Origin of the sequence: Streptomyces sp. NPDC006385 (assembly GCF_040612485.1) — a bacterium.
In the GTDB taxonomy this organism is placed as follows: Bacteria; Actinomycetota; Actinomycetes; order Streptomycetales; family Streptomycetaceae; genus Streptomyces.
Genome location: NZ_JBEXQG010000007.1, coordinates 114,675 through 170,748, shown reverse-complemented (window position 1 = coordinate 170,748; position 56,074 = coordinate 114,675). Strand labels below are relative to the sequence as shown.

The window sequence follows — 56,074 nt, the reverse complement described above, 5'->3', positions numbered from 1 at the left end:
TCCGGTTGATGGGTGGCGTTCGGTCCTGCCCGGTGTCCCGGACCGATTGCTTTCAGGTCAGATACGCGCCCGAAAAAGGAAGTTGAGAGCGCCGTCACCGCGTTGGCGGAGGTGGCGTGCTTCGATGGAAAAAGCCTGTGCCACGCCTCGTCCCATCCGCCATTCCAAGCTGACCTTTGGAACGCCGGGACGTCGGCACCGGCTCTGAACAGGGGGAACGTCCCTTTCTTGGGATGTCGAACGAGATGGAGGACTGGTGGGGGCGGCTGAGGAGACAGCTGATTTCGCGGCGCTTCTACGCGCGTTGAAGGAGCGTTCGGGGCTCAGCTACGAAGCTCTGGCCAAGCGGGCGCACATGAGCACGTCGACACTGCACCGCTACTGCAAGGGGGAGGGTGTACCGGCCGAATACGCGTCCGTCTCGCGTTTCGCGCGGGTGTGCAAGGCGACGCCGGAGGAAGTGGTCGAGCTGCACCGTCGGTGGGTCGTGGCGGACGCGGCACGGGAACGCTCACGGCGAGCCGCGGCGGCTAGGGCGGCGGGGGCGCCGGGGGCCGCGGGACAGGACCGCGTGCCCGACGCCGGCTCCGAGCCGCAGGGAGCTCCCGGATCCGTGGCGGGGCTCGCGGCCGATTCCGGGTCGGTTGCGGTGGGGGGATCTGGGGCTGCCGGGTCGGACCTGGCTGCCGGGTCCGCGTCCGCGTCCGTATCCGTATCCGGGTCCGGGTCCGCGCCCGCGCCCGTATCCGGGCCCGGGAACCTGCCCGGGACCGGACCCGCGTCGCCGCAGGAGGCGGAGCTGCCCGCTCAGCGTCCCGCGCCGCGCCGCTCCGCCTTCCGCAGGCGGCCGTTCCTGATCGCCGCGAGCACCGTCGCCGTTGTCGCCTTGACGACGGCGGTCATCAAGAACATCGACTACGGAGTGAAAACAGGCGGCCCACCGCGCGCCGAGAGCCTGTACACCGACTCCCCGGACCCGCACGGGTCGGCGTCCCGGTCCGAGTCCCGGTCCGACTCCCCGTCCGCGCGGCCGAGCCGCCAGTCGGTAGCGAAGACGCCGGGTGCGCAGCCGTCGGCGTCGGTGAGCGGCGGTATGGCCGCGACCCAGGACAGCGCACCGGATGCCGCCACGGACGACGGGCCCATGCCGCTGACGGTGAGCGCCCGCGCCCACGACTGGGAGGACTACTGCGGGACGTTCTACCTGGTCGACCGGCCCCCCGCCCAGGTCCCCCTGCCACCGGCGACGATGCAGGACGCGCCGAAATGGGCGGGCGACATCGGTGCCGTCTCCGCCGGCAGGCATCGTGTGTCGGTGACCGTCCAGGGCACCGGGGACAGGGCCGTCGTCATCGAGTCGCTGCAGGTCCGCGTGGTCGGCTCGGGTGCGCCCTTGCCCTGGACCGCGTACGAGATGGGCGTGGGCTGCGGCGGCGGGGTGGAACCACGGGAGTTCGGTCTGGACCTCGACGCGGCACGGCCCACCGTGGTGCCGAAGGGGGGCCAGCGCGGCTTCCCCTACAAGGTCAGCCAGTCCGACCCCGAGGTCTTCTACATCACCGCCCACACCGGTACCCGCGACGTGAAGTGGTACCTGGAGTTGCAGTGGAGCAGCGGCGGCCGCCAGGGAACGCTAGAGATCAAGGACGGCGAAAAGCCCTTCCGCACCACCTCCATGACGGGCCGTCCGCTTTACGGCTACTACCCCGGCCACACCGAGTGGGTCAAGCGGGAGGAGGAGCGGTAGCCGACCCCGCGCACGTCAGGGGAAACGTCGATGGGCCGGCCGGACTGGAGAAGTCCGGCCGGCCCATCGGCGTACCCGGGCACCTACCGCGCGGCAGGGAGCTCAGCGGTCGTCAGGACGAGAAGGGAACGGCGTCCGCCAGTCCCCCCGACCGGCCCCTCGCAGACGAAGCGCGCGGCCGGCAGCCCGTCTTCATCATGTCGGCATCTGCTCAGGACTTCAGGTGACGCAGTACGGCGAGGGCGGCGCCCGTCTGCACGGCCACGAGGTCGCGGAGGGGATGAGCTTCGGCCGCGAGTTCGCCCTCGGCGTCGGCACACCAGTCCTCGAAGAGGCGACGGGTCCGTGCGAGGGCGCTGCGCACGGCCGGCGGCTGGTTCCCGGCGGCGCACTCCAGGGCGAGCCGGCGGCTCAGCAGCCCGGCGCCGCGCAACCGCAGCATGTGCACGATGCACCGGGCGGCGAACGTGTCGGCCACGGTGGCGTCCCGTTCCTGGCCGGCACCGGCCATCGCGTCGTAGGCGAGGGCCAGGTCGGCGCTCTGCTGGAGGTGGCCGGCCAGAGCCGCGCGCATCGGCGTGGGCACCTTCAGGTGCGGCTCGGCCCGTTCGAGCAGCCCTTGCAGCTCCTGCCGGTCGGCCTCGAGCTGCCGGGCTGCCTCGCGCAGCACGGCGCCGTGGGGGCGGCCGGCCGGAGTGAGGTCGTCGGCGCGTGCGTCCCGCCACAGCGGCACTTCGGTGACGAGAGTGGTCGTGCTGTGCCGCTGGGCGTAGTGCGAGCTGGACAGCCCGGAGGCCGGCGGCTTGCCGCGGCGCGCGGCGGCGGCGGTGAGATCTTCGGCGGTGGGCATCAGGTAGACGCCGGGACCGGCCTCCGTCCAGCCCAGGGTGTCGACCGGGCCTCGGGAGAGCAGCACGTCGTGCGCGGCCGCGAATGCCGCGAGATCCTCCGCGGCCCCGGGAACGGGTCGGCTCAGGATGAAGAAGACGCCGCCGAAGTCGGCGTTGTGCAGGGAGTACTGGAAGTGCGGCCTCAGTTCGTCGATGACGCGGGCCAGCGCCTGCGTCTCGGGCAGCATGCGGTCGAACCAGGCCGCGTCGTCCGTGACGGGGAAGGTCCACTCGGGCTGGTCGGCGAGGGCGGGCCGGTAGAACTCCGTGTGGTAGTGGCGCAGCGTGTACGGCCCGTCGAACCAGCCTTCGTTCAGGCGCGTGCCGTCCGGGTCGAGGCAGGGGATGAAGTGCCAGGTGAGGTCCGCTCCGTCGCGCAGGGCGGGGGTGTCCGCGACGAGCCGGGCGAGGTGCCGGACGGTCAGCAGCCCGACCGGTTCGTTGGGGTGCGGTCCCCCGACGATCAGCGCGTTCCTGCGTCCGTGTCCGACGGACAGCATGCGCAGGGGCTCGCCGAGGCGGGAGGTTCCGATACGCCTCAGGCCGCACACGTCAGGCCGGTCCGCGGCGAGCCGCTCGATGAACGCGTGGAGCTCGTCGACGGTGCAGAACCTGTCGATCGGCGGCACCGTGCGCAGCAGTTCCTGGATGCTCCCGTTCGTCAGTTCCTGGTCCGGCCCGGTCGTCACGCCCCCTCACCTCCGCGCAGCGGGTTCCCCGCCGCCATGGGGCGTGCGCCGGCGGGCCGGTGAGGCGTGTCGGTCTTCATGATGTCCCCCCGAAGGAGTCGGTCGATCGCGTGGTTGCCGTGGACGGAGGCGGGCGCGGCCGGTTCACACGGCGCGCTGCCCGGGTGGTCTTCTCCGGCGGTGGCCTTCTCCGGCGCCGTACGGACCGCGAGCCTCCCCACGACCCTCTACGACGGGGCGGCACGAGCGGTTCACCCCCGACCCCATGAAGGACAGCTGCGGGCTCGGTGGTCGCACGGCCCTGCCGTGCGGGGCGATGACCGCGCTCGACCTCATGGAGCGGGCGGGAGACCGGGCGGCGGCCAGGCCGGCTTGGACGCGGGCGCTGGAGCTCGCCGAGGGGCGCCCGGAGGTGCATCCGCTCCCGGAGATACGGCAGCGGCCGGCGGACGCCGACGAGCGGCACGGCGCCTGACCCGAGAGCGTTCGCGAAATCCCCGCCACCGGTGAACCGCCGGGGCCGGGCCGTCGTTGCATGAGGCACACCGGGGGTCGGCAGCGACGCAGGAGTGGTCCATGGAGTGCGAACAGCTGAAGTTTGACCTTGTGGCCGAAACACTGGCCGGACGGAACGGACCGGACAGCCCGGTACTGGCCTCGCACGTCAGCACATGCGAGCGGTGCCGGCGGGAACGCGCGGAACTGCACGAGGCCGTCCGGCTGCTGTCCGCTGTGCCACCGCACGAGTGGGACGGCGTCCCCGAACCGGATCCCGAACGGGCCATCGCACGGCTTCGCGCGGACACAGGGCTCAGCTGCTGACGTTCTGGCCAACAGCCAGTCGAAGGCGTCCGGCACCGGGCGGGACGTCCAGCAACTCGACCGACGCGTTCTCCGGCGGGCGCGTCCACCTCGGCCGGCGCCCCCCAGAAGCCGCCGCCTAAGCCGACTCGTTCAGCAGCCGCGACAGGTGGTCCCGCCCCGCCCTCAGCAGCTCCGGAAGCGGAGCGGCGCTCTCGTACCAGCGCTTCTCGTACTCCCAGCACAGCCACCCGTCCCAGCCGTGCCGGGAGAGGACCTCCACGCACTCGGCGAGGGGGAGGACACCGGTGCCGAGGGGGAGCGGGGTGGTGTCGTCGGCGGAGGCGATGTCCTTGACCTGGACGTAGCCGAGGTACGGGGCCAGGGCCGCATAGCTCTCCGAGGGCTGCTCGCCGCCCAGCCAGGTGTGCATGACGTCCCACAGGGCGCCGACGTGGCGGTGGCCGACCAGGCCGAGGACGCGGATCGCGTCGGCGGCGGTGCGGTGCGAGTCGTGGGTCTCCAGCAGGATCCTTACGCCCAGGTCGGCGGCGTACTGCGCGGCCGTGCCCAGGCGCCGCGCGGCGATCGCGTCCGCCGCCTCCCGGCTCTGCTCGGGGTCGGCGCCGGGGAACACCCGCACGAAGCCGGCGCCGAGGTCGTGGGCGAGGTCGAGGAGGGCGCGGATCTCCTCGATCACGGGCTCGTCGTCGCCGGGCGCGGCGACCCGGGCGTACCCGGCCAGGCCCAGCAGCTCGATGCCGGCCGCCTTGAACTCGCCGACCACGTCGGCTCGCCCGGCGGCGTCGAGGCCGAGGTGCACCGGCTCCTCCGGGTGCGTGCGCAACTCCACGCCGTGATAGCCGTGCGTGGTCGCGAGCCGCAGCACGTCGGGGAGGGGGAGGCCGGGGACGCCGAGGGTGGAGAACGCCAGTTTCATGACTCCCACCTTGCCAGGGAAACGGGGGGACACACATGGGGACGGCGACCCGGCGTCGGCGGTGTCACCCCGAGGTGCCGCGCAGACCCAGGCGCCAGTCCTGGCCGACCAGGTCCTTGCCGAAGGAGCGGTGGGGCTTCTCGGCGACCAGGACGAAGCCGTGGCGCCGGTAGAGACGGCGGGCTGCGGCCAGGACGTCGTTGGTCCACAGCACCAGGTCGCGGTAGCCGACGCCGCGCGCGAAGTCGACGACCGAGCTGACCAGGCGGTCGCCGATGCCGAGGCCACGGGCGTCGGGCTCGACGAGCAGCAGGCGCAGCCGGGCGGTGGCGGGGCCCTCGTCCCGTACGCACATCACGCAGCCGACCGGCCGGCCGTCCAGCTCGGCGATCCACACCCGCTCCAGATGCGGATCGTGATCCTCGGCGAAGTCGGCGACGATCCTCGCCACCAGCCCCTCGTAGTCGGCGTTCCAGCCGTACTCGGCGGCGTACAGCGCGGCGTTGCGCTGCACGACCCAGCCGAGGTCGCCGGGGCCGGGTTCGCGCAGCAGGACGTCCTCGCGGCGGGGAGGGCGGCCCTCGGAGAGGATCGTGCGGACGGTCGCCATCGCCTGGGTGAGGCGGGGGCGCTCGGCGGCCGACACGGTCGCCAGCAGTGCCCCGACCGCTTCGTTCGACCGCTCCTCCAGCAGCTTGCCGGTCTCCCTGCCGCGCGCGGTGAGCGTGACGCGCCGCCGACGGGGGTCACGGTCGGAGGCCGTGCGCTCGATGAGCCCGGCCTGCTCGAACTTGTTCAGGATGCGGCTCAGATACCCCGCGTCCAGGGAGAGCTCGGCGCGCAGGTCGGCCGCGTCGGTGCGCGGGGAGTGCGCGAGCTCGTACAGGACGCGGGACTCGGTGAGGGTGTACGGGGCGTAGAGGTGGCGGCTGTAGTCGAGGGCGCCGATGACGTTCGTGTAGAAGCGGTTGAAGGCGCGGACGTCCTGGACGGTCATGATCGTCGACCTCAGATGGTTGACTCAGTCAGAGATACCGTGAGGTCGAGCCTAGGACGCCCGCGCCCCCGCCGCTAGCCCTCGGCGGCCGGCCGGTACACGCATACCTGCGCTCCGGTCTTGGCGGTGGTCGTGGACACCAACTCGAGCGCACGCTTCCCGCCGTCGGCCGGGAAGATCGACTTGCCGCCGCCGAGCAGCACCGGCATGACGATGAGCTGCAACTCGTCGACCAGTCCCTCCTGGATGAGGGTCCGCACGAGGGTGGGGCTGCCCATCATCGCCAGGTCGCCGCCCTCGGCCGCGCGCAGCTCCCGTACGCGCGCGACGGCCTCCGCGCCCGGGATGAGTGTGGTGTTGTTCCAGGTCAGGTCGGCTTCGGTGAGCGTGCCGGAGACGACGTACTTCTTGATCGAGTTCATCCGGTCGGCAAAGGGATCCCCGGCCCGCTCCGGCCACGCCCCGGCCATCGCCTGCCAGGTACGCCGCCCGAACAGCAGCGCCTCGGCCCGCGCCATCCCCGCGTCGAACGCCCCGCCGAGCACCTCCGGGTCGAAGTACGCGTGCGACCAGCCGCCGTGCGCGAAGCCGCCGTCGGTGTCCTCCTGGGGGCCGCCGGGAGCCTGGACGACGCCGTCGAGGCTGATGAACTCGGTGATGACGATGCGCATGGGAGGCGCTCCTGCTGTCTCGCTCGGGTGAGGACGCATGAGAGACCGGGCCGCGGCCGGAAACTCATCGGTGGGGGAGCCCTGCGCGCGGAATGAGGGATGCGGCAGCGCCGCCGCTGTCGGCCACGGCCGGACGGGGCGACGGGTGAGGCGCCTGCCGCCGCCGCAGAGCCGGATGTCCGAGCGCACGAGCTTTCCGCAGCCGATAACTCCATGCGTAGTACTCTCCCTGTAGTGGTACCTAGGGCTACGTCTGGAGCGATGTGCATGGTGAGACGGAACGACCAGCGGCGTGCCGCGCTCGTCGACGCCGCGATCGAGGTGCTGGCCAGGGAGGGCGCACGCGGGCTGACCTTCCGGGCGGTGGACGGCGAGGCCGCCGTACCGGCCGGGACCGCGTCCAACTACTTCGCCAACCGCGACGACCTGCTCACCCAGGCGGGCGCCCGCGTCTATGAGCGGCTCCAGCCCGACGAGGCCACGCTCGCCCGCCGGCGGACGGCCGGCCGCGACCGGGAGGCCTACGCGGAGCTGATGCGGGAAGTGGTCGGCCGCGTCGCCGCCTTCCGTACCGGCTACCTCGCGCTGCTCGAACTCCGTCTGGAGGCCACTCGTCGCCCCGAGCTGCGCAAGGTGCTCACCGAGCGGGTCCGGGCCGACGTCGACGCCAACGTCGCCTACCACGAGGGCTCCGGCCTCCCCGGCGACGCCGTGGCCGTCAAGCTGCTCATGCTGACCCTGAACTGGCTGATCGTCGAGCAGCTCACCCTGCCGGACGTGTTCACGGAGGCGGAGCGTGAGCAGTTGGTCAGGGCCGCCGTCGAGCGGATCGTGGTGCCGGACCTGCCGTAGTAGAAACGCCTCAAGAAGGCGTACGGCCGCCGGGGATCCCCCACCCCGGCGGCTCCCGCCGTCACCGGATCACGTGCTCCACGAACCGCTCCGCGGTCTCCGCCAGCACCTCGCGGCCGTCCCGGGCCCACAGCCCGTCGTTGAACAGCTCGACCTCGATGGCGCCGGCGTACCCGGCGGCCTCCACGTACCCCTTCCACTCCCGCATGTCGATCGCCCCGTCCCCGATCTGACCGCGCCCGGTGAGCACGCCCTCGGGCAGCGGCGTCGTCCAGTCGGCGAGCTGGAAGGTGTGGATACGGCCGGAGGCGCCCGCCCGTGCGATCTGCTCGGGCGCGGTGTCGTCCCACCAGATGTGGTACGTGTCCACCGTGACGCCGACCTGCCGGGCCGGGAAGCGTTCCGCGAGGTCCAGGGCCTGGGCCAGCGTCGACACCACGCAGCGGTCGGAGGCGTACATCGGGTGCAGCGGCTCGATGGCCAGCTTCACCCCGCGCTCCTCGGCGTACGGGCCCAGCTCGCCCAGCGCGTCGGCGATCCGCTCCCGGGCGCCGTGCAGGTCCCTGGAGCCGGCGGGCAGACCGCCGGACACCAGCACCAGGACGTCCGTGCCCAGCGTCGCCGCCTCGTCGACCGCCCGGCGGTTGTCGGCCAGCGCCTCGGCCCGCTCCTTCGGGTCGATCGCCGTGAAGAAGCCGCCGCGGCACAGGGTGGTGACGGTCAGGCCGGCGTCGCGGACCAGCTTGGCGGTCGCCTCCAGGCCGTGGGACTGGACGGGCTCGCGCCACAGGCCGACGTTCGTGATGCCCAACTGCCCGCAGGCGTCGGCCAGTTCCGGCATCGACAGCTGCTTGACCGTCATCTGGTTGATGGAGAAGCGTTCGAGTCCGGTGCTCACTGGGCCACTCCGTACAGGGCGAGCAGGGTGCGCATCCGCTCCTCCGCGAGCTTGGGGTCCGGGAACAGGCCGAGCCCGTCGGCGAGTTCGTAGGCGCGGGCGAAGTGCGGCAGGGAGCGGGCCGACTGGAGGCCGCCGACCATGGTGAAGTGCGCCTGGTGGCCGGCCAGCCAGGCCAGGAAGACCACGCCCGTCTTGTAGAAGCGGGTCGGGGTCTGGAAGAGGTGGCGGGACAACTCGACTGTCGGATCGAGGAGTTCGCGGAAGCCGGGCACGTTCCCCGTGTCCAGCACCCGCACCGCCTCGGCCGCCAGCGGCCCCAGCGGGTCGAAGATGCCGAGCAGGGCGTGGCTGAAGCCCTTCTCGTCGCCCGCGATCAGCTCGGGGTAGTTGAAGTCGTCACCCGTGTAGCAGCGCACGCCCTGCGGCAGCCTCCGCCTCAGGTCGATCTCGCGCTGGGCGTCCAGCAGCGACACCTTGATGCCGTCCACCTTGTCGGGGTGGGCGGCGATGACCTCCAGGAAGGTGTCCGTGGCCGCGTCCAGGTCGGACGAGCCCCAGTAGCCCTCCAGCGCCGGGTCGAACATCGGTCCAAGCCAGTGCAGGATCACGGGCTCGGCGGCCTGGCGGAGCAGGTGGCCGTAGACCTCCAGGTAGTCCTCGGGGCCGGAGGCGGCCGCGGCCAGCGCCCGCGAGGCCATCAGGATCGCCTGCGCCCCGCTCTCCTCGACGACGGCGAGCTGCTCCTCGTAGGCCGCCCGGACCTCGGCGAGCGAACCGGCGGCGATCTGGTCGGTGCCGACCCCGCAGGCGATGCGGCCACCGACCGCCTTCGCCTCGGCGGCGGACCGGCGGATCAGCTCGGCCGCGCCCGCCCAGTCCAGGCCCATCCCGCGCTGGGCGGTGTCCATGGCCTCCGCGACGCCGAGCCCGTGCGACCACAGGTGACGGCGGAAGGCGAGGGTGGCGTCCCAGTCGACGGCGGCGGGCGAGTCGGGCGACACGTCGGCGTACGGATCGGCGACCACATGGGCCGCCGAGAAGACCGTACGGGAGGTGAAGGGGGCGCCCGGGGTGAGGGCGAGCGGCTCGGTGCGCGGCTCGTACGCCCGCAGGCCGCCCTGGGCGTCGGGCAGTCGGATGGTCACGGCTGGATCTCCGGTACGTCGATGCGGCGGCCCTCGGCCGAGGACTTCAGGCCCAGCTCGGCGAGCTGGACGCCGCGGGCGCCGGCGAGGAGGTCCCAGTGGTAGGGGGCGTCGGCGTAGACATGCCGGAGGAACAGCTCCCACTGGGCCTTGAAGCCGTTGTCGAACTCGTCGTTGTCCGGGACCTCCTGCCACTGGTCGCGGAAGGAGTAGGTGGCCGGGATGTCCGGGTTCCAGACCGGCTTGGGGGTGAGGGAGCGGTGCTGGACGCGGCAGTCGCGCAGACCCGCGACCGCCGAGCCCTCGGTGCCGTCGACCTGGAACTCGACCAGCTCGTCCCGGTTGACGCGCACCGCCCAGGAGGAGTTGATCTGCGCGATCGCGCCGCCGTCCAGCTCGAAGATGCCGTACGCGGCGTCGTCGGCGGTGGCGTCGTAGGGCTTGCCGTTCTCGTCCCAGCGCTGCGGGATGTGGGTGGTGGCGATGGCCTGGACGGACTTCACGCGGCCGAACAGCTCGTGCAGCACGTACTCCCAGTGCGGGAACATGTCGACAACGATGCCACCGCCGTCCTCGGCACGGTAGTTCCAGGACGGGCGCTGGGCGGCCTGCCAGTCGCCCTCGAAGACCCAGTAGCCGAACTCGCCGCGCACGGACAGGATGCGGCCGAAGAAGCCGCCGTCGATGAGCCGCTTCAGCTTGAGCAGGCCGGGGAGGAACAGCTTGTCCTGGACGACACCGTGCTTGATGCCGGCCGCGTTCGCCAGGCGGGCGAGCTCCAGGGCGCCCTCCAGGCCCGTGGCCGTCGGCTTCTCGGTGTAGATGTGCTTGCCCGCGCCGATCGCCTTCTTGATCGCCTCCTCGCGGGCGGAGGTGACCTGGGCGTCGAAGTAGATGTCGACGCTCGGGTCGGCGAGGACCGCGTCCACGTCGGTCGAGATGTTCTCCGGGTCCAGGCCGTGCTGCTCGGCGAGCGCCTTGAGCGCGTGCTCGCGGCGGCCGACCAGGATCGGCTCCGGCCACAGCACGGTGCCGTCGCCGAGGTCGAGGCCGCCCTGCTCGCGGAGGGCCAGGATGGAGCGGACCAGGTGCTGGCGATAGCCCATGCGCCCGGTGACACCGTTCATGGCGATACGCACCGTCTTGCGTGTCACGTCATTCCCTTCGTACGCGGGGTCTGCGCCGCGTACCGCCCCGTCCTCCGACTGGTGAGCGTCACAGCAAGCGCTTTCTATAAGAGAAGAAGCTAGCCTCTGAGCAGCGGTCCGGACAAGACCGTGACAAGCCTGAGTTGTTCGAGGGGACGAACAACGGGGGGTTCTGGCCGTAAGGTCAGCTCGGCATACCTGGAACCGCGGGCCGCGGCGGCCTGTCTACGAGCACGTACGAGGTGGTACGACGAGATGCGCGACCGGAGGACGACGAGATGACGGTGACCCTGGCGGACGTGGCGGCCCGCGCCCAGGTCTCCCCCGCGACGGTGTCGCGCGTGCTGAACGGGAACTACCCCGTAGCCGCCTCCACCCGCGAGCGGGTGCTGCGCGCGGTGGACGAGCTGGACTACGTACTGAACGGTCCCGCGAGCGCGCTGGCCGCGGCCACGTCCGACCTGGTCGGCATCCTGGTCAACGACATCGCCGACCCCTTCTTCGGGATCATGGCGAGCGCGATCCAGTCGGAGATCGGCGGCCCGGGCGGCCGCGCGGGCGGCGAACGGCTGGCCGTGGTCTGCAACACCGGGGGCTCTCCCGAGCGTGAGCTGACGTACCTGACCCTGCTCCAGCGCCAGCGGGCGGCGGCGGTCGTGCTGACCGGCGGCGCCATGGAGGACGCCCCGCACGCGGCGGCGGTCGCGTCGAAGCTGCGGAAGCTGGCGGACGCCGGGACGCGGGTGGTGCTGTGCGGCCGGCCGCCGGCGCCCGACACCGGCGCGATCGCGCTGACCTTCGACAACCGCGGCGGCGGGCGCGAGCTGACCGAGCACCTGATCGGCCTGGGCCACCGGCGGCTGGGCTACATCGCCGGCCCGGAGGAGCGGACGACGACCCGGCACCGGCTGGAGGGCCACCGGGCCGCGCTTCAGGCGCACGGCATCGAGGAGGACGAGCGCTGGACGGTCTACGGCCGCTACGACCGGCAGTCCGGTTACGAGGCGACACTGGAACTGCTGCGCCGCGATCCGTCGCTGACGGCCGTGGTCGCCGCGAACGACTCCGTCGCGCTGGGGGCGTGCGCGGCGCTGCGGGACTCCGGGCTGCGGATTCCGCACGACGTGTCGGTGGCGGGCTTCGACGACCTTCCGTTCAGCATCGACGCGGTGCCTTCGCTCACGACGGTGAGGCTGCCGCTGTCGGAGGCGGGTGCTCGGGCCGGTCGGATAGCGATGGGGCGGGAGGAGCCGCCGCCCGGGGGGATCGCGACGATCCGGGGGGAGCTGATGGTTCGGGGGTCGTCCGGGGGGCCTCGGGGCTGAGCGGGGGATTCCGGGTTGCCGGACATGACCCGGCGGGTGGCATCCGCGAGTCGGCGATCGCCCTGGAGTCATGAAACCAAGGGTGACGTGGGGGAGTTCGGACGACCAGAGGCGGTTTCCGGTCGTCTCACCGGACGCCGGTCCGGCCTGGGGGTGGCTTCGAGGCGGCCCGACGGCCCCGCTGTCAGGGCGGAAGCAGGGGACCCAACGGGCCCAGATCGAGGTTGAGGTCGTCCAGGGTGAGGCCGTAGCGGTCGCACAGCTCGGTCATCCGGTCGTGGAGGAGCATCAGGGTCAGGCCCAGCCGTTCCTCCTGCTGCTCGGTCAGATCGCCCTGGTCGACGCGGTGCAGGGCCTGCCGCTCCATCAGCTGGCGCAGCAACTCGACGATGGTGAGGACCAGTTTGACCAGGTCCCGCTCCACGGTGTCGGGGTCGGTGCGCAGCCGGCGGGCGGCGGTCCGCCCGGTGGCCGGCGGGGCCATGTCGTCGGGGCGGGCGGGCAGCAGCGAGAACGCGCGGTGGGCGGCCCGCGCGACCTCACGCAGCCGGTCGGGGGGTGGGTGGTCAGCCGGGCCGGTCACCGCGATCCCCGTGTCCCGTGGGCGTCGGGTCCGGCAGGACGGGTGCCCACTGCTCCTCCATCTGCTCGCGGACGGCGACCACCACCGCGCGCAGCGAGATCCGCACCAGGTCGATGTCCGCGACCGACAGGACGACATCGCCGGTGAGGACGACGCCGCCGCTGAGCAACCGGTCGAGCAGGTCGATCAGCGCGACCTGGGGTCCGCCGAGGGGGCGGTCGTCGTCGTGCGAGCCGTGCGAGCCGTACGCGTCGTACGCGGTCACCGTGGTCGCGCCCTTTCCGGGGGTGCGGTGAAGGAGTACGGCGCCCAGGGGCCGGTGACCTCCACCCGTACGCCGGGCAGGTCGTCGGCCGCGTGCAGCATCCGGTCGCGGAACTCCTCGGACAGGCGGCGCGGTACGAGGTAGGCGTCGTTGGCGAGGTTCTCGCCGGGGACGCGGGCCAGGGTCCCTTGCTGGGGGCGGTGCCGGGCGCGCTCCACCGCCAGTCCGCGGGCCCGTTCCTCCGTGCGCCGCACGGCCTCCGCCGCGGCCCGCCGGGTGTCCTCGCGGGCTTGGTGGTGCTGTCGGCGGCGGCGCAGATACGCGCGTCCGGCGTCGGGTTCGGTGCCGGAGGCGCCGTGGCCCGCGGGGGAGGGCATGGGCGCGGGTGCGGAAGCGGACGGGAGCTCGGCGTAGACCTTCACGCCCCACTCCACATGGTCGTCGAACCGGTCCAGCAGCGCGCTGAAGACCTCCTGCCGTTCGCCCAGCATCCGCTCGACCCGGCTCTCGTCGAGGTACACGGTGGCCAGCCGCAGGGGAAGGACTGTGGTGCGGGCGGCGAGCGTCTCGATGACGTGGTGGTGGGCGCGGGCCGTCGACTCCAGCCAGGCGAGGTCCTCCAGGCGGGTCTTCAGAGCCGGCTCCGAGAACTCCTCCCCGGGGACGGCGCTGACCGCGGCGGCCACCGGGCCCGAGCGGACCAGGGTGACCGGTGCGCCCGCCACACCGCGGACGTCGGCCAGCGCCGCCTGTGCCGACCGCGCCGCCGTACCGGACGCACGGACGACGGCGTACGCGTAGCTCAACCGCTGTCCGTTCACGGCTCTCGGCCCCGGCCCTCGGTGTCGTCCCTCTTGCGCCGGGCGCGTCGCGGCTCCGCGCCGGGCTCGGGCTCGCTCTCCCGCGACCGGCGCCGGCCACCCGAGCCGCGTGCGGGCAACTCGCCCGCGGACTGCGCCTGCTCGGCCCGCTCCACCTTCTCGACCTTCTGGCGCAACTCCCTCACCTCGGCCCGCAGTCTCTCGTTCTGCTCCTCCAGGGTGCGTCCGCGGTCGGCGCGGGAGGAGAGCGCGGGATCGTGCTCCCACCAGTCGATGCCGATCTCCTTGGCCTTGTCGACCGAGGCCACCAGGAGACGGAGCTTGATGGTCAGCAGCTCGATGTCGAGCAGGTTGATCTTGATGTCGCCGACGATGACGATGCCCTTGTCGAGCACGCGTTCAAGGATGTCTGCGAGGTTCGCACCGGATCCCCCGCCGCCGTACGGGTACAGCCCCTGTGACGGCGTGGAACCGGTGGGGACGGGCTCGGTCACGGCACTCTCGACCTCGTTTCCCGGAGCACCGACGGTCACCCGCGGCGCCGACGCGTCGGGCGGGGTTCCTCGTCGGTGTTGTCGTAGCGGTCGTCAGGCTCTCGGTCTTCGTCCACCTCGTCGGTCCCGTCCTCGCCCTCTTGGTCTTCCTCGTCCTGGTCCTCTTCCTCCTCCTCGTCCTCCTCCCAGTCGTCCTCTTCGTCCTCTTCGTCCTCGTCGTCGTAGCGGTCTTCGAGATCCTCGTCCTCCTCGGTGTCCCGCTCCTCCGGCCCCTCGTCCTCCTGTTCGGCCCGGCTCTCCTCGGACTCCTCCGCCTCGACCTCCTCGGGCTCGCGGACCACCTCGCCCTCGTGGATCTCCCCGCGCCAGCCCCCGGTGGCCTCCCCGCGCATCATCACGAAGGTGCGGTAGAGCTTCAGATCGAGCCGGGCGCGCCGCCCCTGGGCCCGGAACAGTCCGCCGATCCGCTCGACCGGTCCCTTCGGGTAGTACCGCAGGACCAGCAGCACCTTGGTGAGATTGTCCGAGAGCGGGTGGAAGGTGACGACGCCCCTGGTGGTGGCGTGGTCCCCCTCGGACGTCCAGGCGATCCGCTCGTCGGGCACCTGCTCGGTGATGAAGCCACGCCAGCGCCTCTTCGACTTGGCGATCTTCACGTGCCACTTGGTCGTGGTGTCGTCCTCCTGCTCGACGCCGACGACGCCCTTGGCGAACCGGTCGAAGTCCTGGAACTGCGTCCACTGGTCGTACGCCTCGCGCACGGGGACGCCCACGTCGATGTCCTCGATGACGGTCACGCCCTTGCCCAGGCTGTCCGGGTTCATGTCGAAGCTCTTGGCGCCGCTCTCGTCAGGGCTTTCGTCCTCGCCCTCGTCATGGCGTCCCGGCCGTTTCGCGGTGGCGTCCCTGGCCTTGTCCAGCATCGTGTCCTTGGCGCCCAGCACCCGGTCCCTGGCGTGCGAGGCGGTGGAGGTCAGCGCAGCCGCCCCCGAGGGCAGGTGCCCGCCGAGCTTCCTGCCGCCCTTGGCCACCGCGGTGGCCAGCCCGCGCGGGCCGAGGTGGGCCTCGCCCAGCCGACGCGCCCCCTCGCCCATCCGGTGGCCCACGTCCTCCAGCATCAGCTGGACCCGGGCCTCGACATACCTCTCCAGCTCCTCCTTCAGCCGACCCGCGCCCGGCAGCCGCTCGCCGGCCTTCGTCGCCGTACCGGCGCCGCCCGCGCCGCGTCCGGCCGCCTCGCGCTCAGCCATCGTCCTGCCTCCTCGACCGTGCGGCGCCGCTGCCGCGCGAGCGGCTGCGCGAGGTGGGGGCCTTGCGCTTGCGGGGCCGCTCCTCGTCGGTTTCTCCGCGCGGCTCCTCGTCCGCCTCCTCGTCCGGTTCCGCCTCCTCGTCCGGTTCCGCCTCTTCCTCGGACTCTGCCGAATCCTCGGACTCTGCCTCTTCCTCGTCCTCGGGCTCCGCCTCGTCACGACCCGTGCCCCCCTCGTCCTGCCCCCGCGCCCGCTCCCGCAGCCCGGCGGTGCGTTCGTGCAGGGCGTCGGCCAGGCTGTCGGCCTTCGCCGTCAGGACCGAGGTCGCCGCCGCCTTACCGGCGTCCGTCAGCTCCGAACGCACCTGGTCGGTGAGGGTGTGCACGAAGGGGGACTCCTGCAGTGCCTTGCCGACCTGCCCGGGCTTGATGCGCGAGCCGGCGAGCAACGCGCCGAGGCCGATGGCGAGCTTCGCCTTCTTGGTCCGCCCCAGCACATAACCGCCCAGGAGAGCGGTGCCGATCTTGGCGTTGTTCATGACCTGTCTTCCCTCACGTTCTTCCGCGCCCACGCGTCAACAGCCGGCCCGCCGCCCCGCCCGCCCCGCCGGTTCCGCCCGACCTGCCGTCACAGCCCGCCCTGTCCGCCCCGCCGTAGCTGGTAGGCCCTGATCTCCTCCAACCGGTGCAGCAGTGCCTCCTCCTGCCGTGCGAACTCCTCGTCGTCGATCCGGCCCTCGGTCCACGCCCGTTCCAACTGCACGAGCGCCTCCTGCACGGGAGCGGGGTCGTAGTACTCGTCCTCGGCGGTCCGGACGACCTTGTCGAGCACCCAGCCGATACCCCGCACGGGAGCGAAGGGCAGCCCCAGAATCCCGGTGACCAGTCCCACGGCACCTCCTCGTGTTCACGTCTTCGGGGCACGGCCGCCCGCCGCGCCGTTCAGACGAAGCTGTACGGCGGCAACGGACCCCGCAGCCGCACCTCCACGCCCTCGCCGTAGCGGTCGGCCAGCTCCTGGCCGGTCCGGCCGAACTCCTCGGCACGGTCGTTCTCCACGAGGAAGGACGCGTTCACGAAGTACTGCTTCGACGGCTCCGCGACCTTCTCCGCCACCGCGAGCGGCCGCAGCGCGGCGACCACCTCCGCGGCGAGCGAGTCCTGGCGTGCCCGTACCTCCTGGGCCACCAACTGGCCGAGCGCCAGCCGGTCCTCGTACGTCCCGCCGCCCTCACGGGTCCGCTCGTTCAGCTCGCGGGCCCGCTCGTTCTCCGCAAGGACGGAACGCAGCACCGCGTCCTCGTCGAGGACGCCCTTGACGTTGAACTCCGCCCGCCCGGCCAGCTCGTCCAAGCGCTGCGCGAACAGCTGCGCCCGCTCCTCCAGCACGCCGCGCACGGCGGCCTCGTCCGCGGCGACGAACCCGAAGCTCAGCGGCAGGGTGGGGCCCTCGGCCCACAGCCGCTCCTGGACCTCGTGATGCGCCGACAGGTCCCGCCGGGCCACCGACAGGTCGTCGGGGGCCTCGCTGACCACGGCGCACAGGGAGTCGCCGCGCACGACGCGCACCTCACCGGGGGGATCGCCCACGCCCTTGGCGTCGCCCAGGTCCAGCGGATGCGTGGCCCTGGTGATCGCGTACACATACACGGACATCGGCTCGCTCACTCCTCCCGGTCCCGTGCGGAGCGGCGTGGAGAGCCGCGCTCGGAGCGCTCGCGCCGCTTCTCGCGCGTGCGCTCACGTTCGTCGTCCTCGTCACCGCCGCGCCCCTTGAGCGAGTCGGTGACCGCCTCGACCGCGCCGGTCAGCGCCCCTTTGCTCTTGCCGCGGGCGCCCCCTTCGACGGAGCCCTCGACGATGTCGGTGAGCTGCGAGGGCGCCTTGCGGCCCGACTCCAGATCCAGCCGGTTGCACGCCTCGGCGAAGCGCAGATACGTGTCGACGCTGGCGACGACCACCCGTGCGTCGATCTTCAGGATCTCGATGCCGACGAGGGAGACCCGTACGAACGCGTCGATGACGAGCCCCCGGTCGAGGACGAGTTCCAGCACGTCGTACAGGTTCCCCGACCCGCCGCCCGCGGGCGCGGGCACGCCTGCACCACCGTTGCCCTGTGGCACCACAGTCACGGTGTCTTCCCTTCCGGCCCGACTTCCCGGCGAAAGGGTGAGACGACCTAGCGGCCGTCCCTCCTGTCCACCTGCGCGCGCGGGTAGCGACGCCCGCGCTCGTACGCCAGCAGCTTCCCCTCCGGGTCCAGAACCACGTGGTAGCTGGCCATCACACTGGCCGTCTCGGGAATGCGTTCCAGCTCTACGACCTCGACGTCGGCTTTCCAGCCCTGATCCGTCGGCTTCAGCGAGGAAACCGACTCGGGAGCCCTCCCCAGCAGCTCACTGAGCTGATCGATCGCGAACCGCATCGCCTCGGCGGCGGACACCCGCGGCTGGGCGGGCGTCTGCCGTGATGAGGAGCGTTCCTCGCGCTGCTCGCGATCGCTCGTGATCATTCACCTTCTCGCTCTGTTCCTCAATCATGGGCCTCTCGTACAGCGGACGCCACTTCTCCCGGACGGGTCACGCCACTTCTCTCGTGCGGCGAAGCACCGTCTGCCCCGTCCGCTGCCGCCCGGCCGCCCGCTTCGTGAGCACCGCGAGCACCACCGGGACCACCATCTCCACCACCCGGGCCACCGCACCCGCCGGCAGCCCCGTCCTGCGCGCCACCTCGTCGGCGACCGGCTCGGCCTCCTCGGCCAGCAGCCCGGCCATGAGACCGCCCGTGGCGAAGCCGCCCAGCGTGGCGACACCGGTGAGCGGGGCGTCGTGCGGAGTGGCGACGGCCTCCGCCTCGTCGGACAGCGCCGACACCGTCGTACCGACCATCTGCCGGGCCCCGGCCTCGTCCGTGCCGAGCAGCTCCGCGATGTGCCCGATCCGCTCGTCGCCGAGTTCGTCGAGTACGTCGTCCTGGAGTGACGTGAGCGGGTTCTCTGCTACCTCTGACATGTCTGAAACGCTACGTCTGCCCCGATTGGCTGGCACGTCGAAGCGCGTCGAACGGCGCCGAAAGTGTGCCGAAGGGGAGCCGAAGCCGTGCCGAAGGAGAGTCGAAGGAGAGTCGAAGGGGAGTGGAAAAAACTCTCGGAGACCGTGCAACCCTTCCCGGACCTCGCGGGTCGTACTTGGCGTCAGGACTCTTGGAGGGGGATCTGGGGGGATCGCGGGGGTTCTGACGGGAGGGGAAGCGCGAGGGGCCCGGTCGACGGACCGGGCCCCTCGAAACGTCTGCGCGGCCCGCGCGTCAGAAGAACACCCCGCAGCGCAGCAGCACATTCGCGTACGGTCGCGCCTCCCCGGTCCGCACGACGAGCCGCGCCCCGGCCGACAGCTCCTTGAGCCGCTCGTGCGGGACCAGCTCCAGCTCGGGAAACTCCTTCTCCAGCAGCGCGGCCGCCGCCGGATTCGCCGCGCGCACCTCCGCGGCCGCCGTCGCCCCCTCGACCGCCAGCTCGGCCAGCAGACCGTCCAGCACCACGGCGAACGACGGCACCCCGGCCCGGAAGGCCAGGTCCACGACCCGGGGGCCGTCCGGTATCGGCATGCCCGCGTCACACACCAGCACCCCGTCGCCGTGGCCCAGTTCGGCCAGGGCGCCGGAGAGATGACGGTTCAGGATTCCGGCCTTCTTCACGGGGCCTCGACCTCCGCCGCCGTGGGGAAGGACTCCTGGGCGCCCTTCTTCGTGACGGCCGCCGCCCCGACCCGGGCCGCGTACGCCGCAGCGTCGGCCAGGGACGAACCCGCCCCGAGCCGGAAGGCCAGCGCGGCCGTGAACGCGTCGCCCGCGCCCGTCGTGTCCACCGCGTCCACCTTCACGGACGGCACCCGCGTCACCCCCTGGGCGGAGGCCACCAGCGCGCCCTGCGCCCCCAGGGTCACGACCACCGACCGAGGGCCCTTGGCCAGCAGGACCCGCGCCCAGTCCTCCGGCGTCTCGCCCACCGCGGAGTCGCCGAGGATCACCTTCGCCTCGTGCTCGTTCACGATGAGCGGGTCGCAGGCCGCCAGCACCTCGCCCGGCAGCGGGCGGGGCGGGGACGGGTTGAGCACGAAGCGGCTGCCGGCCGCCAGGCTGCGCACCACCTCGACGACCGTCTCCAGCGGGATCTCCAGCTGTGCCGACACCACCCGCGACGCCTGGAAGAGGCTCGCGGCGGCCCGTACGTCGTCCGGGGTGAGCCGTCCGTTGGCCCCCGGCGAGACCACGATGCTGTTGTCCCCGGACGGGTCCACCGTGATCAGCGCGACGCCGGTCGGCGCGTCACCGACCAGGACGCCCACCGTGTCCACGCCGGCCGCCCGCTGCGAGTCGAGCAGCAGCCGGCCGTGCGCGTCGTCGCCGACCCTGGCCAGCAGGGCCGTACGGGCACCGAGCCGGGCGGCCGCGACCGCCTGGTTCGCGCCCTTGCCGCCCGGGTGGACGGCCAGGTCGGAGCCGAGCACGGTCTCGCCGGCACCCGGCCGACGCTCGACGCCGATCACCAGGTCGGCGTTGGCCGACCCTACGACCAGCAGGTCGTAGTCGTACATGAGAGTGCTCCCCTGTCAGATCCCCGTAGTGAATCCCCGTGCAGTGAATCCCCGCGCTGACGTGCGGCGGACGGCCGCCGCTCGGCATCGGGCCGGGACACGGCCCATGCTCCTGCAACGACCGGCCGCCTGCGCGCCGTTCGCCGATGTCAGCCGCCGAAGCCGGCCACGTTCTGCTTCGTGACCACCTTCACCGGCACCTTCACCGTCTCCTGGACCTTCTTGCCCTCGGCCGCCCGCACCGCGTTGTCGACCGCGATCTTCCCGAGCTCCTTGGGCTGCTGCGCGACGGAGGCGTACAGCGTCCCCGCCTCGACCGCCTTCAGGCCGTCCGGAGTGCCGTCGAAGCCGACCACCTGGACCGACTTCCCGGCCCTCGACCCCAGCGCCTTGATCGCGCCCAGCGCCATCTCGTCGTTCTCGGCGAAGACGCCGTCGATGTCCGGGTGGGCCTGGAGGAGGTTGGTCATGACGTCGAGGCCCTTGGTGCGGTCGAAGTCGGCCGGCTGCTTGGCGACGACCTTGATACCCGGGTATGCCTTCAGGCCCTCGGCGAAGCCCGCGCCGCGCTCACGGCTGGCGGACGTGCCGGCCTGGCCCTGCAGGATCACGATGGTGCCCTTGCCGCCCAGCTTCTCGGCGAGCGCCTTGGCGCCCAGCTCGCCGCCCTCGACGTTGTCGGAGGCCACCAGAGCCGCCGTGTCCGCCTTGTTGACGCCGCGGTCGACGCCCACCACCGGGATGTCGGCCTTGTTGGCCGCCCGGACCGACGGGCCCGCCGCGTCCGAGTCCACCGGGTTGACGATGATCGAGCCGACGCCCTCGGACGTGAAGTTCTGCACCTGGTTGGCCTGCTGCGAGGCGTCGTTCTGCGCGTCGGTGACCGTCAGGTCGACGCCCAGCCTCTTCGCCTCCGCCTCCGCGCCGGCCCGGATCTGCACGAAGAACGGGTTGTTGAGGGTCGACAGCGACAGGCCGACCTTCTGCGTCGTCGCCGACGAGGAGCCGCCGTGCAGGAAGGACGTGGCCCCCACGATCGCGGCCGCGACCACGGCCGCGAGGACGTACGTCGCCGCCTGCTTGCCCCGGCTGCCGGGCGCTCCGGCACCGGCCGCCGCGGGCGTCGCCCCGGCCTTGCGCCGCACCGTGTCCAGCAGCACCGCCAGCGCGATGACGACGCCGATGACGACCTGCTGCCAGAAGGCGGACACCGAAAGGAGGTTGAGGCCGTTGCGCAGCACCGCCAGGATCAGCGCGCCGATCAGCGTGCCGGACGCCTTGCCGGTGCCGCCCGCCAGCGAGGCGCCGCCGATGACGACCGCCGCGATGGCGTCGAGCTCGTAGCCCTGCGCGGCCTGCGGCTGCGCGGAGGACAGCCGGGCGGCGAGGACGATGCCCGCGGCGGCGGCGAACAGACCGGAGAGGGCGTAGATCGCGAGCTTCTGCTTCTTCACGCGCAGACCGGAGAGGCGGGCCGCCTCCTCGTTGCCGCCGATCGCGTACATCGAGCGGCCGATGTACGTCCGCCCCAGCACGAACGCCGTGATCAGCCCCATGCCGACCATCACGAGCACCGGCACCGGCAGCCAGCCGCCGAGGGCGTCGCCGAGGCGCGAGACCGAGTCGGGCAAGGCGATCGGGGAGCCCTGGGAGATCACCAGGGACAGGCCGCGGGCCACCGACAGCATGGCCAGCGTCGCGATGAACGGCGGGAGCTTGCCGTACGAGATCAGGAAGCCGTTGACCAGGCCGCACGCTATGCCGGTCGCGACGGCCAGCAGGACGGCGAGGAAGACCGGCACGCCCTCGGACGTGGCGCTCCAGGCGAGGACGGTGGCCGACAGGGCGGCGACCGAGCCGACCGACAGGTCGATGCCCGCCGAGACGATGACGAAGGTCACGCCGAAGGCGAGGATGGCGGTCACGGCCGCCTGGATACCGACGTTGAGGAGGTTGTCGGCCGTCAGGAAGTCGCCGGACAGCGCCGACATCGCGACGACGAGGACGATGAGCGCGGTGAGCGCGCCGTTGTCGAGCAGGAGGCGGCGCAGGCCGCCCGAGGCGTCACGCGCGCCCGCCGAGCTCTTGAGCGTGTCAGTGGCCACGGGTGGCCTCCGTTCCGGTCTTGTCGTGGGTGGGAGAACTGACGGCGAGCGCCATCACGGCGTCCTGGGTCGCCTCGTCGGCCGTGAGCTCGCCCGCGATCCGGCCCTGGGCCATGACCAGGACCCGGTCGCTCATGCCGAGGACCTCCGGCAGATCGCTGGAGATCATGAGCACGGCGGCGCCCTGTGCGGTGAGTTCGTTGATGAGCTGGTAGATCTCGACCTTGGCGCCGACGTCGATCCCGCGCGTCGGCTCGTCCAGGATCAGCACCCTGGTGTCGGCCAGCAGCCACTTGCCGATGACGACCTTCTGCTGGTTGCCGCCGGACAGTGTCCGCACATGCTGCCCGAGTCCCGCCATCCGCACCCCGAGCTGCCCCGCGATCCTCGCGGCGGCCGCGCGCTGCCCCTTGAGGTCGACGAGCCCCGCGCGCGTGGCCGAACGCAGCGTCACCAGCCCGAGGTTCTCCTCGACGGACGCGTCCAGCACCAGGCCCTGGCCCTTGCGGTCCTCGGGGACGAGCCCGATCCCCGCGGTCATCGCCGCGTTGACGTCGTGTCTGGCGATCGAACTGCCGGCGACCTTCACGGTGCCCTTGTCGTACGGGTCGGCCCCGAACACCGCCCGCACGACCTCCGTACGACCGGCGCCGACCAGCCCCGCGATGCCGACCACCTCACCGGCGTGCACCTCGAAGCTGACGTCGTGGAAGACGCCGTCCCTGGTCAGCCCCTCGACGGTGAGCAACGCGGCGCCCTTGTCGGGCCGTTCGCGCGGGTACTGCTGCTCGATCGAGCGGCCCACCATGAGCCGTACGAGCTCGTCCTCGGGTGTCGACGCCGGCACCTGCCCGACGCTCCTGCCGTCCCGGATGACCGTGACCCGGTCGCCCAGGGCGGCGATCTCCTCCAGATGGTGGGTGATGAAGACGATCCCGACGCCGTCCTCGCGCAGTCTGCGCACGATCGCGAACAGCTTCTCGACCTCCTCGGAGGTCAGCACGGCGGTCGGCTCGTCCATGATCAGCACGCGCGCGTCCAGGCTGAGTGCCTTGGCGATCTCGACCATCTGGAGGCGCGCGATGCCGAGTTCGCGGACACGCGCGCGTGGTGAGACGTTCACGCCCACGCGCGCGAGGAGGACCTCGGCGTCGGCCTCCATCCTCTTCCGGTCGATCATCCCGAAGCGGCGCGGCTGGCGCCCCAGGAAGATGTTCTCGGCGACCGTCAGATCGGGTACGAGGTTGAACTCCTGGTAGATGGTGGCGATCCCGAGGCGCTCGGAGTCCTGCGCACCGTGGATGCGCGTCTCCTCGCCGCCGACCAGGATCCGCCCGGCGTCGGGCGTGTGGGCACCGGAGAGCATCTTGATCAGGGTGCTCTTGCCCGCGCCGTTCTCACCGAGCAGCACATGCACCTCGCCCCGGCGCAGGTCGAAGTCGACACCGTCCAGCGCGACCACGCCCGGGAAGGTCTTCCGTATGCCCTCGATGCGCAGCAACTCGTCCGGGTTGCTCACGACGTGCTCCTTTGCACTGGGGTGGGGTTCTCGCCGCACGAGCGGCGTACGACGAGACGGGCGGGGAGGGTGACGGACTCGCCGGGCCGCCCCTCGATGCGGTCGACCAGGGCCCGTACGGCGGCCCGGCCCAGCTCGCCCGTCGGCTGGGCGATCGCGGTGACCGGCGGATCGGTGTGCACGAACCACGGGATGTCGTCGAACGCGGCGAGCGCCAGGTCGTCCGGCACCCGCAGCCCACGCGCGCGTACGGCGTCCAGCGCGCCGAGCGCCATCAGGTTGTCGGCCGCGAAGACGACCTCGGGCGGCTCCGGCAGGTCCAGGAACCCCTCGGTGACCCGGCGCCCGCTCTCGGCCTGGAAGTCGCCCTGGCCTATGTAGGCGGCGGGGAGTTCGAGCCCGTGCGCGCCGAGCGCCTCCCGGAAGGCTTCGACGCGCTCGCGCCCGGTCGTGGTCGCCGCCGGTCCCGCGATGATCGCGAGCCGCCGGTGCCCGAGCCCGTGCAGATGCGCCACCAGGTCCCGTACCGCACCGCGCCCGTCCGCCCGCACCACCGGCGCCTCCACGCCCGGGATCCACCGGTCCACGAAGACCATCGGCGTCCCCGCCCGCGCGGCGTCCAGCATCAGCGGGGAACCGCCGTCGGTGGGGGAGACCAGCAGGCCGTCGATCCGGCGGTCCAGCAGGTTCCGTACGTGATGGTCCTGGAGGTCGGGACGCTCGTCGGCGTTGCCGATGATCACGCTGTAGCCGAGCGCCCGGGCCTCCTCCTCGACGGAGCGGGCCAGCTCGGTGAAGTAGGGGTTCATCACGTCACTGATGACCAGGCCGAGGGTGTGGGTCTGGTCGGTGCGCAGAGAGCGGGCGACGGCGTTCGGGCGGTAGCCCAGGGCCTCGACGGCGGCCAGCACGCGCGTGCGTGCCTCGGCGCTGACCGACGGATGGTCGTTCAGGACGCGCGAGACCGTGGCGACGGAGACGCCCGCCTCGGCAGCGACGTCCTTGATGCTCGCCATCGCCGCTCCACCTCCTTGTGGATCGTGCAGGGGGTCGATGCTCGTGGAATCGATTACATCGACGTGTACGGAGGATTGGAATCGATTACACGGCCGTTGATCAAGCCCTCAACCACATCCCGAGACCGGATCGTGATGTCGCGGGGCGGCCCGGGGCGGTCCAGTCTGGAAGTGCGGGGGTCGTTTCCTCGGGGCCCATGCGGGCCGGAGCGGAGGAGCCATGACTGCGGCGGCTCGGAATGACGTCCCTGTCGCGATGGAAGGCGACGGCGTGGAGTTGCGCATCAAGCCCATCGGCGGCGGGATGTCGGTCGGCTACATACGCCTGCCGCAGGGCACGGACATGGGCCCGGCCCTGAAGGGCATGCCCGACGACGCGTGCCAGTGCCCGCACTGGGGCTACCTGCTCAAAGGGCGGCTGGTGATGCACACGGCCGAGGGCGAGCACACGTACGAGGCGGGACAGGCCTACTACTGGGCGCCCGGCCATGTGCCCGTCGCCCTGGAGGACTGCGAGTTCGTGGAATTCTCGCCGACGGAGGACTTCCAGAAGGTGATCGACCACGTGGCGTCCCAGGCCGGGTGACGGCCGGGCGGCGGCGGGGCAGGCGGCCGGCCCGGCGGCCGCTGTGTCCACAGGCCGTCCACGTTGTCGGACCCGGGCGGTAGCGTCGGATCATGTCCAATCAGGCGGGGAGCGGCGAGCGGCGACTGGCGGTACTCGAAGGCGTCCTGGAGCGCATCACGTACGCCAACGAGGAGAACGGCTACACGGTCGCCCGCGTCGACACCGGCCGAGGCGGCGGCGACCTCCTCACGGTCGTCGGCGCGCTGCTCGGCGCCCAGGTCGGCGAGTCGCTGCGGATGGAGGGCCGCTGGGGCTCCCACCCGCAGTACGGCAAGCAGTTCACCGTCGAGAACTACACGACCCTCCTGCCGGCCACGGTCCAGGGCATCCGCCGCTACCTCGGCTCCGGCCTGGTCAAGGGCATCGGCCCGGTCTTCGCCGACCGCATCACCCAGCACTTCGGCCTGGACACCCTCAAGATCATCGAGGAGGAGCCCAAACGGCTCATCGAGGTGCCCGGCCTCGGCCCCAAGCGCACCAAGAAGATCGCCGACGCCTGGGAGGAGCAGAAGGCGATCAAGGAGGTCATGCTCTTCCTGCAGACCGTCGAGGTGTCGACGTCGATCGCGGTGCGCATCTACAAGAAGTACGGCGACGCCTCGATCTCGGTCGTCAAGAACCAGCCGTACCGGCTGGCGGCCGACGTCTGGGGCATCGGCTTCCTCACCGCCGACAAGATCGCCCAGTCCGTCGGCATCCCGCACGACAGCCCGGAGCGCGTGAAGGCGGGCCTGCAGTACGCGCTGTCGCAGGCCACCGACCAGGGCAACTGCTACCTGCCTGAGGAGCGGCTCATCGCGGACGCGGTGAAGCTGCTCCAGGTCGACACGGGGCTGGTCATCGAGTGCCTCGCGGAGCTGGCCCAGGTCCCCGAGGACGGCGGCGACCCCGGTGTCGTATGGGAGAAGGTCCCCGGCCCCGACGGCGACTCGGAACCGGTCACCGCCGTCTACCTGGTCCCCTTCCACCGGGCCGAACTCTCCCTGTCCGCCCAGCTGTTGCGCCTGCTGCGCACGGACGAGGACCGGATGCCGGGCTTTCGCGACGTGGCCTGGGACAAGGCGCTGGGCTGGCTGCGGGGCCGTACGGGCGTGGACCTGGCCCCCGAGCAGGAGGCCGCCGTCAAGCTGGCGCTGACGAAGAAGGTCGCCGTCCTCACCGGCGGACCCGGCTGCGGCAAGTCCTTCACCGTGCGCTCGATCGTGGAGCTGGCCCGCGCCAAGAAGGCCAGGGTCGTGCTCGCCGCCCCCACCGGCCGCGCCGCCAAGCGCCTCGCCGAACTCACCGGCGCCGAGGCGTCCACCGTCCACCGCCTCCTGGAGCTCAAGCCCGGCGGCGACGCGGCCTACGACAGGGACCGTCCGCTCCAGGCGGACCTGGTGGTGGTCGACGAGGCGTCCATGCTGGACCTGCTGCTCGCCAACAAGCTGGTCAAGGCCGTACCGCCGGGCGCCCATCTGATCTTCGTCGGGGACGTGGACCAGTTGCCCAGCGTCGGCGCCGGGGAGGTCCTGCGGGACCTCCTGGCCGAGGGCGGCCCGATCCCGGCCGTGCGTCTCACGCGCGTGTTCCGCCAGGCCCAGCAGTCGGGCGTGGTGACGAACGCCCACCGGATCAACGCCGGGCAGCACCCCGTCACCGACGGCATGAAGGACTTCTTCCTGTTCGTCGAGGACGACACGGAGGCCGCCGGACGCCTCACCGTGGACGTGGCCGCCCGTCGGATTCCGGCCAAGTTCGGCCTGGACCCGCGCCGGGACGTCCAGGTCCTGGCCCCCATGCACCGGGGGCCGGCCGGCGCGGGCACCCTGAACGGCCTGCTCCAGCAGGCCGTCACCCCAGGACGCCCCGATCTGCCGGAGAAGCGGTTCGGCGGCCGGGTCTTCCGTGTCGGCGACAAGGTCACCCAGATTCGCAACAATTACGAGAAAGGGAAGAACGGCGTCTTCAACGGCACCGTGGGCGTGGTCACCTCGCTCGACCCGGTCGACCAGCGCCTGACGGTGCTGACGGACGAGGACGAGGAGGTTCCGTACGAGTTCGACGAACTGGACGAACTGGCGCATGCGTACGCGGTGACGATCCACCGTTCACAGGGAAGTGAATATCCCGCAGTGGTGATCCCCGTCACCACCGGAGCGTGGATGATGCTCCAGCGGAACCTGCTGTACACGGCGGTGACCCGCGCCAAGCGGCTGGTCGTCCTCGTGGGTTCACGCAAGGCGATCGGTCAGGCGGTGCGCACGGTGTCGGCGGGCCGGCGCTGCACGGCGCTCGACCACCGGCTCCGGGGCGCTTGACCTGTTTTCCGTCCCGCCATGACCCACCCCCCTGACCTGCCGGTTCGCGAGGCATCGAAAAAAATGATCGATCAAACGAGTCGTGAAGGTCACAGAGCACTTCCAGATGGGGAAAACAGCGGGCAGGATGACAAGTTGGCGGCACTGAGTGCCGCCAATAGGCCCAATGGTCGACCCCGAGTGCACTCTCCTGAGCCGAATGGGGGAGGGTAGAGACAGTCAGGGCAACCTCGAAGATGAGGCACAACGTCGGTGAGGGAAGACGTGAGCGACAACTCTGTAGTACTGCGGTACGACGGCAACGAGTACACCTACCCGGTGATCGACGGCACCGTCGGTGACAAGGGCTTCGACATCGGCAAGCTCCGAGCCCAGACCGGTCTGGTGACCCTGGACAGCGGCTACGGCAACACCGCCGCCTACAAATCCGCCATCACCTACCTCGACGGTGAGCAGGGCATCCTCCGGCACCGCGGCTACCCGATCGAGCAGCTGGCCGAGCGCTCCACCTTCCTGGAGGTGGCCTACCTGCTGATCAACGGCGAGCTGCCGACCGTCGACGAGCTCGCGACGTTCAAGAACGACATCACTCAGCACACCCTGCTGCACGAGGACGTCAAGAACTTCTACAAGGGCTTCCCGCGCGACGCCCACCCGATGGCCATGCTGTCGTCGGTCGTCTCCGCGCTGTCCACCTTCTACCAGGACAGCCACAACCCGTTCGACGAGCGGCAGCGCAACCTCTCGACGATCCGCCTGCTCGCCAAGCTCCCGACGATCGCGGCGTACGCCTACAAGAAGTCGATCGGCCACCCGTTCGTCTACCCGCGCAACGACCTCGGCTACGTCGAGAACTTCCTGCGCATGACCTTCTCGGTGCCGGCGCAGGAGTACGAGCTCGACCCGATCGTGGTCGCGGCCCTGGACAAGCTGCTGATCCTGCACGCGGACCACGAGCAGAACTGCTCGACCTCCACGGTCCGCCTGGTCGGCTCCTCGCAGGCGAACATGTTCGCCTCGATCTCCGCCGGCATCAACGCCCTGTGGGGTCCGCTGCACGGCGGTGCCAACCAATCCGTGCTGGAGATGCTCGAGGGCATCCGCGACTCGGGCGGCGACGTCGACTCCTTCATCCGCAAGGTGAAGAACAAGGAGGACGGCGTCCGCCTGATGGGCTTCGGCCACCGGGTGTACAAGTCCTTCGACCCGCGCGCCAAGATCATCAAGGCCGCGGCCCACGATGTCCTCTCCGCCCTCGGCAAGTCCGACGAGCTGCTGGACATCGCGCTGAAGCTGGAGGAGCACGCGCTCTCCGACGACTACTTCGTCTCGCGCAACCTCTACCCGAACGTCGACTTCTACACCGGCCTGATCTACCGGGCCATGGGCTTCCCGACCGAGATGTTCACGGTCCTGTTCGCCCTCGGCCGTCTTCCGGGCTGGATCGCCCAGTGGCACGAGATGATCAAGGAGCCGGGCTCCCGCATCGGCCGCCCGCGCCAGATCTACACGGGCGTGGTGGAGCGCGACTTCGTTCCCGTCGAGGAGCGCTGAGCCTCGTCACCAGGAGCCCCGTGCCCGGCCTCGGCCGGGTGCGGGGCTCTCGTGTGTCCGCGGGTCCGCGGGCGCGGGACGTGCGCGTGTGCGCGGATAAAAGAAGGCGCCCTGGCGCCGGTCCCCCCACGGGCCGACGTCCAGGGCGCCTTCCCATGTCCCGGTGCGGATTCCCCCCACGGGATCCGGCCGGGCGTCTGTGAAGACAGCGCCTGAATCGCTGTTGAGCACAACGAGCAAAACTCGTCGTACTCATGGGTGTGCGGTCTGCCGGGACAGCGCACGCTCGGGAGGGCCGCTCAAAGCTTCCCGACGTGCGTGCCCCGGCAACGCAACTCTGAGGAAGTCCCCCAAGACATCCTCAGATGCCAGGTGGCGCCCCCCAAGACGCCGTCTGACATCGTCAACTTAGACCTTCGAACCCCTTCGATGGTTACCTTCACATCACTGTGATCTGCGTCTCTTGCATATGTCCGTTAGGTGCGCAAGAGCCCCGATATGGCGATCGGGACCCCAGCGTAAGGACGGTGCGCGAGTCTTGTGAAGAGCTTATGTGAGCCGGGCGCCGGACTCCAGAGGGACCCAGTGGGGTTCTTGCTACTAATTCACCGGAACGTCCGCAACCGCAGGCTGTTCGTCACCACGAACACCGACGAGAACGCCATCGCGGCCCCCGCGATCATCGGGTTCAGCAATCCCGCCGCGGCCAGCGGCAACGCGGCGACGTTGTACCCGAAGGCCCACACGAGGTTGCCCTTGATCGTGGCCAGCGTCCGGCGGGACAGCCGGATCGCGTCCGCCGCCACCCGCAGATCCCCGCGCACCAGCGTCAGATCGCCGGCCTCGATCGCCGCGTCCGTCCCCGTCCCCAGGGCGAGACCCAGATCGGCGGTGGCGAGCGCCGCCGCGTCGTTGACGCCGTCGCCGACCATGGCGACGCACCGTCCCTCGCGCCGCAACCGCCGTACGGTCTCCACCTTGTCCTCGGGCAGCACCTCCGCGATCACCTGATCGATACCGACCGCGTGCGCCACCGCCTCGGCGACCGCCCGGTTGTCCCCCGTCAGCAGCACCGGAGTGAGGCCCAGCGCGCGCAGCTCGCGCACCGCCTCGGCGCTGGTCTCCTTCACCGCGTCCGCGACCGTGACGACACCGCGCACCGCCCCGTCCCAGGCGACCACGACGGCCGTACGGCCGTCCCGCTCGGCCTCGTCCTTGACGCGGGCGAGCTCGGCGGGCAGCGCGGCGTGCTCGGCGAGTCGCCCCACGGCCACGTCATGGCCCTCCACGCGCCCGCGTACGCCCCTCCCGGGCGCGTTCTCGAACTCCTCGACCTCCGGCAGCCGCCCGAGCCGCTCCTCGGCGCCCACGGCGACCGCACGCGCGACAGGATGCTCCGAGGCGTGCTCCACGGCCCCCGCGAGCCGCAGCACCTGCTCCTCGTCGGCTCCCTCGGCGGCGTACACCTGCTGGAGGGCCATGCGGCCCGTGGTGACCGTGCCGGTCTTGTCGAGGACGACGGTGTCGACGCGGCGCGTGGACTCCAGTACCTCGGGGCCCTTGATGAGGATGCCGAGCTGCGCCCCGCGGCCCGTGCCGACCATGAGGGCCGTGGGGGTGGCGAGCCCCAGGGCACAGGGGCAGGCGATGATCAGCACCGCGACGGCCGCGGTGAACGCGGCGACCGTGTCGTCGGTGGCGCCGAGCCACCCGCCGAAGGTGGCGACCGCGAGGGCGATCACCGCGGGCACGAAGACCGCGGAGACACGGTCGGCGAGCCGCTGCACCTCGGCCTTGCCGTTCTGCGCGTCCTCCACCAGCTGCGCCATGCGCGCGAGCCGGGTGTCGGCGCCGACCCGGGTCGCCTCGACGACGAGCCGCCCGGCGGTGTTGACCGTGGCTCCGGTGACCGCGTCCCCGACCGTCACGTCCACCGGCACCGACTCGCCGGTCAGCATGGCGGCGTCCACCGCGGAGGCGCCCTCGACGACGGTGCCGTCGGTGGCGATCTTCTCGCCGGGCCGTACGACGAACCGGTCGCCGACGGCCAGCCGGTCGACGGGGACCCGGACCTCGCGTCCGTCCCGCAGGACGGCCACGTCCTTCGCGCCGAGTTCCATCAGGGCGCGCAGTGCCGCTCCCGCGCGCCGTTTGGCCCGGGCCTCCAGATACCGGCCGAGGAGGAGGAAGGCGACGACTCCGGAGGCCACTTCGAGGTAGATCTGCGAGGCGCCGTCCACCCGCGAGACGGTGAACTCGAAGTCGTGGCGCATGCCGGTCATGCCGGCGTCACCGAGGAACAGGGCCCACAGGGACCACGCGTAGGCGGCCAGCGTGCCCAGGGAGACGAGCGTGTCCATGGTCGCCGCGCCGTGCCGAACGCCGGTGAACGCGGCCCGGTGGAAGGGCAGCGCGCCCCAGACGACGACCGGCGAGGCGAGGGTGAGCGCGAGCCACTGCCAGTTGTCGAACTGCAGCGCCGGGATCATCGACAGCAGGACGACGGGGACGGCGAGCAGGGCGGAGACGGTGAAGCGCCGGCGGTAGGAGGCCAGTTCGGGGTCTTGCGGAGCTTCCCGCGGAGTCTCCCGCGATGCCGGTTCCGGCGGAGCCGGCACCGCCGCCGTGTAACCCGTCTTCTCCACGGTGGCGATCAGGTCGGCGACCTGGATGCCCGGGGGATGGCTGACCTTCGCCTTCTCCGTCGCGAAGTTCACCGTGGCGGTGACGCCGTCCATGCGGTTGAGCTTCTTCTCGACGCGGGCCGCGCAGGAGGCGCAGGTCATCCCGCCGATGAGCAGCTCGACGTCCGAGGTGCGGGTCGGCGCGGTTGTGCCGGGCACGGCGGGAGTGCCGGGCGAGTCGGTCGTGCCGGTCGGTCCGGTCATCGGCGGTTGGTCGGTGGTGCGGGGCATGCCAGGCTCAGGCCTTGCCGACCAGTTCGAAGCCCGCCTCGTCGACGGCCGCGCGCACGGCCTCCTCGTCCAGCGGGGCGGCCGAGACGACGGTGACCTCGCCGGTCGAGGCGACGGCCTTCACCGAGCTGACACCGGGGAGCTCGGAGATCTCGCCGGAGACGGCACCCTCGCAGTGGCCGCAGCTCATGCCGCTCACCTTGTAGACGGCGGTGACGGAACCCGGGGTGTCGGTCTGGGCGGTCATGTCGTTCTCCTCGTCGAGGCATGTGGGGCTGACGGGACCCACGGGTCCCTCCAGGTCCACGGTATACCCCTACGGGGTATTTCTCCAAGAGGGGTGGCCGTCGAGCGGGGCAGGCCGCGTACCGCGCCGTCGGCGGAGCGTCCGGGGTCCGCGATGATCTCCGTGCAAGGAGCGCGAACCGAAATCCGTGCAAGGAGCGCCAACCGAAAGGAGACCGGGATGCGGGCTGTCGTGTTCGAGCGGTACGGGGAGGAGGCCGAGGTGCGCGAGGTGCCCGACCCCCGCCCCGCACCGCACGGCGTGATCGTGCGCGTCGAGGCCACCGGCCTGTGCAGAAGCGACTGGCACGGCTGGCAGGGCCACGACCCGGACATCGCCCTCCCGCACGTGCCCGGACACGAGCTGGCCGGGGTCGTGGAGGCAGTCGGCGCTCGCGTCACGGGCTGGCGTCCCGGCGACCGGGTCACCGTGCCCTTCGTGTGCGCCTGCGGCAACTGTGGGGCGTGTGCGGCGGGGGACCAGCAGGTGTGCGAACACCAGACCCAGCCCGGCTTCACCCACTGGGGCTCCTTCGCCCAGTACGTGGCGCTGGACCATGCCGACGTCAACCTCGTCGCCGTACCGCCGGGGATGTCCTTCGCGACGGCGGCCTCACTCGGCTGCCGGTTCGCCACGGCGTTCCGGGCGGTCGTGCAGCGGGGGCGGGTCGCCGCGGGGGAGTGGGTCGCGGTGCACGGCTGCGGCGGGGTCGGCCTGTCGGCGGTGATGATCGCCGCGGCGTCGGGCGCGCGGGTCGTCGCGGTGGACGTCTCACCGAAGGCGCTGGACCTGGCGCGGGAGTTCGGGGCGGTGGCGTGCGTGGACGCGTCGAGCACGCAGGACACCGCGGCCGCGGTACGCGAACTGACCGACGGCGGCGCCCAGCTCTCCCTGGACGCCCTCGGCTCCCCCGCCACCTGCGTCGCCTCGGTCGACGGCCTGCGCCGCCGGGGCCGGCACGTCCAGGTGGGGCTGCTGCCCTCGACATCCGGCACGACCCCCGTCCCGATGGCCCGCGCCATCGCCCTCGAACTGGAACTGCTGGGCAGCCACGGCATGGCGGCGCACACCTACCCGCCGATGCTGGAGCTGGTGCGGGCGGGCGTGCTGCGGCCGGATCTGCTGGTGACGTCGACGATCCCGTTGGACGCCGTGCCGTCGGCGCTGGCGGCGATGGGGACGGCGCCGGGGGCGGGGGTGACGGTCATCGAGCCGTGGAGTTGACGGCGGTGAGGTCGGGACGGCCGCGGTGTGCCTCCCACTCGCGGTCCAGGATGGCCATGACCACCCAGTCGACCCACTGACCGTCCCTCAGATCGGCCTCCCGTCGGACTCCTTCCACCACGAACCCGACCTTCTCGTACACCCGCAGGGCCCGGTGGTTGTGGCCGTACGCCTCCAACTGGATGCGGTGCAGGCCGAGTTGCTCGAAGCCATACCCGACGATGAGCCGCGTGGCCTCGGTGCCGAGCCCTCGGCCACGCCCCCGTGGCCCGATGAGCGTGCGGAACTCACAACTGCGTGCCGCGGCATTCCACTCGTACAGCACTACTTCGCCGACGAGTTCGCCGGTGGCACGGTCGGTGACGGCCAGGTCGAGGCGGTCGGGCTGCTCGGAGCGGGTGCCGTACCAGGCACGGAGCCGCTCCGGGGTCAGCTCGCCGGAGGGGGACTCGTCGGTGAAGCGCAGGACCTCGGGGTCTTCGATGATGTCGCCCATGACAGCGGCGTCGGCCTCGGTGAAGGGCCGCAGCACGGTTGTGTCGCCGGTGAGTAAGGGCTTGACGGAGAAGTCGCTCATGGAGCGACTGTGCCCCACGACAGGAGTGGGGCACAGCTGGTTTTTCCGGGCTGTCAGTCCACTCTGCGCCCTCGGTTGCCCGGACGGGAGGCCACCCACGCCCGGACGGTGTCGGGGTACCAGAAGGGCTTGCCGCCCTCGACATGGTCGGGCGGGGGCAGCAGCCCGTGCTTGCGGTACGACCGCACGGTGTCCGGCTGCACCTTGATGTGCGCCGCGATCTCCTTGTAGGACCAGAGCACTCGGTCGGTCATCATTGGCACCTCCTTGCGCGCGCCGCGGCGGCGACCGGGAGCGGTCGTCGGGGGGACCGTGCGCTGCGCTGGCGATCACAAAGCCTGTGTCCGGTCAACGACGCGCAGGGAGCAGCGGACAGGGGCTGTGCACCGGGTGTGACGCGAGGCCCGCGTACATGGGACACCCGTGACAGGAAAGGTGCGCTTGTGACAGAGCTGCCGCAAAGGCGCACGCCGGTGGCAGGGCGCGGCGCGTTGACAGGAGGCCGCCGAAAGGCCCGACGAGGACGCGATGGGGGCCGGCCCGCCGCGTCGGACCCGGCCCGCCAGCTCCCCCGCCTCGAACGGCTCGTTCGCCGAGGGCCACAGCCTGCACTCAGCCGAGCTCGCGGGTCTCAGCCGAGCTCGCGGGTCTTGGAAAAAAGCGCACCGTGCTCGGACGCGAGGACCAGCCTCGTCGCCTCGCCCGCCGGCCGGTCCGAAACCTCTGTGGACAAGACACCTAGGCGCCCCTACGCCCCACAGGACCTCAAAAACGCCCGAGTCCGCTGAGCGATGGGCAACGGCTTGTCCGGCTCACAGGGGTACATGTCCTGCTCGACAATCGCGAACAGATCGACATCCAGCTTCTGCGCGGCCTCCAGCACCGGCCCCAACGCGGGCACGCCACCAGGCGGCTCACACATCACCCCCTGAGCCACGGCCGGCCCGAACGGCGTCCCCTTGGCCCGGACATCCGCCAGGATCTCGGGATCCACCTGCTTGAGATGCAGATATCCGATCCGCGACCCGTACGTCTCGATCAGCTTCACGCTGTCCCCGCCGCAGTACGCGTAGTGCCCGGTGTCCAGGCACAGCGACACCAGCTCGGAGTCCGTGCCGTCCAGGAACCGGACGACGTTCTCCTCGCTGTCGATGTGCGTGTCGGCGTGCGGGTGGACGACGATCTTCAGCCCGTACCGCTCCCGCACCTCCCGGCCCAGCCGCTCGGTCAGCGAGGTCAGGTTCCGCCACTGCTCCGGTGTCAAAGAGCTCGGCTCCAGCACCTCACCGGTCTTGTCGTCCCGCCAGAAGGACGGGATGACGACCAGGTGCTTCGCGCCCATCGCCTGCGCGAGCACCGCATTGTCCGCGACATGCGCCCACGTCTTCTCCCACACGGCTTCACCGTGGTGCAGGCCCGTGAACACCGTCCCGGCCGACACCTTCAGGCCACGCTTGTGCGTCTCCTCGGCGAGGACGGCGGGATCGGTCGGCAGATACCCGTACGGGCCCAGCTCGATCCACTCGTAGCCGGAGTCGGCGACCTCGTCGAGGAAGCGCTGCCAGGGGACCTGCTGCGGGTCGTCGGGGAACCAGACCCCCCACGAGTCGGGAGCCGAGCCGATGCGGATGCGGGACAGTGAGGGCTGAGGTGACAACGACGTCATGGCGGTCAGCTTCGGCGGGCACGGCAAGCGCTGTCAAGGTCTGGTCCGAATGTCTGGACAAAACATTGACAGGGCTGCGTGCGGCGGACTACAAAGCCCGGGAGAGCCGATACGAAGGGAACGCGATGGCGTACGACCTGATCACCATGGGGCGGATCGGAGTGGACCTCTACCCGCTGCAGACCGGCGTCCCGCTGCCGCAGGTCACCTCCTTCGGCAAGTTCCTCGGCGGCTCGGCGACGAACGTCGCGGTCGCCGCGGCCCGCCTGGGGCGCCGTACCGCGGTGATCACCCGCACCGGCGACGACCCGTTCGGCGCCTACCTCCACGAGGCCCTCCAGGGCTTCGGCGTCGACGACCGCTGGGTCACCCCGGTGCCGGGCCTGCCCACCCCCGTCACCTTCTGCGAGGTCTTCCCGCCGGACGACTTCCCGCTGTACTTCTACCGGCAGCCCAAGGCCCCGGACCTGGAGATCGACGCCCACGAGCTCGACCTCGACGCGATCCGCGACACCCGTGTCTTCTGGATCACCGGCACCGGCCTGAGTGAGGAGCCCAGCCGTACGGCGACGCTCGCGGCCCTCGCCCATCGCGCGAAGGCCGGCACGACGGTCTTCGACCTCGACTGGCGCCCCATGTTCTGGAAGGACCCGGCCGCGGCCCGTCCCTTCTACGCCGAGGCGCTCAAGCACACCACCGTCGCCGTCGGCAACCTCGACGAGGTGGAGGTCGCGACGGGTGTCCGGGAGCCGAAGGCCGCCGCCCGGGCGCTGCTGGACGCCGGTGTGGAGATCGCGGTCGTCAAGCAGGGCCCCAAGGGTGTCCTCGCCGTCGACAACAAGGGCGACCAGGCCGAGGTCCCGCCGCTCCCCGTGAACGTCCTCAACGGTCTCGGCGCCGGTGACGCCTTCGGCGGTTCCCTCTGCCACGGCCTGCTCGAAGGCTGGGACCTGGAGAAGATCATGCGGCACGCCAACGCCGCCGGGGCCATCGTCGCCTCCCGCCTGGAGTGCTCCTCCGCCATGCCGACGCCGGACGAGATCGAGGCCGCCATCGCCGCGGGGGCCGTCAAGTGAGCGTCGACGTCGCGGAACTCGTCCGCCTGCGCACCCGGCATCCCGAAGCGGTCGCGGAGGCGGCGGCACGCCGTGTCCGCCGGCCCCTCCTCGGCGACTCCGGCCGGCTGATGATCGTCGCCGCCGACCACCCCGCCCGCGGCGCGCTCGGCGTCGGCGGCCGCAGCATGGCCATGGCCAACCGCGCCGACCTCCTCGAACGCCTCTGCCTGGCCCTCTCCCGCCCCGGCGTCGACGGCGTCCTCGCCACCGCCGACATCCTCGACGACCTGCTGCTCCTCGGCGCCCTCGACGGCAAGGTCGTCATGGGCTCCATGAACCGCGGTGGCCTGCAGGGCGCCAGCTTCGAACTCGACGACCGCTTCACCGGCCACCGCCCCGAGGACATCCAGCGCCTCGGCTTCGACGCCGGCAAGCTGCTGCTGCGCATCGACTACGCCGACCCGGGCTCCCTCACCACCATGGAGTCCACCGCCCGCGCCATCGACGACATGGCCGCGCGGCGACTCCCGGTCTTCGTCGAGCCCTTCATCAGCCACCGCACCCCCGAGGGCAAGGTCAGGAACGACCTGTCCGCCGAGGCCGTCACCAGGTCCATCGCCATCGCCTCCGGCCTGGGCGGCACCTCCGCCTACACCTGGCTGAAGGTGCCGGTCACCGAGAACCCCGACGACATGGCCGAGGTCATGGCGACCTCCACGCTGCCCGCCGTGCTGCTCGGCGGCGAGGTCGGGGGCTCCCCCGAAGATCAGGCGGGGGCGTACGAGAAGTGGCGCGGCGCCCTCCAACTGCCCACCGTGCGGGGCCTGGTGGTGGGTCGCTCGTTGCTCTACCCGGCGGACGGGGACGTGGCCGCCGCCGTCGACACCGCCGTAGGACTGCTGTGAGGGCCCCATGACCAACGAGCTGTACCTCGCGAAGGGCGCCACCGCGAACGCTCAGTACGCCGTCGACATCGACCCCGGGCGGGCCGGCTGGACCCACAGCAGTCTGCGGATCGTCGAGCTGGAGCCGGGCGGCACGCACACCTTCACGAGCGGTGACAGCGAGTGGATCGTGCTGCCGCTGAACGGCGGCTGCGCCGTTCGCATCAAGAACGACCAAAGGAACGACGAGTTCCAACTCCTGGGCAGGGAAAGCGTATTCAGTGGAGTCACCGACTTCGCGTACGTTCCCCGGGACGCCCGGGCACAGATCGCCTCCGGCGCGGGTGGCCGCTTTGCTTTGGCAGGAGCGAAGTGCGAGCGAAGACTCCCCGCCCGCTACGGCCCCGCGCCGGAGGTTCCCGTCGAGCAGCGCGGCAGCGGCACCTGCACTCGGCATGTCCGCAACTTCGCCTCCGCCGACGCCTTCGACTGCGACAAGCTGATCGCCGTCGAGGTGATCACCCCCGGCGGCAACTGGTCCTCGTATCCGCCGCACAAGCACGACGAGACCCGGCCCGGCGAGGAATCCGAGCTGGAGGAGATCTACTACTTCGAGATCGACGGCCCGAACGGTTTCGGCTACCAGCGTGTGTTCCCCTCGCGTGCGGGCGGATCCGACGTCCTCGCGGAGGTCCGCTCCGGTGACGCCGTACTCGTCCCCGACGGATGGCACGGCCCGTCGATCGCCCAGCCCGGCCATGACATGTACTACTTGAATGTGATGGCCGGTCCGGGTGCGACCCGGGAGTGGCGGATCTGCTTCCATCCGGCCCACGTAGAAGGCACAGGGGGTTACCGATGACCTCGACGACGAGGCTCACGGTCGCACAGGCGCTCGTCCGCTTCCTGTCCGCCCAGTACACCGAGCGCGACGGCGTACGGCAGCGTCTGATCGGCGCCACCTGGGGCATCTTCGGCCACGGCAACGTCGCCGGGATCGGCCAGGCGCTCATCGAGTACGGCGAGGTCATGCCGTACCACCAGGGGCGCAACGAGCAGGCCATGGTGCACGCGGCGGTCGGCTACGCCCGCCAGTCGAACCGCCTGTCCACGCACGCGGTGACCACCTCCATCGGCCCGGGCGCGACCAACCTCGTCACGGGCGCCGCGCTGGCGACCGTCAACCACCTCCCGGTCCTGCTCCTGCCCGGCGACATCTTCGCCACCCGCCCCGCCGACCCGGTCCTGCAGCAGCTCGAAGTGCCGCACGCCGGCGATGTCTCGGTCAACGACTGTCTGCGCCCGGTGTCGAAGTACTTCGACCGGATCACCCGGCCGCAGGCCCTGATCCCCTCCGCCCTGAACGCCATGCGGGTGCTGACGGACCCCGTGGAGACCGGCGCGGTGACGCTGGCGCTCCCGCAGGACGTGCAGGCCGAGGCGTACGACTGGCCGGACGACCTCTTCGCCGAGCGCACCTGGGTGGTCCGCCGCCCGGGCGCCGACCCGACCGAACTCGTCGAGGCCGTGCGGGCGATCCGCGCGGCGAGAAGGCCCCTGGTCGTCGCGGGCGGCGGCGTCCACCACAGCCGTGCCGAGGCGGCCCTCGCCGAGTTCGCGGAGGTCACCCGCATCCCGGTCGCCTCCACCCAGGCCGGCAAGGGCTCCCTGCGCTTCGACCACCCCCAGGACGTGGGCGGCATCGGCCACACCGGCACGGCCACCGCCGACGAACTCGCCCGCACGGCCGACCTGGTGATCGGCGTGGGCACGCGCTACACCGACTTCACCACCGCCTCCGGCACCCTCTTCGCCGGCGAGGGCGTCCGCTTCCTCAACCTCAACATCGCGCCCTTCGACGGCCACAAGCTCGCCGGGACGCCGCTGATCGCGGACGCCCGCACCGGCCTGGAGGAGCTGACCGAGAGGCTGGAGATGCACCACCACCGGGTCGCGCCGTCGTACGTCGCCGAGTACACCGAGGACAAGGACCGCTGGGAGCACCGCGTCGACGCCTGCTACGAGGCGGAGGAGCCCGACGTACGGCCGACGCAGCCGCAGGTGCTGGGCGCGCTGGACGCGATCGTCGACGAGTCGGACGTGATCATCAACGCGGCCGGCTCCCTCCCCGGTGACCTGCACAAGCTGTGGCGGGCGCGCTCGCGCGACCAGTACCACCTGGAGTACGGCTACTCCTGCATGGGCTACGAGATCCCGGCCGCGATCGGCGTGAAGCTGGCCGCACCGCAAAGGCCCGTGTGGGCGCTGGTCGGCGACGGCACCTATCTGATGATGCCGACGGAGATCGTGACGGCCGTGCAGGAAGGCGTCGCGATCAAGGTGCTGCTCCTGCAGAACCACGGGTACGCGTCCATCGGCGGACTGTCGCAGGAGACGGGCGCCGAGCGCTTCGGCACCGCCTACCGCCACCGCGCGCAGGACGGCACGTTCACGGGCGCCCCGCTCCCCGTCGACCTGGCCGCCAACGCCGCGAGCCTGGGCATGCGGGTGCTGCGCGCGAAGACCGTACGGGACCTGCGGGACGCGCTCGCCGAGGCCCGCGCCGCCGACACTCCCACATGTGTCTACGTCGAGACCGAAACGGCAGACACAGTGTCGGGCGCGCCGCCGGCCCAGGCCTGGTGGGATGTTCCTGTGGCCGAGACCGCGACCCGACCGTCGGCGGTCAAGGCGCGGGAGCTGTACGAACGGCACGTCTCGACCCGACGCCGCCATCTGTGAAGGAGTAACTGGGCATGACGAAGATCGTCAACCACTGGATCGGCGGCAAGACCGTCGAAGGCGCGTCGGGTACGTACGGGCCGGTCACCGACCCGTCCACCGGCGCGGTCACCACGAAGGTCGCGTTCGCCTCGGTCGACGAGGTGGACGCCGCGGTCGCCGCCGCCAAGGAGGCGTACCTGACCTGGGGCCAGTCCTCGCTGGCCCAGCGCACCTCGATCCTGTTCAAGTTCCGCGCGCTGCTGGACGCCAACCGGGACGCGATCGCCGAGCTGATCACCGCCGAGCACGGCAAGGTGCACTCCGACGCCCTCGGCGAGGTGGCGCGCGGCCTGGAGATCGTCGACCTGGCCTGCGGGATCAACGTACAGCTGAAGGGCGAGCTGTCGACGCAGGTCGCGAGCCGCGTGGACGTGGCCTCGATCCGGCAGCCGCTGGGAGTCGTCGCGGGCATCACGCCGTTCAACTTCCCGGCGATGGTCCCGATGTGGATGTTCCCGATGGCCATCGCGTGCGGCAACACCTTCGTGCTGAAGCCCAGCGAGAAGGACCCGTCGGCGTCCATCAAGATCGCCGAGCTGCTGGCGGAAGCCGGTCTGCCGGACGGCGTCTTCAACGTCGTCCACGGCGACAAGGTGGCCGTCGACCGTCTCCTGGAGCACCCGGACGTCAAGGCCGTCTCCTTCGTCGGCTCGACCCCGATCGCCCGCTACATCCACACCACCGCCTCCGCGGCCGGCAAGCGCGTCCAGGCGCTCGGCGGCGCCAAGAACCACATGTTGGTGCTGCCGGACGCCGACCTGGACGCGGCCGCCGACGCCGCCGTGTCGGCCGCCTATGGCTCCGCGGGCGAGCGCTGCATGGCCATCTCCGCGGTCGTCGCGGTCGGTGCGATCGGTGACGAGCTGGTGGAGAAGATCCGCGAGCGCGCCGAGAAGATCAAGATCGGCCCGGGCAACGACCCGACCTCCGAGATGGGCCCGCTCATCACCGCCGCCCACCGCGACAAGGTGGCCTCCTACGTCGAGGGCGCGGCGGCCGAGGGCTGCGAGGTCGTCCTCGACGGCACCGGCTACACCGTCGACGGCTTCGAGGACGGCCACTGGATCGGCATCTCGCTCCTCGACAAGGTGCCGACCGGCGCCAAGGCGTACCAGGACGAGATCTTCGGCCCGGTGCTGTGCGTGCTGCGCGCCGAGACGTACGAGGAGGGCGTGGCCCTCATCAACAGCTCGCCGTTCGGCAACGGCACCGCGATCTTCACCCGGGACGGCGGCGCCGCCCGCCGCTTCCAGCTGGAGATCGAGGCCGGCATGGTCGGCGTGAACGTCCCGATCCCGGTCCCCGTCGGCTACCACTCCTTCGGCGGCTGGAAGGACTCCCTCTTCGGCGACCACCACATCTACGGCAACGACGGCACGCACTTCTACACCCGCGGCAAGGTCGTCACCACCCGCTGGCCGGACCCGGCGGACGCCCCGTCCGGTGTCGACCTGGGCTTCCCGCGCAACCACTGAGGTTTTTTTGCGCCCGCGCCCTGCGGTTCCCGTAGGGCGCGGAAGCTCGGCAGGGACGGTCAGTTCTGACGTAAACGGCAACGAGATGGCCTTCTGTCTACGGATTTCGTAGGCAGAAGGCCATTGACGTGCTGGTTTTCGTCGGGGTTCCATGCAGCGCAGTCCCGCTGTACGAGTCGATCGGAACCCCCGTATGACCGACACGCTCCGCCCTGCCGAGACCGCCGCCCTCCCCCTGGCGCCGGACGGCAGCCCCAGGAAACTCAAACGCTCCATCGGAGTCGTCGGCGGCACCCTGCTCACGATCTCCTGCGTCACCCCCGCCTCCACCCTCTTCGTGGTCGTCCCCGACCTGTTCGGCTCGCTCGGCACCGCCACCGCCCTCACCATCGCCATCGGCTCCCTGCTCTGCGTCGCCGTGGCGTTCTGCTACTCGGAGCTGGGCACCCTGATCCCGAGCGCGGGCGGCGAGTACGCGATGGTGTCGACGCTGGCCGGACGGCTCGCGGGCTGGCTCGTCTTCGTGCTCTCGCTGCTGGTCGTCATGGTCGTGCCGCCGGTGATCGCGATGGGTACGGCCGACTACCTCGCGCCGATCGTCGACCTCGACCCCTCCCTGGCCGGCGCCGGAGTCATGCTGCTCGCCACCCTCGCCGGCCTGCTCGACCTGCGCGCCAACGCCTGGATCACCGGCGTCTTCCTGGTCCTGGAGGTCATCGCGGCGGCCGTCGTGGCGGTGCTGGGCTTCGCCCACGCCGAGCGCGGCCCCGCCGGCCTGGTCTCGCTGGAGGTGGCCGGCGCGGACGGCCGCACCGACACCGTGACGGCCCTGCTGGTCGTCTCCGGGCTCGCCATCGCCCTCTTCGTCACCCAGGGCTTCTCGACCGCCGTCTACCTCTCCGAGGAACTGCAGAACCCGCGCCGCAACGTCGCCCGCACGGTCCTCGCCACCCTCGGCATCTCCGCCGTGATCATCCTGGTGCCGGTCGTCGCCCTCACCCTCGGCGCCTCGAACGTCGAGGAGCTGACCGGCGGCGACATCGGCGCCATGGTCACCGCCTGGTCCAACACCGCGGTCGGCACCTTCGTCAGCCTCTGCGTGGCTCTCGCGATCATCAACGCGGGCATCGTCATGGTCATCCAGAACTCCCGCGTCCTGTTCGCCTCCGCCCGCGACCGGGCCTGGCCCGAGCCGGTCAACGACGTCCTGGCCAAGCTCGGCCGCTTCGGCTCCCCGTGGGTCGCCACCCTCGCGGTCGGCCTCCCCGGCGCCGCCCTGTGCTTCGTCGACCTCGACACGCTGTACGGCGTCACGGGCGTCTCGGTGACCGGCATGTACCTGCTGGTCGCGGTGGCGGCGTTGCTGGCCCGCCGAGGCGCCCACAAGCACGGGCAGGCGTGGCGGATGCCGCTGTGGCCGGCGATGCCGGTGCTGCTGATCGTGGTGCTGGTGTACATCTTGAGCCGGCAGGAGACGGAGTACCTGCTGTGGACGGGCGGCATCACGGCGGTGGCGACCCTGTACTGGGCGCTGTACCTTCGCCCGCGCCGGGACACCCGGTGGCTGGTGTCGATACCGGCGGACGAGAGCAGCCCGCAGACCACGACAGGGCCCGAGCTCTCACCCGCCCTACCACGAACGCGGTAGACGAATCGCCCCGCCGTACCCCCAGGGAAGTGCCCGGGAATCAGCCCTCGGTCGATAACTTCCCGACAGGTTCACCCCGTACCGTTGAAGCATGGATCTTCGACTGCCCGGACTGCGAGGGCGCGTACGGAGGCCGCGACGGTGGCTCGCCGCCGCGGCCTCCGTCGTCGTCCTCGCCGGTGCCGGTACATGGACGGCCGTCGCCGACGACGACGCGCCGCCGGTGCACAGCACCGACCGGGTGATGGACGCGGGGGACGGGGTGCGCATCGACACCTCGTTCTTCACCTCGGGCACCTCGGGGCGCCGCCCGGCCGTCCTGCTGGGACACGGCTTCGGCGGCAGCAAGGACGACGTACGGCAGCAGGCCGAGGACCTCGCCAGGGACGGGTACGCCGTCCTGACCTGGTCGGCCCGCGGCTTCGGCAGGTCGACCGGCAAGGTCGGGCTCAACGACCCGAAGGGCGAGGTCGCCGACGTCTCCAGGCTGCTCGACTGGCTGGCGAAGCAGCCCCAGGTCGAGCTCGACAAGGCCGGCGACCCGCGGGTCGGCATGGCCGGCGGTTCCTACGGCGGCGCCATCGCACTGCTCGCCGCCGGGCACGACGACCGGGTGGACGCCATCGCCCCGGCGATCACGTACTGGAACCTCGCGGACGCCCTGTTCCCGAACGGCGTGTTCAAGAAGCTCTGGGCGGGCATCTTCGTCAACTCGGGTGGCGGCTGCGCCAAGTTCGAGACGCAGATCTGCGAGATGTACGACCGGGTCGCCGAGTCCGGCACCCCGGACGAGCAGGCCCGCACGATGCTTCAGGAGCGCTCGCCGTCCGCGGTGGGCGACCGCATCAAGGTGCCCACCCTGCTGATCCAGGGCCAGTCCGACTCCCTCTTCCCGCTGGACCAGGCCGACGCCGCCGCGAAGGCGATCCGGGCCAACGGGGCGCCCGTGGACGTCGACTGGATCGCGGGCGGCCACGACGGCGGCGACATGGAGACGAGCCGGATCCAGGAGCGCGTGACGACCTGGTTCGACCGCTACCTCAAGGACGACAAGGCCGCCGACACCGGCCCCGCGTTCCGCGTCACCCGCACCCTCGGCACCGGTACCGGAGACGGCGAGCCCCGGCTGAGCGGCGTGAGCGCGGACACGTACCCCGGCCTGGAGGGCGACGCGCGTTCGATCCCCCTCACCGGACGGGAGCAGAGCTTCGCCAACCCGGCCGGCGCCAACCCGCCCGCCGTGTCGGCCCTGCCCGGCTTCGGCAGCGCCGGCGGCCTGGAACAGCTGTCCTCGCTCGGCATCGGCGTGTCCCTCGACTTCCCGGGCCAGTACGCCGCGTTCGAGTCGGCGCCCGTCCCGGACGACCTCCAGATCACCGGGTCGCCGACGGCCACCGTCCATGTGAAGTCCACCAGCGACGACGCCGTGCTCTTCGCCAAGGTGTACGACGTCGGACCGGGCGGCCGCGGCCAGCAGGTGCTGCCCTCGCAGCTCGTGGAGCCCATCAGGGTCGAGGGCGCGAAGGCCGGCAAGGACGTCACGATCACCCTCCCGGCGATCGACCACGAGGTCGACGACGGCCACCGCCTGCGTCTGGTCCTCGCCTCCACCGACCTCGGCTACGCCTCCCCGACGGCCCCGGCGACGTACACCGTCTCCCTGAAGGGCGACCTGAAGGTGCCGACGGCGCTCGGTGACACGAACGCGCCGCCGTCGCTGCCCGCCTGGGTGTGGTGGCTGCCGATCGCCGGCGCGCTGGTCGCGCTCGCCCTGCTGGCGACCGGACGGCGCCGGACGGCGGCACCCGCCGCCCCCGACCCGGCCCTGGCCGAAGTGCCGCTCCAGATCACCGACTTGAGCAAGCGCTATGCGAAGTCCGCCGACCGCTACGCCGTCAAGGACCTGTCCTTCCGGGTGGAGAAGGGCCAGGTGCTCGGCCTGCTCGGTCCGAACGGCGCGGGCAAGACGACGACCCTGCGCATGCTGATGGGCCTGATCAAGCCGGACGGCGGCGAGATCCGCGTCTTCGGCCACGCCATCGCGCCGGGCGCCCCCGTGCTCTCCCGTGTCGGCGCCTTCGTCGAGGGCGCGGGCTTCCTCCCGCACCTGTCCGGCCGGGAGAACCTGGAGCTGTACTGGCGTGCCACCGGCCGCCCGGCCGAGGACGCCCACCTGGACGAGGCCCTGCAGATCGCGGGACTCGGTGACGCGCTCGCCCGGGCGGTGCGCACCTACTCCCAGGGCATGCGCCAGCGCCTCGCCATCGCCCAGGCCATGCTCGGCATGCCGGACCTGCTCATCCTCGACGAACCGACCAACGGCCTCGACCCGCCCCAGATCCGCGAGATGCGCGAGGTGATGATCCGCTACGCCGCCGCCGGGCGCACGGTCATCGTCTCCAGCCATCTCCTCGCCGAGGTCGAACAGACCTGCACCCACCTGGTCGTGATGGACCACGGACAGCTCGTCCAGGCGGGCCCGGTCGAGGACATCGTCGGCTCGGGCGACACCCTCCTGGTGGGCACGGCCACGCCCGTGGACGAGCCCGTCGTCGAGAAGGTCGCCGCCCTGCCGGGCGTCGCCTCGGCCGTCCGCGCCGACGAGGGCCTGCTGGTCCAGCTCGACGCCGACGGCACCCCGCAGCGCCTGGTCGCCGACCTCGTACGACTGGACGTGCCCGTGCGGTCGGTCGGCCCGCACCGCCGCCTGGAGGACGCCTTCCTCACCCTGATCGGAGCCGAAGCATGAGCAAGCTCGCCGAGCCGCCCGTCGAGGTCGCCGACGGCTACCGCGCGGGCCGCACCCTGCCCGTGCGGGTCGAGCTGGTCCGGCAGCTGAAGCGGCGCCGCACGATGGTCATGGGCGGCATCCTGTTCGCCCTGCCGATCGTCCTGCTCATCGCCTTCCAGGTGGGCGGCCAGCCGGGCGAGGGCAACGACCGCACGAACCTCATGGACACGGCCACGGTGTCCGGGGCCAACTTCGCCGCGGTCAACCTCTTCGCCTCCGCGGGCTTCCTGCTCGTCATCCCCGTGGCGCTGTTCTGCGGTGACACGGTCGCCTCGGAGGCGAGCTGGTCGTCCCTGCGCTATCTGCTCGCGGCGCCCGTGCCCCGCGGCCGGCTGCTGTGGTCCAAGCTCGCCGTCGGACTGAGCCTCAGCCTGGCCGCGCTCGTCCTGCTCCCGGTCGTCGCCCTCGCCGTCGGCACGGCGGCCTACGGCTGGGGCCCGCTCCAGCTGCCCACCGGCGGCGCCCTGGACACCGGCACCGCGGCGCAGCGCCTGCTGATCGTCGTCGCCTACATCATGGTGTCCCAACTGGTCACCGCCGCCCTCGCGTTCTGGCTGTCGACCCGGACGGACGCACCGCTCGGCGCGGTCGGCGGCGCGGTGTTCCTGACCATCATCGGCAACGTCCTCGACGAGGTGACGGCCCTCGGCGACTGGCGCCACTTCCTGCCCGCGCACTGGCAGTACGCCTGGCTCGACGCCGTGCGGCCCCAACTGGAGTGGTCCGACATGATCCAGGGCACCTCCCTGTCGGTAACGTACGCGCTGGTGCTGTTCGCCCTGGCCTTCCGCGGTTTCGCCCGCAAGGACATCGTGTCGTAGGTCAACGGAAGATCACCCACCGGTCTCGGTCGGCCGTGTCCGTGCCCTCTTCGAGACGCATCCGCAACGCCCCGTAGCGCACGTTCCGGCCCCCTGGCCCGTCACAGTCGCAAGTGTCGACGTCAACGGACCAAGGGGGCACGGACGATGGAGCGGTACCGGACACGAGGGCTGCGTGCGGCGCTGCTCGCGCTCACCGCGGCGGGCGGGCTGCTGCTCACCGGGTGCGGCGGGGGCGACGGCGGCGGCAGCGGGAGCCGTGCGGCGGACGGCGGCAGCAAGGAGGGCGGCTTCCCCGCGCCGGCCCCCGGCCACGGCTACGGCGGCGGCACGGGCGGAGCGGACGACGACCAGGACGGGGACGCGCGCGAGTTCACCCCCGAGCGCGACCACCTCTCCACCTTCGCCCTGGACGTCGACACCGCCTCCTACGGCTACGCCCGCCGCACCCTCGCCGAGGGCCGGCTGCCCGACCCGTCGACGGTCCGCCCCGAGGAGTTCGTCAACAGCTTCCGCCAGGACTACGAGCGCCCCGACGGCAACGGCTTCACGGTCACGGTCGACGGCGCCCGTACCGCCCGCGACGACTGGTCCCTGGTCCGCGTGGGCCTGGCCACCCGGCCGGCCGAGGACCCCGGCGAACGCCCGCCCGCCGCCCTGACCTTCGTCATCGACATCTCCGGCTCCATGGCCGAACCGGGCCGCCTCGACCTGGCCAAGGACTCCCTCGGCGTCATGACGGACCGACTGCGCGACGACGACTCGGTCGCCCTCGTCACCTTCAGCGACGAGGCCGAGACGGTCCAGCCGATGACCCGCCTGGACGGCAACCGCGACGAGATCCACGACGCGATCGACAGCCTGGAGCCCACCGACTCCACCAACCTCGGCGCCGGCGTCGAGACCGGCTACGAGACGGCCGTGGAGGGTCTGCGCGAGGGCGCCACCAACCGCGTCGTCCTGGTCTCCGACGCCCTGGCGAACACGGGCGACACCGACGCGGACGCCATCCTCGAACGCATCGCGTCCGAGCGCCGCGAACACGGCATCACCCTCTTCGGCGTCGGCGTCGGCAGCGACTACGGCGACGCCCTGATGGAACGCCTGGCCGACAGGGGCGACGGCCACACGGCGTACGTCTCCACCGACGACGACGCCCGCAAGGTCTTCTGCGAGGACCTCCCGCGCACCATCGAACTGACCGCCCGCGACGCGAAGGCCCAGGTGGCCTTCGACCCGGCGACGGTCGCCGAGTTCCGCCTCATCGGCTACGACAACCGCCAGGTCGCCGACGACGACTTCCGCGACGACAGCGTCGACGGCGGCGAGACCGGCCCCGGCCACACGGTCACCGCCCTCTACGCCGTGCGCACCGAGCCCGGCACCGAAGGCCACCTCGCCACGGCGAGCGTCCGCTGGCTCGACCCCGAGACCCGCGCCCCGCACGAGGAGTCGGGGCGCCTGGAGACGGACGCCCTGCACGACTCCCTCGGCGACGCCTCCGCGAGGTTCCAGGTGACCGCGACCGCCGCCTACTTCGCCGACGCCCTGCGCGAAGGCGAGGCCCGTCGGCCCTCCCTGCCCGGCGCCCCGACCCTCCGCGACCTCGGAGAGCACGCCGAGGACCTGGCGAAGGAGACGGAGGACCGGGACGTACGGCAGCTCGCCGAGGCCATCGGTCACGCGGACAGGATGCTGGACCGCTACCGGGACTGAGGCCCGGTCGGAGGGGGCTCAGCGCGCGCAGACCGAGGGCAGTGCCCGTACGAGCCCGGCCCCGTGCAGCGCGTCCAGCTCATGGCCGTACGCGGACCGGACGGCGGCGGCACGGCAACCTTGTCGGCGCAGACCGCGACCAGCGTGGAGCGCGGGGACCGGGAGTGCACGAGGTTTCCCTTCCGAGGGGGTGCTCGTACGGCAACGTACAGACGCGCACACCTTCACCGCGCGCCGACCCATTGACCTTCCGTTACGCACGAGTAAGTTGACTCCCGAGTAAGTCCACCTGGCACCGGGAGCCGTCATGGGCGTACGCAAGGATCTGAAGCGGGCGAAGCAGCGCACCGACCTGATGGACCGCGTCAGGGTCGAGGTCGTCAAGGACGCCGGGGGAGTGGTCCGTGAGGCCCACACCCCGCCCCTCGCCCCCCACCCGAGGAGCGGCACCACCGCCGACCTCCCCTACACCAACGCGACCGAGGCCCCCGACGCCGTGGTCCTGCGCCGCAAGCAGGGCGCCACCTGGCATCCCGTCACCGCCACCGCCTTCGCCCGCGAAGTCACCGCCGTGGCCAAGGGGTTGATCGCGGCGGGTCTGGAGCCGGGCGGCCGTGTGGCCGTCATGTCCCGCACCCGCTACGAGTGGACGGTCCTGGACTTCGCCGTCTGGGCCGCCGGCGGCCAGACCGTGCCCATCTACGCCACCTCCTCCGCCGACCAGGTGGAGTGGATCGTCCGCGACTCGGGCGCCCGTCACGTCATCACCGAGACGGAAGAGAACACGCAGACGGTGACGACGGGCACCGCACACCACGCACAGCCGCCCCGAACATGGCAGCTGGAGGCCGGCGCGATCACCGCCCTCACCGCCCTCGGCCGCGACCTCCCCGACGACGAGGTCGCCAAGCGCCGCGCCGCCCTCACCCCCGACACCATCGCCACCGTCTGCTACACCTCCGGCACCACCGGCAGGCCGAAGGGCTGCGTCCTCACCCACGGCAACCTCCACGCCGAGGCCGCCAACACGGTCGAGCTGCTGCACCCGATCTTCAAGGAGGTCACCGGCCAGGACGCCTCCACCCTGCTGTTCCTGCCGCTCGCCCACATCCTCGGCCGCGCCCTGCAGATCGCCTGCCTGATGGCCCGCATCGAGATCGGCCACTGCCCGAGCATCAAGCCCGACGAACTCCGCCCGGCCCTCAGGGAGTTCCGCCCGACCTTCCTCGTCGGCGTGCCGTACCTCTTCGAGAAGATCCACGACACCGGCCGCGCGACGGCCGAGAAGATCGGCCGCGGCGCCTCCTTCGAACGCGCCGACCGCGTCGCCGTCCGCTTCGGCGAGGCCTACCTGAACAAGTTCCTCGGCACGGGCAAGGGTCCCGGGCTCGGCCTGTACGCCGCCTGGGCCCTGTACGACCTGCTGGTCTACCGCCGTATCCGCAAGGAACTCGGCGGCCGCATGCGCTACGCCATCAGCGGCGGCTCCCCGCTCGACCGCAACCTCAACCTGTTCTTCCACGCCGCCGGAATCATCGTCTACGAGGGCTACGGACTGACCGAGACGACGGCCGCCGCCACCATCGTCCCGCCCCTGAAACCCCGCCCCGGCACGGTCGGCCAGCCGGTCCCCGGCACCGCCGTCCGGATCGCCGGCGACGGCGAGGTGCTCATCAAGGGCGGGATCGTCTTCGGCTCGTACTGGAACGATCCGGCCGCGACCGACGCCGTACTGCGGGACGAGTGGTTCGCCACCGGTGACCTCGGCTCGCTCGACGAGGACGGCTATCTCACCATCACCGGCCGCAAGAAAGACCTCCTCGTCACCTCCGGCGGAAAGAACGTCTCCCCGGCCGTCCTGGAGGACCGGCTGCGCAGCCGCCCGCCCATCGGCCAGTGCCTCGTCGTCGGCGACAACCGCCCCTTCGTCGGCGCCCTGATCACCCTCGACCCCGAGGCGGTCGCCCACTGGCTCGCCGTCCGCAAGCTGCCCGCCGACCACCCGATGGCCGAGGTGATCAAGGACCCCCGGATGCGCGAGGACGTCCAGAAGGCCGTCGACTACGCCAACGAGGCCGTCTCGCGGGCCGAGTCCATCCGTGCGTTCGTCCTGGTCGAGGGCGAGTTCACCGAGGACAACGGCATGCTCACCCCGTCGCTGAAGGTCAAGCGGCACGCGGTGACGACGGCGTACGCGGACGAGATCGAGGCCCTGTACGGCAAGTGAGGGTCCGTTCGGACGCACTCGATTGGTGCGGGAGCGGTGGATATGACTACGTATCACTAAGGGAGAGGAGGCACACCGAGGAGGACGCATGGCCCCTGACCGTCGCCGGTCCCCCCTCAAGGGACTGGCGTTCCTCACCGCCGCGGTCGTCGTGTCGGCGGCGCTCGCCGCGGGCACCGCCTTCGGGGCCGACCCCGCGTCCCGTCCCGACCCCCGGCGCCCCGCGCCCGTGACGCACCCGGTGCCGCGGGCCGACTCCAGCCCGGTCTCCCGTGCCGAGCCCGTCGCGTCGCCCACGCCTCCGGGCGCGTCGCACTCCCCACCCGGAGCGGGCGCGCGCGGCCCCGCCTTCGGCGCTTACCTCCACTACGGGCCCGCGGGCCTGAAGCGCATGAAGGAGCTCAGCCGCTGGCTCGGCGGCCATGAGGTGCGGGTGGGGCACACCTATCTGCCGGGGGACGTGTGGCACAACATCGAGGGCGGGCACGGCTTCCTCGACAGCTGGGCCGAGTGGCGGCGGGCCGAGTCCGACCGGATGCTCGTGCTCAACGTCCCGATGATGGAGCGCAACGAGGAGAACGTCCCCGACAGCGAGGTCAGACGGCTGCTGCGGCGTGCCGCGTCCGGCGCCTTCGACGACCACTTCGAGGTGCTGGCCGAGCGCCTGGTCGACCTGGGCGTGCCCGACACCGTGATCGTGCTCGGCTGGGAGATGAACGGCATCACCTACACCCACCGCTGCGCCCCCGACCCGGACAGCTGGAAGCGGTACTGGAAGCGCATCGTCACGGTGATGCGCTCGGTCCCCGGCCAGAAGTTCAAGTTCGACTTCGCCCCGAGCCGGGGCATGGACGCGATCCCCTGGCCGGAGTGCTACCCCGGCGACGCCTTCGTCGACATCATCGGCATGGACGCCTACGACCAGCCGTACGGACTCGGCTTCGACCAGCAGGTGTCCGAGCCCTACGGCCTTCAGCACCACGTCGACTTCGCGCGCACGCACGGCAAGCCGATCTCGTATCCGGAATGGGGCCTGTTCCGCAACGGCGACAACGTCACGTACATGCTGCGCATGCTCGCCTGGATGGACGAGCACAAGCCGCTGTACAACACCATCACCGACTACTGCCCGCACGGTGTGTGGCTGTGCTCCGACAACCCCCGTGCCTCCGCCCTGTACCGCGCCCTGCTGTCCGTCCCGCACCTGCCGCGGCCGAAACCCGGACCGACGGTCCCCGTCCCGGCCAGGCCCACCACCCCAGGCAAGCCGAACCCGACACCGGCGGCGACCGAACCGGCGGCCCAGCCCTCCAAGCTGCCCCACTGCACGCCGCTGGACCTCGCGCAGGGGCTGGAGCACCAGATCGGCGGCCAGCTCACCGTCTGCCTCCAGTGGGCGGAGCGCTACCGCTGATCGGCGGGAGCGGGGTCCTGGCGCAGGATCCGCTTGGCCCGGCGCCGGGCGGCCGCCTCGCCGGCGGCCGCCGCGAGCAGCGGGGCGGTGCGACGCCTGGCCAGCAGGAAACGCTGGTTGACGACCGGCTCGGGACGCCAGCGGTACTTGTACGGCTCGTCCCCGCGCAGCAGGCTCAGCGCCTGCCGCTCGCCGGACGCGAGGTCCTCGGCGGACGCGTTCAGCAGCATCGTCGCCACGTCCACCTTGAGTTCCCGCAGCTCCGGATGGAAGCCGTACATGTACATGCCCGCCAGTCGCCCCGACAGCAGCATGATGTTGACCGCCACCACCGTGCCGTCGAGCCGGAACTCCGTCGTGGTGGCCTCGCCGGACCGGGCCAGGGGGGCCACCGCTCGGACGAGATGCTCCAGGAACCGCGGCCGCAGATGCTCCGGCGAGACCTGTCTGTCCTGCCACTGCAGCCGGTGCAGCTCCAGCAGCCGCGTCAGCGCGGCCTCGGTCTCGTCGTGGCCCACGACACGCCACTGCATGCCGAGCCGGGCGAGCTGGTTCACCTTGTTGCGGATCCGCCGGGCACGCCGGGACGGCAGCCGCCCGACCAGCTCCGCCATGGGAACGGCGGGCAACTCCAGGCACACGGAGTCGCGCATCCGGTGACGCGGACCGCGCCAGCAGAGGTAGACCCGCTCCATCGCGCCGCCCGGCCGCACCTCACCGAAGTCGATCAGGGCGGTGCGGGCCAGGTCGGCCAGGGCGTCCGCCAGCGCCCCGGCGCCCGGCGCGGCCACCGCCTCGTCGATGAGCACATCGCACAGGTCGGTGATGGAGCCGCCGATCGGCACCAGCGCCGGCAGCGGCCGGTGCACCCGCATCAGCGGCGCCGCCGCCACCAACTCGCCGCCACCGCGCACCAGGATGAGCCGCAGCCTGCCCGGCCTGCCGTACGACAGCCACCACGAGTGCAGCCAGGCATGGCTCTGGAACGGCGTCGCCGAGGGACACGCCCGGTACAGGCGCTCCCACTCCCCGGCCAGCTCCGCGAAGACGCGCTCGTCGGTGCACACCTCCACCGACAGCGCGCGGGAGGACGACAGGGCGCCGGAGGACGACAGGGCGTCGGCGGACGGCAACCCGCGGGTGGACGCAGACACCCGGGCGGACGGCGACACGCGGGCGGACACGGTCATCCCAGCGTCCCCTGGGCCTCGGCGGCGTTGGCCGGGCCGGGCACCGACGCCCGGCCCCTCTCGCCGTCGTCGTCCGTCCCGCGCCGCGGCCGGGCCAGCAGCGCGAGGCCGCCCAGCAGTCCGCCGGCGCTCGCGCCCACGAGCGCGGTCAGCGCCGGTGACGCGGACGACGGCTGGGTGGGCTTCATGGCACGGGCGAGCCGCTCCAGCCGGATGCCCGTCCGGTCCTTGGTGTAGTCCGCCTGCGTGATCAGCGCGCGGGACACGGCGTTGGCGATGTCGACCGCCTGGCCGGGCCGCGACGAGGTCGCCGAGACCGCGACCATCGGCGCGTCCGGCGAGGTCGCGGTCTCCACGCTCTCGCGCAGCGTCGACACCGGCACCCCCGCCCACACCTGCGCGTCCCCGAGCACCGCGAGCTGCGTGGCCACCCGGCCGTACGCCTGTGCGAAGCCGAGCGCGTCGGTGCAGTCGGCCTCCGTCGCGCCGTCGGGCACGGCCACGACGGAACTCGTCGCCGTGTACTGCGGCGGCGTCAGCTGACCGTAGGCGCCTCCGGCCACCGCGCCGAGCAGCGCGCCGGCGGGCAGCCACCCCCACGCGGGCATCCGCTTCGGGCGGGGGCGCGCACGGCCGGACAGCGGGGCACGCCGATCGGGGTTGTCTGTCATGAGGAACTCACTTCCAGGGTCGAGCCGGCCACCGTGGCCGTGTACAGATCCATCAGCTGCCGGGCGGTGCACGCGATGTCGTAGCGGTTCAGGGCCTGCGGAACGGTCCGCTCGCCCGGCCCCGCCGCCCGCAGCCGCAGCAGTTGCCGCGCGTACGCCCCGGCGCCGCCCGTCACCCGCCGGGCACCGGGTGCCGCCCCCGGCGGCAGGTCCTCGACGGCGGGACAGCTCGCGTACAGCACGGGGAGCCCGGCCGCCAGCGCCTCCACCACGGCCAGCCCGAAGGACTCCTCCGCCGACGGCGAGGCGAGCACGTCCATCGCGGACAACAGGGCGACCAGGTCGGGGGCGGCGTCGCCGGGCTCGGGCAGACAGGGCCGCTCGCCCGTCAGCACCACCCGGTCCGCGACACCCAGCCCGCGGGCGAGGCGCCGCAACGCCTCCTCCTCGGGGCCACCGCCGACCAGGATCAGCCATACGTCGCCGGGCAGCAGGGCCAGTGCCTGCACGAGCAGGTCGAAGCGCTTGCCCGGGGCGAGTCGCCCCACACCTCCGACGACGTACGCGTCGTCCGGCAGTCCGTGGAACGCCCGTGCCTCCTTGCGGCGCACCGCGTCGAAGCGGAACCGGGGCGCGTCGATGCCGTTGGGGATGACGTGGATGCGGGGTCCGGGCACCCCCCAGCGCCGCAGCCGCTCGGCGACCGTCGGCGACACGGCGACCGTGGTGTGGCCGAGGCGCTCACCGGCGAGGTACAGCGCGCGCACGCCCGGGTTCAGCGGGCGGCCCTCCAGCAGGGTGTCGCCGATCGAGTGCTCGGTGGCCACGACGGCCCGCACCCCCGCGAGCCGCGCCGCGATCCGGCCGTACAGGCAGGCCCGGTACAGGTGGGTGTGCACCAGGTCGTAGCCGCCGGAGCGGATCAGCTTGGTCAGGCGGGGCAGCGCGCCGAGGTCGCGGTTGCCGCGCATCCCGAGGTGGATGACGCGTACGCCGTCGGCGGTCAGGCCCGCGGCGACCGGGCCGGGGTTGGTCAGCGCCACCACGTCGCACTCCGCGGCCAGGTGGGGCAGCAGCAGCCGCAGTTGCTGTTCCGCTCCGCCGACGCCGAGGCCGGTGATGATGTGCAGGGCCCTCACACCGCCTCCAGGGCGCGGCCGTAGGCCCGGGCCAGCCGTCGCTTCAGCTCCAGCCGCAGCGGGGTGTCCGCCTGCCCGAGGTGGATGCGGGGGAGCGCGAAGTCGCCGGAGCCGGCCGGACCGGGGGCGATCGCACAGGCGTAGCGGTAACCGGCCCGGCGCACGGCGGCGGTGGCACGCTCGTCGAGGAAGCCGTACGGGTAGCAGAAGCCGTCGACGTCGCCGCCGGTGAGGGCGGCGAGCCGGTGCCGGCTGTCGGTGACCTCCGTGCGCAGCACGTCGTCGGAGGCCCTGGTCAGATCGACGTGGGTCAGCCCGTGCGAGGCGATCTCCATGCCGGCGGCCGCGGCACC

Annotated in this window: 52 protein-coding genes and 1 pseudogene (1 of these 53 running past the window's edge); 21 read left to right on the top strand and 32 right to left on the bottom strand. The window is 71.8% G+C overall.

The features are described from left to right. Positions 1-256: 256 nt before the first annotated feature. Together ABZ078_RS08010 and ABZ078_RS08005 are read left to right on the top strand one after the other, a co-directional pair. Positions 257-460, top strand: a pseudogene (locus tag ABZ078_RS08010) (helix-turn-helix transcriptional regulator); the annotation flags it as partial. A 426-nt stretch (positions 461-886) separates the two neighbouring features. Next, positions 887-1,747: a hypothetical protein gene (locus ABZ078_RS08005; RefSeq protein WP_356572859.1), complete on the top strand. Its 861-nt coding sequence runs from the start codon at positions 887-889 to the stop codon at positions 1,745-1,747. 211 nt (positions 1,748-1,958) lie between these two features. Here the strand turns inward: ABZ078_RS08005 and ABZ078_RS08000 are convergent, their stop codons facing one another. Next, complete coding sequence (locus ABZ078_RS08000; protein ID WP_356572762.1) at positions 1,959-3,326, bottom strand: M14 family zinc carboxypeptidase; 1,368 nt, start codon at positions 3,324-3,326, stop codon at positions 1,959-1,961. 265 nt (positions 3,327-3,591) lie between these two features. Between ABZ078_RS08000 and ABZ078_RS07995 the strand changes: the two genes are divergently transcribed. Next, positions 3,592-3,801, top strand: coding sequence for a hypothetical protein (locus tag ABZ078_RS07995; protein ID WP_356572760.1), 210 nt, complete (start codon positions 3,592-3,594; stop codon positions 3,799-3,801). Between the two features lie 101 nt (positions 3,802-3,902). Further along, positions 3,903-4,148 carry a hypothetical protein gene (locus ABZ078_RS07990; protein ID WP_356572758.1) on the top strand — a complete coding sequence of 82 codons (246 nt, stop codon included), beginning with the start codon at positions 3,903-3,905 and terminating at the stop codon, positions 4,146-4,148. Between the two features lie 118 nt (positions 4,149-4,266). On the opposite strand, the gene ABZ078_RS07985 is transcribed toward ABZ078_RS07990, so the two are convergent. From ABZ078_RS07985 to ABZ078_RS07975, 3 genes are all read right to left on the bottom strand, one after another. Continuing rightward, positions 4,267-5,067: a sugar phosphate isomerase/epimerase family protein gene (locus ABZ078_RS07985; protein WP_356572756.1), complete on the bottom strand. Its 801-nt coding sequence runs from the start codon at positions 5,065-5,067 to the stop codon at positions 4,267-4,269. 64 nt (positions 5,068-5,131) lie between these two features. Then, on the bottom strand, positions 5,132-6,064 hold the full coding sequence (locus ABZ078_RS07980; RefSeq protein WP_356572754.1) for a bifunctional helix-turn-helix transcriptional regulator/GNAT family N-acetyltransferase: 933 nt from the start codon (positions 6,062-6,064) through the stop codon (positions 5,132-5,134). Positions 6,065-6,138: 74 nt separating this feature from the next. After that, a complete protein-coding gene (locus ABZ078_RS07975; RefSeq protein ID WP_356572752.1) occupies positions 6,139-6,735 on the bottom strand; it encodes a dihydrofolate reductase family protein in 597 nt (198 codons plus the stop codon). Between the two features lie 267 nt (positions 6,736-7,002). Here ABZ078_RS07975 and ABZ078_RS07970 point away from each other — a divergent pair, with 267 nt between their 5' ends. Then, on the top strand, positions 7,003-7,587 hold the full coding sequence (locus tag ABZ078_RS07970; RefSeq protein WP_356572750.1) for a TetR family transcriptional regulator: 585 nt from the start codon (positions 7,003-7,005) through the stop codon (positions 7,585-7,587). Between the two features lie 61 nt (positions 7,588-7,648). Here the strand turns inward: ABZ078_RS07970 and ABZ078_RS07965 are convergent, their stop codons facing one another. The 3 genes from ABZ078_RS07965 to ABZ078_RS07955 are packed head-to-tail and all read right to left on the bottom strand — an operon-like array spanning position 7,649 to position 10,787. After that, positions 7,649-8,449: a sugar phosphate isomerase/epimerase family protein gene (locus ABZ078_RS07965; protein ID WP_356572851.1), complete on the bottom strand. Its 801-nt coding sequence runs from the start codon at positions 8,447-8,449 to the stop codon at positions 7,649-7,651. 32 nt (positions 8,450-8,481) lie between these two features. Next, complete coding sequence (locus tag ABZ078_RS07960; protein ID WP_356572748.1) at positions 8,482-9,633, bottom strand: dihydrodipicolinate synthase family protein; 1,152 nt, start codon at positions 9,631-9,633, stop codon at positions 8,482-8,484. Next, positions 9,630-10,787 (bottom strand): Gfo/Idh/MocA family oxidoreductase, encoded by a 1,158-nt coding sequence (locus ABZ078_RS07955; RefSeq protein WP_356572746.1) that lies wholly within the window; start codon positions 10,785-10,787, stop codon positions 9,630-9,632. Before ABZ078_RS07955 ends, ABZ078_RS07960 begins: the two co-directional genes overlap by 4 nt. A 272-nt stretch (positions 10,788-11,059) precedes the next feature. Here ABZ078_RS07955 and ABZ078_RS07950 point away from each other — a divergent pair, with 272 nt between their 5' ends. Further along, a complete protein-coding gene (locus tag ABZ078_RS07950) occupies positions 11,060-12,106 on the top strand; it encodes a LacI family DNA-binding transcriptional regulator (protein ID WP_356572744.1) in 1,047 nt (348 codons plus the stop codon). A 184-nt stretch (positions 12,107-12,290) separates the two neighbouring features. Here the strand turns inward: ABZ078_RS07950 and ABZ078_RS07945 are convergent, their stop codons facing one another. From ABZ078_RS07945 to ABZ078_RS07870, 16 genes are all read right to left on the bottom strand, one after another. Next, positions 12,291-12,689 carry a gas vesicle protein K gene (locus tag ABZ078_RS07945; RefSeq protein ID WP_356572742.1) on the bottom strand — a complete coding sequence of 133 codons (399 nt, stop codon included), beginning with the start codon at positions 12,687-12,689 and terminating at the stop codon, positions 12,291-12,293. After that, entirely contained in the window at positions 12,673-12,879 is a 207-nt protein-coding gene (locus tag ABZ078_RS07940; protein ID WP_356572850.1) for a gas vesicle protein, read from the bottom strand. Before ABZ078_RS07940 ends, ABZ078_RS07945 begins: the two co-directional genes overlap by 17 nt. Positions 12,880-12,950: 71 nt before the next feature. Beyond that, a complete protein-coding gene (locus tag ABZ078_RS07935; RefSeq protein WP_356572740.1) occupies positions 12,951-13,760 on the bottom strand; it encodes a GvpL/GvpF family gas vesicle protein in 810 nt (269 codons plus the stop codon). An 11-nt stretch (positions 13,761-13,771) separates the two neighbouring features. Further along, positions 13,772-14,269: a gas vesicle protein gene (locus ABZ078_RS07930; protein WP_356572738.1), complete on the bottom strand. Its 498-nt coding sequence runs from the start codon at positions 14,267-14,269 to the stop codon at positions 13,772-13,774. A 35-nt stretch (positions 14,270-14,304) separates the two neighbouring features. After that, complete coding sequence (locus ABZ078_RS07925) at positions 14,305-15,519, bottom strand: SRPBCC family protein (protein WP_356572736.1); 1,215 nt, start codon at positions 15,517-15,519, stop codon at positions 14,305-14,307. Further along, positions 15,512-16,057 carry an ABC transporter substrate-binding protein gene (locus ABZ078_RS07920; protein WP_356572734.1) on the bottom strand — a complete coding sequence of 182 codons (546 nt, stop codon included), beginning with the start codon at positions 16,055-16,057 and terminating at the stop codon, positions 15,512-15,514. The genes ABZ078_RS07925 and ABZ078_RS07920 overlap by 8 nt, the downstream gene beginning before the upstream one ends. 89 nt (positions 16,058-16,146) lie before the next feature. Then, positions 16,147-16,410, bottom strand: coding sequence for a gas vesicle protein GvpG (locus ABZ078_RS07915; RefSeq protein ID WP_356572733.1), 264 nt, complete (start codon positions 16,408-16,410; stop codon positions 16,147-16,149). Positions 16,411-16,460: 50 nt separating this feature from the next. Then, on the bottom strand, positions 16,461-17,174 hold the full coding sequence (locus ABZ078_RS07910; RefSeq protein WP_356572731.1) for a GvpL/GvpF family gas vesicle protein: 714 nt from the start codon (positions 17,172-17,174) through the stop codon (positions 16,461-16,463). Between the two features lie 8 nt (positions 17,175-17,182). Further along, positions 17,183-17,650 (bottom strand): gas vesicle structural protein GvpA, encoded by a 468-nt coding sequence (locus ABZ078_RS07905; protein WP_356572729.1) that lies wholly within the window; start codon positions 17,648-17,650, stop codon positions 17,183-17,185. A gap of 47 nt (positions 17,651-17,697) precedes the next feature. Continuing rightward, positions 17,698-18,030 (bottom strand): gas vesicle protein, encoded by a 333-nt coding sequence (locus tag ABZ078_RS07900; protein ID WP_356572727.1) that lies wholly within the window; start codon positions 18,028-18,030, stop codon positions 17,698-17,700. A 67-nt stretch (positions 18,031-18,097) separates the two neighbouring features. Continuing rightward, positions 18,098-18,529: a DUF937 domain-containing protein gene (locus ABZ078_RS07895; RefSeq protein ID WP_356572725.1), complete on the bottom strand. Its 432-nt coding sequence runs from the start codon at positions 18,527-18,529 to the stop codon at positions 18,098-18,100. Positions 18,530-18,824: 295 nt separating this feature from the next. After that, positions 18,825-19,214, bottom strand: coding sequence for a D-ribose pyranase (rbsD, locus tag ABZ078_RS07890; RefSeq protein ID WP_356572723.1), 390 nt, complete (start codon positions 19,212-19,214; stop codon positions 18,825-18,827). Next, positions 19,211-20,113 carry a ribokinase gene (gene rbsK, locus ABZ078_RS07885; protein WP_356572721.1) on the bottom strand — a complete coding sequence of 301 codons (903 nt, stop codon included), beginning with the start codon at positions 20,111-20,113 and terminating at the stop codon, positions 19,211-19,213. The genes rbsD and rbsK overlap by 4 nt, the downstream gene beginning before the upstream one ends. Before the next feature lie 149 nt (positions 20,114-20,262). Continuing rightward, positions 20,263-22,218 carry a substrate-binding domain-containing protein gene (locus tag ABZ078_RS07880; protein WP_356572719.1) on the bottom strand — a complete coding sequence of 652 codons (1,956 nt, stop codon included), beginning with the start codon at positions 22,216-22,218 and terminating at the stop codon, positions 20,263-20,265. Continuing rightward, positions 22,208-23,737, bottom strand: a complete 1,530-nt coding sequence (locus tag ABZ078_RS07875; protein WP_356572717.1) for a sugar ABC transporter ATP-binding protein — start codon at positions 23,735-23,737, stop codon at positions 22,208-22,210. The genes ABZ078_RS07880 and ABZ078_RS07875 overlap by 11 nt, the downstream gene beginning before the upstream one ends. Further along, positions 23,734-24,753: a LacI family DNA-binding transcriptional regulator gene (locus ABZ078_RS07870; protein WP_356572716.1), complete on the bottom strand. Its 1,020-nt coding sequence runs from the start codon at positions 24,751-24,753 to the stop codon at positions 23,734-23,736. Before ABZ078_RS07870 ends, ABZ078_RS07875 begins: the two co-directional genes overlap by 4 nt. A gap of 220 nt (positions 24,754-24,973) precedes the next feature. Here ABZ078_RS07870 and ABZ078_RS07865 point away from each other — a divergent pair, with 220 nt between their 5' ends. The 3 genes from ABZ078_RS07865 (at position 24,974) to ABZ078_RS07855 (ending at position 29,235) form a co-directional block, all read left to right on the top strand. Further along, the gene (locus ABZ078_RS07865) at positions 24,974-25,339 is read left to right on the top strand and encodes a hypothetical protein (RefSeq protein WP_356572714.1); all 366 of its coding nucleotides are present in this window, start codon (positions 24,974-24,976) and stop codon (positions 25,337-25,339) included. 92 nt (positions 25,340-25,431) lie between these two features. Further along, a complete protein-coding gene (locus ABZ078_RS07860) occupies positions 25,432-27,681 on the top strand; it encodes an ATP-dependent RecD-like DNA helicase (RefSeq protein WP_356572712.1) in 2,250 nt (749 codons plus the stop codon). Between the two features lie 264 nt (positions 27,682-27,945). After that, the gene (locus ABZ078_RS07855) at positions 27,946-29,235 is read left to right on the top strand and encodes a citrate synthase (RefSeq protein WP_356572710.1); all 1,290 of its coding nucleotides are present in this window, start codon (positions 27,946-27,948) and stop codon (positions 29,233-29,235) included. 605 nt (positions 29,236-29,840) lie between these two features. Here the strand turns inward: ABZ078_RS07855 and ABZ078_RS07850 are convergent. Together ABZ078_RS07850 and ABZ078_RS07845 are read right to left on the bottom strand one after the other, a co-directional pair. Continuing rightward, entirely contained in the window at positions 29,841-32,123 is a 2,283-nt protein-coding gene (locus ABZ078_RS07850; protein WP_356572708.1) for a heavy metal translocating P-type ATPase, read from the bottom strand. Between the two features lie 34 nt (positions 32,124-32,157). Beyond that, positions 32,158-32,397, bottom strand: a complete 240-nt coding sequence (locus ABZ078_RS07845) for a heavy-metal-associated domain-containing protein (protein ID WP_356572706.1) — start codon at positions 32,395-32,397, stop codon at positions 32,158-32,160. Positions 32,398-32,616: 219 nt separating this feature from the next. On the opposite strand from ABZ078_RS07845, the gene ABZ078_RS07840 reads away from it, so the two are divergent. Continuing rightward, positions 32,617-33,660, top strand: coding sequence for a zinc-dependent alcohol dehydrogenase family protein (locus tag ABZ078_RS07840; protein WP_356572704.1), 1,044 nt, complete (start codon positions 32,617-32,619; stop codon positions 33,658-33,660). Here ABZ078_RS07840 and ABZ078_RS07835 read toward each other — a convergent pair. From ABZ078_RS07835 to ABZ078_RS07825, 3 genes are all read right to left on the bottom strand, one after another. Continuing rightward, positions 33,641-34,237: a GNAT family protein gene (locus ABZ078_RS07835; RefSeq protein ID WP_356572703.1), complete on the bottom strand. Its 597-nt coding sequence runs from the start codon at positions 34,235-34,237 to the stop codon at positions 33,641-33,643. The genes ABZ078_RS07840 and ABZ078_RS07835 overlap by 20 nt on opposite strands. A 53-nt stretch (positions 34,238-34,290) precedes the next feature. Then, positions 34,291-34,494, bottom strand: a complete 204-nt coding sequence (locus ABZ078_RS07830) for a MerR family transcriptional regulator (RefSeq protein ID WP_356572701.1) — start codon at positions 34,492-34,494, stop codon at positions 34,291-34,293. A gap of 491 nt (positions 34,495-34,985) precedes the next feature. Next, positions 34,986-35,903 carry a sugar phosphate isomerase/epimerase gene (locus ABZ078_RS07825; protein ID WP_356572699.1) on the bottom strand — a complete coding sequence of 306 codons (918 nt, stop codon included), beginning with the start codon at positions 35,901-35,903 and terminating at the stop codon, positions 34,986-34,988. 125 nt (positions 35,904-36,028) lie between these two features. Here ABZ078_RS07825 and iolC point away from each other — a divergent pair, with 125 nt between their 5' ends. The 11 genes from iolC to ABZ078_RS07770 all read left to right on the top strand — a co-directional run bounded on the left by iolC (position 36,029) and on the right by ABZ078_RS07770 (position 52,721). After that, positions 36,029-36,979, top strand: a complete 951-nt coding sequence (gene iolC / locus ABZ078_RS07820) for a 5-dehydro-2-deoxygluconokinase (protein ID WP_356572697.1) — start codon at positions 36,029-36,031, stop codon at positions 36,977-36,979. Next, positions 36,976-37,866 carry a deoxyribose-phosphate aldolase gene (locus ABZ078_RS07815; RefSeq protein WP_356572695.1) on the top strand — a complete coding sequence of 297 codons (891 nt, stop codon included), beginning with the start codon at positions 36,976-36,978 and terminating at the stop codon, positions 37,864-37,866. The genes iolC and ABZ078_RS07815 overlap by 4 nt, the downstream gene beginning before the upstream one ends. Positions 37,867-37,873: 7 nt before the next feature. Then, positions 37,874-38,707 carry a 5-deoxy-glucuronate isomerase gene (gene iolB / locus ABZ078_RS07810; RefSeq protein WP_356572693.1) on the top strand — a complete coding sequence of 278 codons (834 nt, stop codon included), beginning with the start codon at positions 37,874-37,876 and terminating at the stop codon, positions 38,705-38,707. Then, positions 38,704-40,587: a 3D-(3,5/4)-trihydroxycyclohexane-1,2-dione acylhydrolase (decyclizing) gene (gene iolD / locus ABZ078_RS07805; RefSeq protein ID WP_356572691.1), complete on the top strand. Its 1,884-nt coding sequence runs from the start codon at positions 38,704-38,706 to the stop codon at positions 40,585-40,587. Before iolB ends, iolD begins: the two co-directional genes overlap by 4 nt. A gap of 14 nt (positions 40,588-40,601) precedes the next feature. Further along, positions 40,602-42,104 (top strand): CoA-acylating methylmalonate-semialdehyde dehydrogenase, encoded by a 1,503-nt coding sequence (mmsA, locus tag ABZ078_RS07800; RefSeq protein ID WP_356572689.1) that lies wholly within the window; start codon positions 40,602-40,604, stop codon positions 42,102-42,104. A 193-nt stretch (positions 42,105-42,297) separates the two neighbouring features. Further along, on the top strand, positions 42,298-43,752 hold the full coding sequence (locus ABZ078_RS07795) for an APC family permease (protein ID WP_356572687.1): 1,455 nt from the start codon (positions 42,298-42,300) through the stop codon (positions 43,750-43,752). A gap of 91 nt (positions 43,753-43,843) precedes the next feature. Beyond that, positions 43,844-46,501: a CocE/NonD family hydrolase gene (locus tag ABZ078_RS07790; protein WP_356572686.1), complete on the top strand. Its 2,658-nt coding sequence runs from the start codon at positions 43,844-43,846 to the stop codon at positions 46,499-46,501. Continuing rightward, a complete protein-coding gene (locus ABZ078_RS07785) occupies positions 46,498-47,364 on the top strand; it encodes an ABC transporter permease (protein ID WP_356572684.1) in 867 nt (288 codons plus the stop codon). Before ABZ078_RS07790 ends, ABZ078_RS07785 begins: the two co-directional genes overlap by 4 nt. 147 nt (positions 47,365-47,511) lie before the next feature. Continuing rightward, on the top strand, positions 47,512-49,080 hold the full coding sequence (locus ABZ078_RS07780) for a von Willebrand factor type A domain-containing protein (protein WP_356572682.1): 1,569 nt from the start codon (positions 47,512-47,514) through the stop codon (positions 49,078-49,080). Between the two features lie 307 nt (positions 49,081-49,387). After that, positions 49,388-51,307 (top strand): long-chain fatty acid--CoA ligase, encoded by a 1,920-nt coding sequence (locus ABZ078_RS07775; RefSeq protein ID WP_356572680.1) that lies wholly within the window; start codon positions 49,388-49,390, stop codon positions 51,305-51,307. 88 nt (positions 51,308-51,395) lie between these two features. Next, entirely contained in the window at positions 51,396-52,721 is a 1,326-nt protein-coding gene (locus ABZ078_RS07770) for a glycosyl hydrolase (protein ID WP_356572678.1), read from the top strand. Here ABZ078_RS07770 and ABZ078_RS07765 read toward each other — a convergent pair. The 4 genes in view from ABZ078_RS07765 to ABZ078_RS07750 are tightly spaced (each overlapping or abutting the next) and all read right to left on the bottom strand, a layout consistent with a single transcriptional unit that may run on beyond the window. Then, positions 52,712-53,911: a GNAT family N-acetyltransferase gene (locus ABZ078_RS07765; RefSeq protein WP_356572676.1), complete on the bottom strand. Its 1,200-nt coding sequence runs from the start codon at positions 53,909-53,911 to the stop codon at positions 52,712-52,714. The genes ABZ078_RS07770 and ABZ078_RS07765 overlap by 10 nt on opposite strands. Further along, positions 53,908-54,582: a lipopolysaccharide biosynthesis protein gene (locus ABZ078_RS07760; RefSeq protein WP_356572675.1), complete on the bottom strand. Its 675-nt coding sequence runs from the start codon at positions 54,580-54,582 to the stop codon at positions 53,908-53,910. Before ABZ078_RS07760 ends, ABZ078_RS07765 begins: the two co-directional genes overlap by 4 nt. Then, complete coding sequence (locus ABZ078_RS07755; RefSeq protein WP_356572673.1) at positions 54,579-55,721, bottom strand: glycosyltransferase; 1,143 nt, start codon at positions 55,719-55,721, stop codon at positions 54,579-54,581. The genes ABZ078_RS07760 and ABZ078_RS07755 overlap by 4 nt, the downstream gene beginning before the upstream one ends. Beyond that, positions 55,718-56,074 carry the final stretch of a polysaccharide deacetylase family protein gene (locus tag ABZ078_RS07750; protein ID WP_356572671.1) on the bottom strand. Its footprint extends 435 nt past the window's final position, so 357 of the gene's 792 nt are visible here — the last part of the coding sequence; the start codon falls outside the window, past its right edge; its stop codon occupies positions 55,718-55,720. Before ABZ078_RS07750 ends, ABZ078_RS07755 begins: the two co-directional genes overlap by 4 nt.

Bases quoted from the DNA above. Each gene is read 5' to 3' on its own strand.
- ABZ078_RS07995 (WP_356572760.1), top strand. From the start codon at position 3,592: ATGAAGGACAGCTGCGGGCTCGGTGGTCGCACGGCCCTGCCGTGCGGG.
- ABZ078_RS07990 (WP_356572758.1), top strand. From the start codon at position 3,903: ATGGAGTGCGAACAGCTGAAGTTTGACCTTGTGGCCGAAACACTGGCC.
- ABZ078_RS07985 (WP_356572756.1), bottom strand. From the start codon at position 5,067: ATGAAACTGGCGTTCTCCACCCTCGGCGTCCCCGGCCTCCCCCTCCCC.
- ABZ078_RS07980 (WP_356572754.1), bottom strand. From the start codon at position 6,064: ATGACCGTCCAGGACGTCCGCGCCTTCAACCGCTTCTACACGAACGTC.
- ABZ078_RS07975 (WP_356572752.1), bottom strand. From the start codon at position 6,735: ATGCGCATCGTCATCACCGAGTTCATCAGCCTCGACGGCGTCGTCCAG.
- ABZ078_RS07970 (WP_356572750.1), top strand. From the start codon at position 7,003: ATGGTGAGACGGAACGACCAGCGGCGTGCCGCGCTCGTCGACGCCGCG.
- ABZ078_RS07965 (WP_356572851.1), bottom strand. From the start codon at position 8,449: ATGACGGTCAAGCAGCTGTCGATGCCGGAACTGGCCGACGCCTGCGGG.
- ABZ078_RS07950 (WP_356572744.1), top strand. From the start codon at position 11,060: ATGACGGTGACCCTGGCGGACGTGGCGGCCCGCGCCCAGGTCTCCCCC.
- ABZ078_RS07925 (WP_356572736.1), bottom strand. From the start codon at position 15,519: ATGGCTGAGCGCGAGGCGGCCGGACGCGGCGCGGGCGGCGCCGGTACG.
- ABZ078_RS07920 (WP_356572734.1), bottom strand. From the start codon at position 16,057: ATGAACAACGCCAAGATCGGCACCGCTCTCCTGGGCGGTTATGTGCTG.
- ABZ078_RS07910 (WP_356572731.1), bottom strand. From the start codon at position 17,174: ATGTCCGTGTATGTGTACGCGATCACCAGGGCCACGCATCCGCTGGAC.
- ABZ078_RS07900 (WP_356572727.1), bottom strand. From the start codon at position 18,030: ATGATCACGAGCGATCGCGAGCAGCGCGAGGAACGCTCCTCATCACGG.
- ABZ078_RS07895 (WP_356572725.1), bottom strand. From the start codon at position 18,529: ATGTCAGAGGTAGCAGAGAACCCGCTCACGTCACTCCAGGACGACGTA.
- rbsK (WP_356572721.1), bottom strand. From the start codon at position 20,113: ATGTACGACTACGACCTGCTGGTCGTAGGGTCGGCCAACGCCGACCTG.
- ABZ078_RS07870 (WP_356572716.1), bottom strand. From the start codon at position 24,753: ATGGCGAGCATCAAGGACGTCGCTGCCGAGGCGGGCGTCTCCGTCGCC.
- ABZ078_RS07865 (WP_356572714.1), top strand. From the start codon at position 24,974: ATGACTGCGGCGGCTCGGAATGACGTCCCTGTCGCGATGGAAGGCGAC.
- ABZ078_RS07860 (WP_356572712.1), top strand. From the start codon at position 25,432: ATGTCCAATCAGGCGGGGAGCGGCGAGCGGCGACTGGCGGTACTCGAA.
- ABZ078_RS07850 (WP_356572708.1), bottom strand. From the start codon at position 32,123: ATGACCGGACCGACCGGCACGACCGACTCGCCCGGCACTCCCGCCGTG.
- ABZ078_RS07845 (WP_356572706.1), bottom strand. From the start codon at position 32,397: ATGACCGCCCAGACCGACACCCCGGGTTCCGTCACCGCCGTCTACAAG.
- ABZ078_RS07840 (WP_356572704.1), top strand. From the start codon at position 32,617: ATGCGGGCTGTCGTGTTCGAGCGGTACGGGGAGGAGGCCGAGGTGCGC.
- ABZ078_RS07835 (WP_356572703.1), bottom strand. From the start codon at position 34,237: ATGAGCGACTTCTCCGTCAAGCCCTTACTCACCGGCGACACAACCGTG.
- ABZ078_RS07830 (WP_356572701.1), bottom strand. From the start codon at position 34,494: ATGATGACCGACCGAGTGCTCTGGTCCTACAAGGAGATCGCGGCGCAC.
- ABZ078_RS07825 (WP_356572699.1), bottom strand. From the start codon at position 35,903: ATGACGTCGTTGTCACCTCAGCCCTCACTGTCCCGCATCCGCATCGGC.
- iolC (WP_356572697.1), top strand. From the start codon at position 36,029: ATGGCGTACGACCTGATCACCATGGGGCGGATCGGAGTGGACCTCTAC.
- iolB (WP_356572693.1), top strand. From the start codon at position 37,874: ATGACCAACGAGCTGTACCTCGCGAAGGGCGCCACCGCGAACGCTCAG.
- iolD (WP_356572691.1), top strand. From the start codon at position 38,704: ATGACCTCGACGACGAGGCTCACGGTCGCACAGGCGCTCGTCCGCTTC.
- mmsA (WP_356572689.1), top strand. From the start codon at position 40,602: ATGACGAAGATCGTCAACCACTGGATCGGCGGCAAGACCGTCGAAGGC.
- ABZ078_RS07795 (WP_356572687.1), top strand. From the start codon at position 42,298: ATGACCGACACGCTCCGCCCTGCCGAGACCGCCGCCCTCCCCCTGGCG.
- ABZ078_RS07790 (WP_356572686.1), top strand. From the start codon at position 43,844: ATGGATCTTCGACTGCCCGGACTGCGAGGGCGCGTACGGAGGCCGCGA.
- ABZ078_RS07785 (WP_356572684.1), top strand. From the start codon at position 46,498: ATGAGCAAGCTCGCCGAGCCGCCCGTCGAGGTCGCCGACGGCTACCGC.
- ABZ078_RS07780 (WP_356572682.1), top strand. From the start codon at position 47,512: ATGGAGCGGTACCGGACACGAGGGCTGCGTGCGGCGCTGCTCGCGCTC.
- ABZ078_RS07775 (WP_356572680.1), top strand. From the start codon at position 49,388: ATGGGCGTACGCAAGGATCTGAAGCGGGCGAAGCAGCGCACCGACCTG.
- ABZ078_RS07770 (WP_356572678.1), top strand. From the start codon at position 51,396: ATGGCCCCTGACCGTCGCCGGTCCCCCCTCAAGGGACTGGCGTTCCTC.
- ABZ078_RS07765 (WP_356572676.1), bottom strand. From the start codon at position 53,911: ATGACCGTGTCCGCCCGCGTGTCGCCGTCCGCCCGGGTGTCTGCGTCC.
- ABZ078_RS07760 (WP_356572675.1), bottom strand. From the start codon at position 54,582: ATGACAGACAACCCCGATCGGCGTGCCCCGCTGTCCGGCCGTGCGCGC.